We start from the raw sequence: 56,884 nt of genomic DNA, 5'->3' as shown, positions 1-56,884 counted from the left end.
GGCTCCCCCCCGGCGCGGCGCTCCCGCAGCAGCTCCACCAGCGAGCGGACGAACGCCGGATGGGTCCCGGCGGTCGCGGCACGGGCGAACGCCAGCCCGAGCGCCTCGGCGGTCCCCTTCGCCTCGTTGTCGAGGTCCCAGATGACCTCGAGGTGGTCGCTGACGAAGCCGACCGGGAACAGGACCACGGCCTGCTCCCCCGCCGCGGCCAGCGCGCGCAGGTGGTCGTTGACGTCCGGCTCCAGCCACGGCACCGACGGCGGGCCGCTGCGGCTCTGCCACACCAGGTCGACGGACCGGCCGGGTGCGGCGGCGTCGACCACCAGCCGGGCTGCGGTCATCAGCTCCGCCTCGTAGGCGTGCCCCTCGGGCCCCGCGACGGCGGCCATCGTGTCGGGGATGGAGTGCGCGGTGGCCACCAGCCGCGCGGTGCCGCGGACCTCCTCGGGCAGCGACGCGATCGCGGCGGCCAGCGCGTCGGCGTTGGCCTGCACGAAGCCGGCGGCGTCGAAGTAGTGCGGCAGCTTCTCCGCGGTCGGGCCGCCTGGGCGGGTGGGGGACGACACCGCGATCCGGGCCCGGGCGATGTCCTCGTGGTACTGCCGGCAGCCGGAGTACGAGGCGTACGCCGAGGTGGCGAGGACGTAGACGTGCTCGATGCCGTCGTCGGCCAGCTGCTGCCAGGTGTCCTCGACGTAGGGCGCCCAGTTGCGGTTGCCCCAGTAGACCGGCAGCTCGACGCCGGCGGCGGCGAGGTCGGCCTCGACCGCGGCGATCAGCGCCTTGTTCTGGTCGTTGATCGGGCTGACGCCGTCGAAGTGGTGGTAGTGCTCGGCGACCTCCTCCAGCCGCTCGGGCGGGATCCCGCGGCCGCGGGTCACGTTCTCCAGGAACGGCATGACGTCGTCGTGGCCCTCGGGGCCGCCGAAGGAGAGCACCAGCAGCGCCTCCCGTCGTCCGGCGGGGGCGGGGTCGGCCGACGGCGGGACGCCGCCGTTGTTGCGGACGGCCAGTGAGGGGTCCTGGTCGGGTCGCTGGCCGGGGTTGATGTCGACGGTGACGCGGGGCACGGACGTCCTTCTCGCTACGGGGCGCCGGCGGATGCACTCCCACGCCGACGGCGGAACTCTGTGACCTTCACACGCCTACGGCGTGGAACCCCCCGTCGACGTGCACGATCTCGCCGGTGGTGGCGGGGAACCAGTCCGACAGCAGCGCGACGACGGCCTTGCCGGCGGGCTCGGTGTCGGTGACCGACCAGCCGAGCGGAGCGCGGCCTTCCCACGCCTCCTCGAACTGGGCGCTGCCGGGGATGGACTTCATGGCCATGCTGCGCAGCGGGCCGGCGGCGACGATGTTGGACCGCACGCCCTCGGGGCCGAGCTCGCGCGCCACGTACCGGGAGGTCGACTCCAGCGCCGCCTTGGCCGCGCCCATCCAGCCGTAGACCGGCCAGGCGACGGACGCGTCGAAGGTCAGCCCGACGACCGAGGACGGGTTGGCGAGCAGCGGCCGGCAGGCCTGGGTGAGTGAGGCGTAGGACCAGGCCGAGACCTGGAACGCCGTCGCCGCGTGCTCCCAGGCGACCTCGGGGAAGCCCTCCCCCATCGCCTCCTGGGGCGCGAACCCGATCGAGTGGACGACGCCGTCGAGGGCGTCGAAGCCCGCCTCGCGCAGCCGGTCGGCCAGGGTCGACAGGTGCTCGGTGTCCGTGACGTCGAGCTCGACGACGGCGGCCTCCTGCGGGAGCCGCTTGGCGATCCGCTGGCACAGCGACAGGGCGCGGCCGAAGTTGGAGAGGACGACGCTGGCGCCCTGCTCCTGCGCGATCCGGGCGGTCGCGTACGCGATCGAGGTCTCGGTGAGGACCCCGGTGACCAGGATCTTCTTGCCCTCGAGGATGCCGCCGCTCATCAGTGCCCCATTCCCAGTCCGCCGTCGACCGGGACGACCGCCCCGGTGATGTAGCCGGCCGCGTCGCTCGCCAGGAAGCGCACCACGCCGGCGATCTCCTCCGCCGAGGCGTACCGCCCCAGCGGCACCTGGCCGAGGATCTCCTGCTGCCGCTTCTCCGGCAGCTGCGCCGTCATGTCGGTCTCGACGAAGCCGGGTGCCACCACGTTGGCGGTGATGCCCCGGCTGCCCAGCTCGCGGGCGATGGACCGCGCCAGACCCACGAGACCGGCCTTCGACGCCGCGTAGTTCGTCTGCCCGGCCGAGCCCAGCAGGCCCACGACCGAGGAGACGAAGACCACGCGGCCGCTCCGCGCGCGGACCATCTTGGCCGCGGCCCGCTTGGCGACCCGGTAGGCGGCGGTGAGGTTGGCGTCGAGGACGTCGGTGAAGTCCTCCTCCTTCATCCGCATGAGCAGCCCGTCGCGGGTGATGCCGGCGTTGCTCACCAGCACCTCGACCGGCCCCTGGTGCTCCTCGACCTCGGTGAACGCCCGGTCGACCGCCGCGGCGTCGGTGACGTCGCACTGCACGCCGAACAGGCCCTCGGGGGCGCCGCTGCCACGGTGGGTCACCGCCACCGCGTCGCCCTGCTCGGCGAACGCGCGGGCGATCGCCAGCCCGATCCCGCGGTTCCCGCCGGTCACGAGCACCGATCTCGCCACGTGCCACCCCCTGCGCCGGTCCGTCCGGTCCGGCTCCCGAACCTAGTCGGTCGGCGCAGGTCACACCTGGTCACCGGCGGCAGGCCCGGCCGCGACCGATGAGTTCCCGGGCGAGGTGTGGTCGGCAGGACCATGAGCACCCCGCCCGTCCTCCCCCGTCCCGCCGTCGACGCCGCGGTCTCCGCCGAACGTCACCGTCTCGCCGACTTCGTCGCCGACCTCACCGAGGAGCAGTGGGCGACGCCGTCGCTGTGCGCCGCCTGGACGGTGCGCGACGTCATCGCACACCTCACGGTCACGACCAGGCTGACCGTGCCCCGGCTGCTGTGGGCGGCGGTGCGGGCCCGGGGCAGCTTCGACCGGATGGAGGTCGACCTGGCGGCGCAGCGGGCCGAGGCGTACAGCCCCGCGGAGCTGGTCGCGCAGCTGCGCCAGAGCGCCGCCTCCACGCGGAGGTTCCCCGGCAGCACCCCGATGGACCCGCTCATGGACCTGGTCGTCCACGGTCAGGACATCGCGCGGCCGCTGGGCCGGCGTCTCGTGTCACCCCCGGACGTGGTGGCGGCCTGCCTGGCCTACGTCGCTCCGAACCGGTTCATGGGCGGGCCGCAGCGACTGGCCGGGGTGCAGCTGGTGTCGACCGACACCGGGTGGGCCCACGGCGACGGGGCCGCGCTGCGCGGACCCGACATCGACCTGCTCCTGGTGGCGGCGGGACGACGCGCCGGCCTCGACGGGCTGGAGGGGCCCGGCGCCGCGGTGCTGGCCGCGCGCCTGGGCTGAGGGCCGTTCGCCACCACCGCGTCACCGCGCTGCCGGACGGCACGGTGCTCGGGTTCGGGCCGCTGGTCGACGACCCCGCCGTGTGGCCTCGTTCCTCGCCGACCCGAGGGGGCGGGGGCGCACGTCGTCCTGCTCGACGGCACCACGGTGCTCACGTCGGCGAGCGCGCCGGCCACCCGGGCGCTGCTCGAGGCCCGGGGGCTGCGGGTCGTGGCGGTCGACATCTCCGAGTTCCAGAGGCTCGAGGGCTGCGTGACCCGCCCGTCGGTGCGCCTGCGCGGCTGACCGGGCGGTCCCGGCCTCGTGCTCAGCCGGGTGCGGGCGCCGTCCTGCTGCCGGCCCCGCGCCGTGCCCGGACGGCCTCGGCCAGCTCGGCCAGCACGACCTCGGTCGTCCCGGGATCGACGCAGGCGTCGGTGACGCTCACGCCGTACTCCAGCCGCTCGGGGTGCTCGCGGTCGAGGTCCTGCCTCCCGGCGACCAGGTTGCTCTCCACCATCACGCCGCGGATCGCCTGCTCGCCGCCGGCGATCTGCCCGGCCAGGTCCCGCACGACGCCGATCTGGCGCCGGTGGTCCTTCTGGCTGTTGCCGTGCGAGGCGTCGACGACGACCACCTCCGGCAGCCCGCGCTGAGCCAGCTTCCGCTTCGTGCCGGCGATGTGCGCGGCGGAGTAGTTGGGGCCGCCCTTGTCGCCGCGCAGGATGACGTGCGCGGTGTCGTTGCCGGTGGTCGCCAGCTGGGCGCTCACCCCGTGGGAGTCGACGCCGAGGAACTCGTGCGGAGCCCGCGCCGTCAGCACGGCCGAGACGGCGGCGTCGATGCTCCCCTCCGGGGAGTTCTTGAAGCCGACGACGGACGAGAAGCCCGACACCCGCTCCCGGGCGGTCTGGTCGGTGACGTTGCGCGCGCCGACGCCGTTGTAGGTGACCAGCCCGTTGACGTACTGCGGCGTGAGCGCGTTCAGCGGCTCGGCCGCCACCGGCACGCCCAGGGCCGTGATGCGGCACATGAGCAGCCGGGTCGCGACCAGCCCGACGCTGATCCGGCTGGACCCGTCGAGGAACGGGTCGTAGGCGAACCCCTTCCAGTCGACCTCGGTCCGCGGCTTCTCGGTGTAGGTCCGCATCAGGATCTCGAGGTCGCCCGCGTGCCGCTCCCGCATGCGGGCGAGGAAGGCGGCGTACTCGAGTGCGGCCTCCGGGTCGTGGATCGAGCAGGGGCCGGCGATGACGGCCAGGCGGTCGTCGAGGCCGGTGACGATGCCGGTCACGGCGCGACGCCCGGCTCTCGTCGTGGCGGCGGACTCGGCCGACAGCGGGACGACGGTCGCCACCGCGGCCGGGGTGACCACGACGCTCAGGCCGGTGATCCGGGTGTTCACCAGGCCGGAGAGGTCGACGCCGTCCGCCGGGGAGACACCGAGTCGCTGCTGGACCCCGGGCAGCAGCTCCGTCAGCGCGGCGTCGACCTGCCCGTTCACCCGCGTCTGGACGTCGAGCAGGAGGTCGGCGATCCGCGTCGCCGCGTCCAGGATCTGGTCAACCGGGATGGGAGGCCTCCTCGTCGTTCCCGCCCGTCGCGACCCGACGGGGCCGCCCGCCGCTCGGGCGGCTCGGCGCGCACCGGTGAGCCAACCACAGCGGGTGGACCGGGGACGCCGCCGAGCGGTCCGCAGCCCGGCCTCAGCCTCACGTGCATGCGAGCCGTGCAGATCACCCGCTTCGGCGGCTCCGAGGTCCTCGACGTCGTCGACCTCCCCGACGCCGTCCCCGGCGACGGCCAGCAGCTCTGCGAGGTGAGCTCATCAGGCGTCGACTTCGCTGGTACTCACCACGCCCTGTCGCGAGGGCAGGGGATCAGGGCCGTTCGGTCACGGCCGACGTCTGCTGACGAGTGGTCTCACATGACTCGTCGTCGCACGCGTAGTCCAACCGTTCGCATTCCACGGACCCCCGGTCCGCCATCCGCTGGTCGTCCGTGCGGCCGGCTCGACCGCGATCCCCACGGGTCAATGGAGGGTGGGTCGGTAGACGAGCTCCTGGATGCGGCCGTCGAGTGTCCGGCTCTCGACGAGCTCGAGGTCGAAGTCGGCCGCACCCCGGAAGATCGGGGCCACCCCGGTCCGACCGGTGATCACGGGGAAGATCGTCACCTGGACGCGGTCGACCAGGCCGGCGGCCATCAGCGCCCGGTTCATCGACAGGCTGCCGTGCGAGCGCAACGGCACCTCGGACTCCTCCTTGAGCCGGGCGACGACATCGACGGCGTTCCCCCTCACGACGGTCGCGTCCGGCCAGTCGAGGGGCTCGTGCAGCGTCGTCGACACCACCGTCGCGGGCATGCCCCACATCCGGGTGACCCACGGGTCACGCACCTCGGACTCCTCGGTGCTCGAGGCCAGCATCTGCACGAACTGCCGGAACGTGGTGGCTCCGAAGACCATCCGCTGCTCGTCGCCGAACAGGTCGAGACGGTGGTCGAGCAGTTCGGGGCCCTGCTTGCCCCAGTAGCCGGTCCAGTCGGCGCTGGCGGCGCCGTAGCCGTCGAGGCTGGAGAAGACGTCGAACGTGTAGGTCGCGGTCATCTCGTTCTCCTCCGAAGCGCTTGGTCCCTGTGGGTACGGACCGGGACCACTGCGGGAACTGATCGCCGCCGACCGGCCACGGCGTCGTGAGGCGCCCAGGTGCGGAACGGCACAGCACCCGTGTTCCGGACTAGCGGGACAGCGGCCAGCCCCCGACCTGTGCGAGGAGTCCGACGTCGTCGCGGCAGGCCCAGTGCTCGACGATCGAACCGTCCGCGACCCGCCAGATGTGGATGAACTCCCACGCGACGGCGTCCCCGGTCGGGGTCAGCTCGGCGAGCAGCGGCATCGTCGACGCCACGTGGCGCCCGTGCATCGTGAGGTGCACGACGACGAGACCACCCTGGGCCACGACGCGATGGATCGTCGCCGTCGGGTGGTCCAGGTCGTGGTCGAGCGTCGCGAGGGTCTGGCGCAGGCCCTCGCGGCCCTGCGGCCCCGCCGCGTGCTGGACGAGGTCCTCGGCGACGAGACCGAGTGCGGAGCCGTCTCGGAGATCCACGCCCCGGTGAAAGGCCAGCACGGTCTCTTCGGGCGTCATCGCGTCATCACACACCCGGCAGCGTCGGGCGTGCCTGATCGACGTCCTCCTCAGGGCCATAGCCTCACTTCATGCGAGCCGTGCAGATCACCCGCTTCGGCGGCCCCGAGGTCCTCGACGTCGTCGACCTGCCCGACCCCACGCCGGGCGAGGGACAGCAGCTCTTCGACGTCGCCACCGCCGGCGTGAACTACGCCGACACCCACCAGATCGAGGACAGCTACCTGGCCGCCCAGCGGCTGCCGCTGGTGCCGGGCGCGGAGTTCGTGGGGACGCCGGGCGGTGGCGGTCCGCGGGTGGTCGGCCTGCTCGACGGCGGCGGCTACGCCGAGAAGGTCGCCGCGCACCCGCGGCTGACCTGGCAGGTGCCCGACGGGGTGACCGACGAGCAGGCGCTGGCCGTCGTCCTGCAGGGCAGCACCGCCTACCACCTGCTGCGCACCAGCGCGCACCTCGCCGCCGGGGAGACCGTCGTCGTCATCGCCGGCGCCGGCGGCGTCGGGTCGCTGGCCGTCCAGCTGGCCCGCCGCTGGGGTGCCGGCCGGGTGATCGCCACGGCGTCCAGCCCGGAGAAGCGGGCGCTGACCGAGGAGCTCGGCGCCGACGCGGCGATCGACCCGGCCCTGGCCGACGACGACCCGAAGACCTTCACCGCCGCGCTGCGCGAGGCCAACGGCGGCCGGCCGGTCGACGTCGTCCTGGAGATGACCGGCGGCAACGTCTTCGCCGGTTCGCTGTCCGCGCTGGCCCCGTTCGGCCGGGTCGTCACCTACGGGATGGCCGCCCGCCAGGAGACCGCCGCCGTCCCGCCGGGGGCGCTGATGCAGAAGAGCCGCGCGGTCATCGGCTTCTGGCTGGCGCACTGCATGGCCCGGCCGGCGATGCTGGACGACGCGATGACCGAGCTGCTGCCGCTGGTGGCCGACGGCGCGCTGCGCCCGGTCATCGGCGGGCGCTATCCGCTGACCGCCGTCCGGGAGGCGCACCAGGACCTGCTCGCCCGCCGCACCACCGGCAAGCTCGTCCTCGACCCCGCCCGCTGAGCACCGGCGCCAGGGACCTGGCCGCCGCCCACCCCGTCCTCTCCGACGCTCGGGCGCTGCTTCGGATGCGAAGCAGCGCCCGAGCGTCGAGGAGAAGAGTCGTACTCCGCCCGGCGGTGCGGCTCGCCTACAGCAGCCGGTTGGTCCAGAGCAGGCTGAGGACGACGCCGAGCAGCGCGAAGAGCACGCCGCCGCGGACGAACCAGTAGCTGACGTCGCGCGGCTCGGTCGTGTAGCCGATCTGGCTGCCGAGGTCCTGGTAGACCTGCTCGAGCTCGGCGGCGCTGGCGGCCTCGCTGTAGCTGCCCCCGGTCTGGTCGGCGATCTCCTCGAGCGTCGCGCGGTCCACCGGTACCGGCACCCGCTCGCCGTCGAGGTCCAGGGTGCCGTAGTCGGTGCCGAAGGCGATCGTGGAGACCGGGATGCCGGCGTCGAGCGCGGCGGAGACGGCCTGGGTGTCGGGGCGGCCGACGGTGTTGTAGCCGTCCGACAGCAGCACGATCCGCGCCGGCGGCACCTCCTCGCCGTCGGCGTCCAGCGACGACTGGAAGTTCTCGATCGCGGTCAGCGAGGTGAACACCGCCTCGCCGATCGCGGTGGACTCGGCCAGCTCCAGGTTGTCGATCGCGGTGCTCACCTGGCCGCGGTCGGTGGTCGGGGTGACCACGGTGGTGGCGGTGCCGGCGAAGGACACCAGCCCGAGGTTGATCCGGTCGGGCAGCACGTCGACGAACTCCTTGGCCGCCACCTGCATCGCCTCGAACCGGCTCGGCTCGATGTCCGTCGCCTGCATCGACAGCGACACGTCGACGGCCATGACCACCGTGGCGCGCTCCCGCGGCACCCGCACCTCGGTGCTGGGCACCGCCAGGGACACGATCAGCGCGGCCAGCCCCAGCGCGACCAGCCCGAAGGCCAAGTGCCGCCGCCAGCCGGGCCGCTTGGGCACCAGCGTGCCGAGCAGCGCGACGTTGGTGAACCGCGCGGCGTAGGCCTTGCGGCGCAGCTGCAGCACCACGTAGAGCGCCACCAGCGCGACGACGGCCAGCAGGCCGAGCAGCCACCAGGGGGCCTGGAAGGTCATCGGGAGGCTCCTCCGCTGCCGGCACGCCGGCGGTCTGCGACGAACCGGACGACGTCCATGAGCCAGTCGCGGTCCGTGCGCAACTGCAGGTGCCCGGCGCCGGCGCGGCGCAGGGCGGCGGCGATCGCCCGCCGCTGGGCCGCGGCCCCCTCGGCGAAACGGGCCCGGAAGGCGGCGTCGCCGGTGGGCACCTCGAGGGTCTGGCCGCTCTCGGGGTCGACGACGGTGAGCAGTCCGACGTCGGGCAGCTCCAGCTCGCGCGGGTCGACGACCTCGATGGCCAGCAGCTCGTGCCGGGCTCTCAGGCCCCGCAGCGGGCGCTCCCAGTCGGGGACTCCTGATGCGTCGGAGCCCAGGAAGTCCGACACGACGACGACCAGGCCGCGGCGGCGCGGCGGACGGCGCAGCGACTCCAGCGCGGCGGCGAGGTCGCCGCGGCGTCCGCCCTCGGCCCGCGGGGTCGCGACGACGGCGCGCAGCAGCCGGTCGGCAGCCAGCCGGCCGGCGGTGGCCGGGTAGCGGTCGACCCGCTCGCCCGTGGTGACGACGGCGCCGAGCCGGTTGCCGCCGTGCACGGTGAGGTGGCTGACCGCGGCCAGCCCGGCGATCGCCAGGTCCCGCTTGGTGCAGGCTGCGGTGCCGAAGTCCAGGCTGGCGGACAGGTCGACCACCGCCCAGGTCTCCAGCTCGCGGTCGGCGATCGTCTCGCGGACGTGTGGCACCTGGGTGCGCGCGGTCACCGGCCAGTCCATCCGCCGGACGTCGTCACCGGGGTGGTAGGTCCGCGAGTCACCGGCCTCGGTGCCCGAGCCCGGGACCAGCCCCAGGTGGTCGCCCTGCAGCAGGCCGTCGAGCCGGCGCCGCACGGTGAGCTCCAGCCGCTGCAGCAGGACGTCGGCCGGGCCCTCGCCGAAGTGTGGCGGGGCCCCGCCGGACCCGGACGGGTCGGCACGGCCGCCCGTCCCCGGGTCGATGCCGGAACCCGGGGTGGGTGCGGAGCCGGCCCGCTCCGGGGCCTGTTCCGGGGTCATGGCGCCGCCGGACCGGCGACGCAGGATCACGCCGGCGCGGAGCCGCGGTCGGCGCCGTTGGCGGACACGTCCGGGCGCCCCTGCAGCGCCGGGCCCGGCTGACCCGGCCCGCCGAACGGCCCGCCGGCCGGCACCGGACCGGGCTGACCGGGAGGGAGCACCCCGGGGCCGCCGAAGGGCTGATCGGGCAGGCCGTACTGCGGGACGGGCGGGCCGAACTGCGGCGCGCCGAACGGCGGCGCGGTCGGCACCGAGGGCCCGCCGGGGCTGCCCGGGCCGAAGCCGCCGGAGCGCTGGCGCGGAGCCACCTGCGGCAGCGGCACGGTCTGCAGGATGCGCTTGACCACGTGGTCGGCGGGCACGCCGTCGGCCAGCGCGTCGTAGGAGAGCACCAGCCGGTGGCGCAGCACGTCGGCGGTGACGTCGAGGACGTCCTGCGGCAGCACGTAGTCGCGGCCGCGGACCAGCGCCAGCGCCCGGCTGGCGGCGATCAGCCCGAGGGAGGCGCGCGGGCTGGCGCCGTAGGACACCCACGAGGCGACGTCGTCCATGCCGTGCTCGCGCGGCGCGCGCGTGGCGACCACCAGCCGGACGACGTAGTCGACCAGCGCGTGGTGCACGAACACCTGGGACGCGGTGCGCTGCATGCGGATCAGGTCGTCGGGCCCGAGGACGGTCTCGGCCACCGGCGGGGTCGAGCCCATCCGGTAGATGATCTCCCGCTCCTCCTCCGGGCTCGGGTAGTCGACGAGCACCTTCATCAGGAAGCGGTCGCGCTGGGCCTCGGGCAGCGGGTAGACGCCCTCGGACTCGATGGGGTTCTGCGTGGCCAGCACGAGGAACGGGTCCGGCAGCGGGTGGGTCACGCCGCCGATGGACACCTGGCGCTCGGCCATGACCTCCAGCAGCGCCGACTGCACCTTCGCCGGCGCCCGGTTGATCTCGTCGGTCAGCACGAAGTTGGCGAACACCGGGCCGAGCTCGGTGTCGAAGGCGTCCTGCCCGGCCTTGTAGATGCGGGTGCCGATGATGTCGGCCGGCACCAGGTCGGGGGTGAACTGGAGGCGGGCGAAGCGGCCGCCGACGACGGTGGCCAGCGTCTCGACGGCGAGGGTCTTGGCGACGCCGGGGACGCCCTCGAGCAGCACGTGCCCGCGGGCCAGCAGCGAGACGAGCATCCGCTCGACCAGCCGGTCCTGGCCGACGATCACCCGTTTGATCTCGAACAGCACCCGCTCCAGGCGGGCGGCGTCGACCGATGGCGGGACCGGCTGCCCGCTGGACTGCTCGAGGGGGGTGCTGGCGGCGCTGCTCACGGAACTCCCTGATCGTGCCGGTCCACGGCCTCGGTCCCAGGGGGCACCGCGAGGCCGGCGACGGACGGCGTGCCCGTCCCCGCCAGTGTCCTACACGTTCCTGCACAGCAGCTGGCGCGCACGCGGACGAGCCGACCGGACACCGAGAGTGGCCGACACCGGCAGTCCGTGCACCGCGTGCGCAGCCCTGCCTGCAGCCTCCGCTGACTGCTAGCCTCGGTGCTGCGTCGGGCAGCTCCCCCCGTGGCTGCCCGACGCCCCATCTCTCGGCCCCGTCCCAGGTCCCGCCCCATCTCTCGGCCCCGCCCCGAGCCTGGCGACGTGCTGGAACGGGCACCCTCCAGGGTCCCGCCGCCTGAGCTCGCGAGGCGTGGGGGGAAGGGTGGTCCTCTTTCAGGCCGTCGGCCGCACCGCGCCGTAGTAGTCGCTGCCGAACCACATCGCCGAGATCCGCACGACGTCCCCGCTCTGCGGCGCCTGGACCACCTGACCGCCGCCGATGTAGAGCGCCACGTGGTAGATCGACCGGTGGTCCGCGGTCTCGCCCCAGAACACCAGGTCGCCGGGCTGCAGGTCGCCGGCGGCCACGGTCCGGTCGCGGAAGCGCCAGTACTGCTCGCGGCTGGTGCCACCGATCCGGATGCCGGCCTGCGCGTAGGCGTACTCGGTGAGCCCCGAGCAGTCGAACCCGTAGACCGCCGTGTCCGGCGGGATGCCGTAGCTCGGGCCGTTGCCGTTGCCGCCACCCCAGCTGTAGGGCAGTCCGCGCTGGCTCGTGGCCGCCGCGATGGCCCGGTCCACCACGGACCCCGTGGGCGCGCCGGCCGTGGTGCCGGTGCCGGTCGGCGCCCCGCCGCCGGAGGACGGCGACGAGGACGAGCGCGACGACGACGGGGAACCGTTCGACGAGGGCCGGGGGGACGAGCCGCTCGACGCGGCCGGAGCCGCCGGCGGGCGGGCCTGCGCCGCCTCGGCCGCGGCCTCCGCGGCAGCAGCCGCGGCCGCGGCACCCTGGGCGCCGTAGAGCACCTCCTGGGCCTCCGCCAGCTCGGCCTCCAGCACCTCGCGCCGGTCGGCGAGCTCGGCGGCCTGGGCCCGCGCCGAGACCTCCTGCGACTGGGCACTGGACAAGGACTCCGCCGCCGCGGCCTCGGCCGCGCCGGCCGCCTGCACCGCCACCTGCGCGGCCTCGTCGGCCGCGGCGGCCTCCTGCTCCAGAACGGTCAGCTCGGCGACGACGTCGCCCCGGTGGCCGCCCGCGGCCTCCAGCAACGCGGCCCGCTCCACCAGTTGCGCGGGCCCCTCGGCGGTGACCAGCGCGGCCGCCCCGGGGTTCGAGCTGCCCTGCATGTAGCTCGACCGTGCGAAGGCGACCACCTCGTCGCGGCCGCGACCCAGCTCGGCGGCGGCCCGCTCGGCTGCCCCGGCGGCGGCGTCGGCAGTGGCTCGCGCCTCCTCCTGGGCGGCGCGGCGCACCTCGTACTCCTGCAGCGCGAGCTGCGCACCCCGGCGGGCGGCGTCCACCCGCTCCTGGGCCTGGGCGAGCTGCGCGCCGATCTCGCCGACGCGGGCGGCCGCGGCGTCGCGCCCCGCCTGGGCCGCGGCCACCTGGTCGCCGGGCGCGGCCACGGCCGTCCCCGGGACCAGGCCGGCCAGCACCAGGGCGGTGACCGCCGTCCCGGCTCCACGCACCAGCCACCCGGAGCGCCTCGGATGGCTCTCCCGCTCGTCCGTCCTGCCCACGTCCGACCTTCCCCACGACCTCGTCGACCGGCGCCCGGAGGCGCACTCCGGTGCCGGAACGACGACATCAGGGAAGGAGTTGAGCGGGCACTCCCCACATGGGGGGACGCCGCTGCCGGAACTTGGGTGTCAGCCGGGTGTTCGAGCGCGGCCCCGTCCCGGGCCTGGGTGGGGTGCTGGAACGGCCACCCCTCAAGGGCCTGGTCCGGGCCTGCGGAGCGTGGCGCAAGGGTGGTCCTGCTAGTTCACCTGGCGGTCGGAGTCCGACCAGAAGGCCTCGCGCAGCTTGAACTTCTGGATCTTGCCGGTGGCCGTGCGGGCGATCTCGTCCCGGAACTCGACCCGCTTCGGCGTCTTGTAGGGGGCGATCCGCTGCCGGCAGTGGGCGATGATCTCCTCGGCCGTCGCCTGCTGCCCCTCGGCGAGCACGACGACGGCGGTCACCATCTCGCCCCACTTCTCGTCCGGGATGCCGATGACCGCGACCTCCGCGACCGCCGGGTGGCTGAAGACGGCGTCCTCCACCTCGATCGACGAGACGTTCTCGCCGCCGGTGATGATCACGTCCTTCTTGCGGTCGGTGACGACGACGTAGTTGTCCTCGTCGATCGTGCCGCCGTCCCCGGTGTGGAACCAGCCGCCCTCGAGCGCCTCGGCGGTGGCGTCGGGGTTCTGCCAGTAGCCGGCCAGGACGGTGTTGCCCTGGGCGAGCAGCTCACCGGACTCGCTGACGGCCAGCCGGGTGCCCAGCGCCGGGGCGCCTGCCCTGGACAGCTTCTTCGCGCGCTCCTCGGGGTCGAGGTCGTCGTACTCGGCGCGCGGCCGGTTGATGGTGATCAGCGGCGCGGTCTCGGTGAGGCCGTAGATCTGGTTGAACTCCCAGCCGAGCTCCGCCTCGATCCGCGCGATCGTCTTCGAGGGCGGCGGGGCGCCGGCGACGATGATCCGTACCCGGTCGCGCCCGGGGACCTCGCCGTCCCACTCGGCCGCCGCGTCCAGGACGGCGTTCCACACCGCCGGGGCCCCGGCCATGACGGTCACGCCCTGCTGCTCGACCCGCCGCAGGATCTCCGCGCCGTCGACCTTGCGCAGCACCACCTGACGGGCACCCAGGCCGGCCGTGCTGTAGGGCAGGCCCCAGCCGTTGCAGTGGAACATCGGCAGCGTGTGCAGGTAGACGTCGCGGTCGGACAGCTGCATGTGCATGGCGAAGGTGACCGCGTTGACCCACTCGTTGCGGTGGGTCATCTGCACGCCCTTGGGCCGGGCCGTCGTCCCGCTGGTGTAGTTGATCGTGGCGGTGGCGTCCTCGTCGGGCTCCGACCACGGCACCGGCTCGGTGTCGAAGCGCAGCAGCTGCTCGTACTCCTCGCCGGTGGTGAACCGGTGCTCAGCCTCCACCCGCTTGAGCGAGGCCTCCAGCTCCGGGTCGACCAGGAGCACCCGCGCGCCGCTGTGCCCCACGATGTAGCTCACCTCGTCCGGCTGCAGCCGGAAGTTCACCGGGACGACGACCCGCCCGGACGACGGCAGCGCCAGCAGGCACTCCAGCAGCCGGCCGGCGTTGTGGCTGACGACGGCGATCCGCTCGCCCGCTCCCACGCCCAGCGCGTCGAGCCCCGCCTGCAGCGCGCGCCCGCGCCGGGCGATCTCCCGGTAGCTGAGCTCGCCGAGCGATGGCGCGGGCTGGTTGGGCTCGTCCACGATGCCGACCCGGTCGCCGTAGATCAGCTCGGCGCGGTCGAGGAAGTCTCGGGTGGTCAAGGGCACGCGCATGCGGGGCTCCCGGGTCCTCGGGCCGGCCAACCGGCCGGCCGCTCGACGTGGTACCCGTCACGCTAGCGGCCCGTCCGGGTCCGGTGGTCCCCGGCTCAGCCGAGCAGCGCGGCCAGCGCGGCGGCGGTCCCGGCCGTGGCCGCGACCGCACGGACGGTGTCGACCCGCAGCAGCCGCCGGTACGCCGCGTCGTCCCACGCCGCCCCCAGCCGGCGGTGCAGCGGGACGGCGCCCAGCGCGGTGGCCGCCAGGACGACGGCCAGGCAGGCGGCGCCCACGAGCACCGGCAGCACCGGCGTCCCCTGGAGCCGGTCGGCGAGCAGCCACAGCGTCGTGACGCCCTGACCGGCGAACAGCGGGCCCACGACCAGGCTGATCCGCTGCTGGTGGCGGCGCTCGTAGGCCGGGAACACCGCCGGCGGGACGAGCGCGAACTGCGGGTAGACCAGCGCCCGCACCGTCCACTGGAAACCGGCGTAGGCGGCGGTCAGCGCCAGGTGGACGGCGAGCAGGGTCACGGTGTCCGCCGGCCTGGCTGGCCTCCCTGCAGGGTCCCGACGCGAGCTTGCGAGCGGTGGGGGGCAGGGAGGTCCTCGACCCAGCGGCCCTCCCGCGCCCGTCGCGGCAGCTCGTCGTCCACCAGCTGGCGGTAGCGGGCGTACAGGTCCGCCCTGCTCACCCGGCGAGCAGCCGCGGCAGCGACGTCCCGATCGGCTCGCGCACGACCAGGTCGGCCAGCCAGTCGTAGGGGGTCGGCTCGGCGTTGACGACGACGACCCGCGCCCCGGACTGCTGGGCCAGGTCGGTCAGCCCGGCGGCCGGGTGCACGGTCAGCGAGGTGCCGACGGCGAGGAACACGTCGCAGTCGGTGGCCGCCTCCGCCGCCGCCTCGACGACCGCCGGGTCGAGCGCCTGGCCGAAGCTGACCGTCGCGGACTTGAGGATGCCGCCGCAGATCCGGCAGGCCGGGTCCGGTTCCCCGGCGTCGACTCGGGCGAGCGCCTCGGCCATCGTCGTCCGGTCCCCGCAGGCCAGGCACTGGACGGCGTGCACCGTGCCGTGCAGCTCGAGCACCAGCTCCGGCGAGGACCCGGCCGCCTGGTGCAGCCCGTCGACGTTCTGGGTCAGCAGCGCCCGCAGCCGGCCCTGGCGCTCGAGGTCAACCAGCGCGCGGTGGCCGGCGTTGGGGCGGGCGTCGGGCGCGGTGTCGCGGCGCATCAGCCAGGCGCGGCGGCGGATGTGGGGGTCGGCCACGTAGCAGGACAGCGTCACGAGCTTCTCGGCGTCCGGGTCCCTGGTCCACACGCCGTTCGGCCCGCGGTAGTCGGGGATGCCGCTGTCGGTGGAGATGCCCGCGCCGGTGAGCACGGTCACCCGCCGGGCGTCGGCCAGCCAGCCGGGGTGCGTCACGTCGTCCACCGTAGGAGCCCCTCCCCCGACGATCAGCCCGGATCCCCGTTGCGGCTCCCGGCTCGGCACCGGTGCCGAGCCGGGAGCCGGATCGATCGGCTCACCTGCTCACCGGGAGACCACGGCGGGCTCCTCGGGGGAAGGGAAGGGTCGCCTCACCTCTGCAGGATGGCGGGGCCCTGGGATGATGCAGGGTGGCAAGCAGCGCGGACGACAGCTGAGGGGTAGGCGCAGAGAAGTGGCAGCCAGCAAGGACAGCTTCGGAGCGCGGGCGACGCTGAGCGTCGACGGCACCGACTACGACATCTACCGGCTCGACGCGGTGGAGGGCTCCGAGAAGCTGCCCTTCAGCCTCAAGGTCCTCCTGGAGAACCTGCTCCGCACGGAGGACGGCGCGGACATCACCGCCGACCACGTCCGGGCGATCGCGAACTGGGACCCGAACGCCGAGCCCGACCAGGAGATCCAGTTCACCCCGGCCCGGGTGGTGATGCAGGACTTCACCGGCGTCCCGTGCATCGTCGACCTGGCCACCATGCGCGAGGCCATGGCCGAGATCGGCGGCGACCCGCAGAAGATCAACCCGCTGGCCCCGGCCGAGCTGGTCATCGACCACTCCGTCATCGCCGACGTCTTCGGCACGCCGGAGTCCTTCGAGCGCAACGTCGAGATCGAGTACCAGCGCAACGGCGAGCGCTACCAGTTCCTCCGCTGGGGCCAGGGCGCCTTCAGCGATTTCAAGGTCGTCCCGCCGGGCACCGGCATCGTCCACCAGGTCAACATCGAGCACCTGGCCCGCGTGGTCTTCCCGCGCCAGGAGGGCGACCGCGTGGTCGCCTACCCCGACACCTGCGTGGGCACCGACAGCCACACCACGATGGTCAACGGCCTGGGCGTGCTGGGCTGGGGCGTCGGCGGCATCGAGGCCGAGGCGGCGATGCTCGGCCAGCCGGTGTCGATGCTCATCCCGCGGGTCGTGGGCTTCAAGCTCACCGGCGAGCTGCCCGACGGCGCCACCGCCACCGACCTGGTGCTCACGATCACCGAGATGCTGCGCCAGCACGGCGTGGTGGGGAAGTTCGTCGAGTTCTACGGCGAGGGCGTCTCGGCCGTACCGCTGGCCAACCGCGCCACGATCGGCAACATGAGCCCGGAGTTCGGCTCGACCGCGGCGATGTTCCCCATCGACCAGGAGACCATCACCTACCTGCAGCTGACCGGCCGCAGCCGAGAGCAGGTGGCGCTCGTCGAGGCCTACGCCAGGGAGCAGGGCCTCTGGCACGACCCGTCGCGCGAGCCGGCGTTCTCCGAGTACCTGGAGCTCGACCTCGCCACCGTCGTCCCGTCGATCGCCGGCCCCAAGCGGCCGCAGGACCGCGTCGCCATCACCGAGGCCAAGCCCGCCTTCCGCGCCGCGCTGGCCGACTACGTCCAGGCCGACCAGACCGGTGGCGACGACCGCAAGCCCGGCGTCCCTGCACAGGAGAAGCCGTTCGGCGTCCAGTCGTCGGTCGACGAGGCGTCGGCGGAGTCCTTCCCGGCCTCGGACCCGGCCGCCCCGTCCGAGCACGGCAACGGGGCCGAGGGGCAGCCGCACCACTACGACCACGCCCCCGTGGCCGAGCGCCCCTCCAAGCGGACGAAGGTCGTCATGGAGGACGGCACCGAGACCTTCGTCGACCACGGCCACGTGGTCATCGCCGCGATCACCTCCTGCACCAACACCTCGAACCCGCAGGTGATGATCGGCGCCGCGCTGCTGGCGAAGAACGCCGTCGAGCGCGGGCTGACCAGCAAGCCGTGGGTGAAGACGACGCTGGCCCCCGGGTCCGCGGTCGTCATGGACTACTACGAGAAGGCCGAGCTCACCCCGTACCTGGAGAAGCTCGGCTTCTACCTGGTCGGCTACGGCTGCACCACCTGCATCGGCAACTCCGGCCCGCTGCCCGAGCCGGTCAGCCAGGCGGTCAACGAGGCCGACCTGGCGGTGGTCTCGGTGCTGTCGGGCAACCGGAACTTCGAGGGCCGGATCAACCCCGACGTCAAGATGAACTACCTGGCCAGCCCGCCGCTGGTCATCGCCTACGCGATCGCCGGGTCGATGGACGTCGACCTGAACAACGACCCCCTGGGTCAGGACGCGGACGGCAACGACGTCTTCCTGCGCGACATCTGGCCCTCCCCGCAGGAGGTCCAGCGGGTCATCGACCGGACCGTCTCGGCGGAGATGTTCGACCGCAGCTACGCCGACGTCTTCGCCGGCACCGAGCAGTGGCAGAACCTGCCCACGCCGACCGGCGACACCTTCGCCTGGGACCCGGAGAGCACCTACGTCCGCAAGCCCCCGTACTTCGAGGGCATGCCGGCCGAGCCGGCCCCGGTGCAGGACATCACCGGCGCCCGCACCCTCGCCGTGCTCGGTGACTCGGTGACCACCGACCACATCTCACCGGCCGGATCGATCAAGGCCGACAGCCCGGCCGGGACGTACCTGCGCGAGCACGGCGTGGAGCGGCGTGACTTCAACTCCTACGGCTCCCGGCGCGGGAACCACGAGGTGATGATCCGCGGCACCTTCGCCAACATCCGGCTGCGCAACCAGCTGGTGCCCGGCACCGAGGGTGGGGTCACCAAAAACCACCTCACCGGCGAGACCACGTCGATCTACGAGGCCTCGCAGGCCTACCAGGAGCAGGGCATCCCGCTGGTCGTGCTGGCCGGCAAGGAGTACGGCTCCGGTTCCTCGCGCGACTGGGCGGCCAAGGGGACGGCGCTGCTGGGCGTCAAGGCGGTCATCGCCGAGAGCTACGAGCGGATCCACCGCTCCAACCTCATCGGCATGGGCGTGCTGCCGCTGCAGTTCCCGGCCGGCCAGGACCGCGAGTCCCTCGGCCTGACCGGCGACGAGGAGTTCACCATCACCGGGATCACCGCGCTCGACGACGGCGAGACGCCGCGCACGGTGAAGGTCGAGGCGGGCGACGTGGAGTTCGACGCCACCGTCCGGATCGACACCCCCGGTGAGGCGAACTACTACCGCAACGGCGGGATCATGCAGTACGTGCTGCGCTCGCTGCGCGGCTGATCTCCCGTATGGACCTGGGCCTGGGCGGCCGCGGATACCTGGTCACCGGCGCGAGCCGGGGGCTGGGGTTCGCGGCGGCCCAGGCCCTCGTCGCCGACGGGGCACGGGTGCTGCTCAACGCACGCTCGGCCGGAGCCGTGGACGCCGCCGTCGCCGCGCTCGGCGGGCCACCGGCAGCGCACGGCCTGGCCGCCGACCTCACCGACGCCGACACGGCAGACCGGCTGGTGGCGGCCGCCCGGGACCGGCTCGGCCGGGTCGACGGCGCGCTGCTCAGCGTCGGCGGCCCGGGTCCGGGCACCGTGCTGGACACCGCCGAGGGCGCCTGGCGGGACGGCGTGGAGAGCGTGCTGCTCGGCCCGCTCCGGCTGGTGCGGGCGCTGGTCCCCAACCTCGGCGAGGGTGCCGCGATCGGCTTCGTGCTCTCCACCTCAGCCCGGTCCCCGCTGCCCGGCCTGGCGGTCTCCAACGGCCTGCGCCCCGGCCTGGCGATGACCGCCAAGCAGCTGGCCGACGAGCTGGCTCCCCGCGGGATCCGGGTGGTCGGGCTGCTGCCGGGCACCTTCGCCACCGAGCTGGTCGTCGAGCGCGAGGACGCCTCCGGCGATCCGGCGCGCGCCCGAGCCGACGCCGAGGCGGCCATCCCGCTGGGCCGGGTCGGCGCGCCCGCCGAGTTCGGCCGGGTGGCCGCCTTCCTGCTCTCCCCCGCCGCCTCCTACGTCACCGGTACGAGCGTCGTCGTCGACGGCGGCCGGCTGAGGACGCCGTGAGCCGACGTGGGCGTGAGCATCGCAGCGAGCGCCGGCGAGCGAGGAGCGCTGCGGCCGCGGAGGCGAACCCATGGACGCCGTGAAGAAGGACCCCCTCGCCCCCCACCCCTCGCACGCTCGGGGCGGGGCCCTGCGAGGGAGCCCCATCCTGGTCGCCTGCGCGCACGGCACCCGCAACCCCACCGGTCGGCGGCTGGTCGCCGAACTGGCCCTCGCCGCCCGCGATCTGCGCCCCGGCCTGGTCACCACCGCCGCGTTCGTCGACGTGCAGCCGCCCACGGTGGCCGACGTCGTCGCGGGCCTGGCCGACGCCGGGCGTCCCTCGGTGGTCGTCCCGCTGCTGCTCTCCGGCGGCTACCACGTGCACGTGGACATCGCCCGGGCCGTGCGCGAGCACGACGCGGCCCGCGCCGCCCGTCCGCTGGGCCCCGACCCCCGGCTGGTCGCCGTCCTGCACGACCGGCTGCTCGCCGCCGGCGCCGACCCCGACGACCCGGCCACGGCCGTGGTGCTCGCCGCCGCGGGCTCCAGCGACCCCCGTTCGGTTGCCGACGTCGACGAGACGGCGGCCGCGCTGCAGGAGCGCTGGACCGGCCCGGTGAGCACCGGCTACGGCTCGGCCGCGCGACCGCCGGTGCCCGACGCGGTCGCCGCGGCCCGGGCCGCCGGCGCCCGGCAGGTCGTGCTCGCCGCCTACCTGCTGGCACCGGGCCACTTCCACGACAAGCTCGGCGGGGCCGGCGCGGACACGGTCACCGCTCCGCTGCTGCCCGACGACCGCATCGCCGCCGTCCTGCTCGACCGCTACGACGCCGCGGTCTCCTCCTGGTCCCCCTGACATCCCGCACGACTGCTGGGACCATGGGGTCGGGCCGCCTCCCGGCCCCCGGACGAGCGGTGCCGTACCCGGACAGCGACAAGACGGCGCCTGTGGAGGCCGTCGTGTCCTGGTTCGTGCTCGTCGTGTCCGGTGTGCTGGAGGCCGTGTGGGCCACCGCGCTGGGCCGTTCCGAGGGGTTCAGCCGTCTCGCCCCGTCGTTGGTGTTCGGTGTCACCCTGGTCCTGAGCATGGCGGGGCTGGCCTACGCGATGCGCGAGCTGCCCGTCGGAACGGCGTACGCGGTGTGGGTGGGCATCGGCGCGGTGCTGACCGTCGTGATCGCGATGGTGACCGGCGAGGAGCCGGTGTCTCCAGTGCGGCTGCTGCTGCTCGCCGGGATCGTCGGCTGCGTCGTGGGGCTCAAGGTCCTGCACTGAGCAAGGGCCACCCCTCTCCGCACGCCTCGGAGAAGGAAACCCCCTGCCCCCCACCGCTCGCAGGGGCGTGGCGGGGCCCTGCAGGGAGCCCGCGGGCCCCTGCAGGGTGGCCCTTCCCGCACCTCACCAGGCTCGCGGCGGGACTACGGAGGAGGGCCGTTTCGTGTGCTTGTTACAGCCGCTGTACCGGGACGACGAAGCGCAGGTCACTGCGGTGTCAGCAGGCCCCTCAACTCCTGGGTGAGGGCCTCCCGGGCTTCCGGGTGCTGGTGCCAGGCCGCAGGTGTGGCCTGCAGCAGGGAGATCCGCCAGCGGCCGGCACCCTCGTCGACCGCGATCACCGTGTGGACCGTGTGGTAGCGCGGATGGACGTCGTTGTCCCCGGGCGGGATCATCCCGGCGTGCGCCAGGAGCACGGCGACGCCCGGCGCCACGGGCCGGACGGAGCGGATCACCGCGACGTAGGCGGCCGTCGGGTGGCTGCCGAAGATCTGCCGGAAGTCGGCGGCGATGGCCAGGCGCCCGTGGTGGTGAGTGCCGTCGTACCCGATGATGTCCCCGTCGTCGGCGAAGGCGGCGGCGACCGCGGCGCCGCTGCGCCGGTTCCAGCCGTCGAGGAACTGGGCGTAGAGCGCGCGGATCTGGGCGTCGTTCGGGTGCGCGGACGTCACGCTGGCTCCTCCTGTGTTGCTGGGACAGGAGGAACGGTAGTGGTCACGCCGCGCCGACCGTCCGCCCCTCGCCGACCGCGAACTGCGTGCGGTAGAGGTCGGCGTACCGGCCGCCGAGCGCCAGCAACTCCTCGTGTGTGCCCGACTCCACGATGCGACCCCCGTCGACCACGAGGATCTGGTCGGCGCTGCGGATCGTGGACAGCCGGTGCGCGATGACCAGCGACGTCCGGCCGGTCAGCGCGGTGTCCAACGCGTGCTGCACCGCCACCTCGGACTCGCTGTCCAGGTGCGCGGTGGCCTCGTCGAGGATCACGATGCCCGGCGCCTTGAGCAGCACGCGCGCGATCGCCAGTCGCTGCTTCTCGCCGCCGGACATCCGGTAGCCGCGGTCGCCCACCACGGTGTCCAGACCGTCGGGCAGCGACCGCACCAGCCCGGCGATCCGGGCGCCGGAGAGCGCCTCCCACAGCTCGTCCTCGGTGGCCTCGGGCCGGGCGTAGACCAGGTTGGCGCGGATGGTGTCGTGGAACAGGTGCGCGTCCTGGCTGACCACACCGATCGCGTCGCGCAGCGAGGCCAGGGTGAGGTGCCGGACGTCGACCCCGCCGACGCGCACCGTGCCGCCGGTCGCGTCGTACAGCCGCGGCACCAGGTTGGCGATGGTCGACTTGCCGGCGCCGGAGTGGCCGACCAGCGCCACCAGCTGACCGGGCTCGACACGGAAGGAGACGTCGTGCAGCACCGCGGTCGGCCCGCCGTGCTCCGGCAGCGACACGTCCTCCAGTGACGGTAGCGAGACGTCCACGGCCGACGGGTAGGCGAAGGACACCGAGTCGAACTCGATCGACCGGTCGCCGGCGGGCACCGGCACCGCGTCGGGCTCCTCCCGGATCATCGGCCGCAGGTCGAGCACCTCGAAGACCCGGTCGAAGCTCACCATCGCGCTCATCACGTCGACCCGGACGTTGGACAGCGCGGTCAGCGGGCCGTACAGCCGGGACAGCAGCAGCGCCAGCGCCACGACGTCACCGGGGCTCAGCGACCCCGTGAAGGCCAGCCAGCCGCCGAGGCCGTAGACCAGCGCGGTGGCCAGCGCCGCGACGAGGGTCAGCGCGGTGAAGAAGGTGCGCCCGTACATGGCCGACAGGACGCCGATGTCGCGCACGCGCGCAGCCCGGCCGCGGAACCCCTCGGCCTCCACCTCGGGCCGGCCGAACAGCTTGACCAGCAGCGCGCCGGCGACGTTGAACCGCTCGGTCATCGAGGCGTTCATCGAGGCGTTGAGCCCGTAGGACTCCCGGGTGATCTCCTGCAGCCGCCGGCCGATCCGCCGGGCGGGCAGCACGAACACCGGCACCAGCACCAGCGACAGGGCGGTGATCTGCCAGGACAGCGAGAACATCACCCCGGCGGTGAGCACCAGGCCGATCACGTTGGACAGCACCCCGGACAGCGTCGAGGTGAAGGCCTGCTGGGCGCCGATGACGTCGTTGTTCAGCCGGCTGACCAGCGCGCCGGTCTGGGTGCGGGTGAAGAAGGCGACCGGCATCTGCTGCACGTGCTCGAAGACCCGGCTGCGCAGGTCGTAGATGACGCCCTCGCCGATCCGCGCGGAGAACCAGCGGGTGGCCAGCGAGATGCCCGCGTCGATGACCGCGAGGCCGGCGATGAACAGCGCGATGCGGACGATGTCCCCCGCCGTCCCCTCCAGGCTCGCGATGCGGTTGACGATCTGCCCGGCCAGCAGCGGCGTGAGCACGCCGATGACCGAGGAGCCGACGACCAGCAGCAGGAACCAGGTCAGCTCCCGCCGGTAGGGGCGGGCGATGCCGAGGATGCGCCGGACGGTGCCTTTGGGCAGCTCCCGCGCGGTGACCGACGGGTCGCGGCGGAAGGACCGCATCGCCGCCATGGAGGTCATGGGACCGCTCACGTCCATGCCACCCCCTCTCCCGACCGGCCAACACCCCTGCCGGGCGGCCTGTTCCGGGGGGAGCCTGCCAGTCCCCTCCGACGGTTCAGCGCCCGGCGACCAGCTCGGCCAGCCGGCGGGTCTGGGCGGCCCGCTCGGCGGCGTCCTGGCTCTCCGGGTCGTTGCGGACGGCGGAGCGGACCAGCGCCGCGGTCTCCCGGCTCGCTCCCACCGGTACCGCGGTGATCGCGGCGACCAGGGCGCCCACCGCCTCCTCGAGCCCGGCCGCGGGGACGACGGCGTTGGCCAGCCCGATCGCCTGGGCCTCGGCCGCGCCGACCGGGCGCCCGGTGAGGCACAGCTCCATCGCCCGGGAGTACCCCACCAGCTCCACCAGCGTGCTGGTGCCGGTGAGGTCGGGCACCAGCCCCAGCGTCGCCTCGGGCAGCCGCAGGTCGGCGTCCTCGGTGAGCACCCGCAGGTCGCAGGCGAGCGCCAGCTGCGCGCCGGCGCCGATGGCGTGCCCCTGCACCGCGGCGATCGAGACGACGCCCGGCGAGCGCAGCCACCGGAAGCCGGCCTGGTAGCGGCGGATGCGCTCCTGGGCGTCCTCGGCGGGCAGCCGGCCGAGCTCCCCGAGACTCCCGGCGGTGCCGGGGTCGGCGCTGAACAGGCTGCGGTCGAGCCCCGCGGAGAACGAGCGCCCGGCGCCACGGACGACGACCACCCGCACGTCGTCGTCCAGCGAACTGCCGAGGGCGGCCAGGGCCTCCCAGGTGGCGGGGGTCTGCGCGTTGAGCCGGTCGGGCCGGTCGAGGGTGACGGTGAGGACGGCGCCGTCCCGCGCCGTCCTCACCCACCCGCCGTGGTCGGTTCCGCTCAACTCTTCCTGCTGTTCCGGTTGGCTCCTCCGCGGCTGCGGAGGCTCGCGCCGGACTCCGACAGCAGCCGGTGCACGAAGCCGTACGACCGGTTGGTCGACGACGCCAGCGAGCGGATGCTCTCGCCGCCGTCGTAGCGCTTGCGCAACTCGTCGGCCAGCGACGTGCGGTCGCCTCCGGTGATGCGCTTGCCCTTGCCGAGATCCGCGGTGCTCGAGTCGGCCATGACTCCCCTCCGTCAGCAACCGGTCGCGGACCCGTGGCCCGCCGAGGCTGCTCGTCCCGTCGGCGCCGGGCCCCGCTGACCTCGGCGTCCCACGTCCTCATGATCACCCGGACGGGCGATACCGGCCACGCGAAGGAGGAGATGCGCGCAGCCGGGACGGCGCCGTCGAGTGCTGCGGACGCGAGACGCCCCGCGAGGCAGCGCGAGAGCGGCCGGAGGCTCCTGCGATCGAGCGGCGGGCAGGGACGGGGGTCCGGGGCTCCACGGCGGCCGGGAACGGCTCCTGGTGGCGGTGCGGTCGCTGGGAGCGGGGGGCCGGAGGCTCCCCCGAGCAGGGACGGGGGTCCGGGGCTCCACGGCGGCCGGGAACGGCTCCTGGTGGCGGTGCGGTCCGGTAGGACCGCAGTGACTACGCGAGCTCGACCAGGTCGGCGAGGTCCTCGCTCCAGGCGTCCTCGGTGCCGTCGGGCAGCAGGATCACCTTGTCCGGGTCCAGCGCGCGCACCGCGCCCTCGTCGTGGGTGACGAGCACGATCGCCCCCTTGTAGGTGCGCAGCGCGTCGAGCACCTGCTCGCGGCTGGCCGGGTCGAGGTTGTTGGTCGGCTCGTCGAGGAGCAGCACGTTGGCGCCGGAGACGACCAGCGTGGCCATCGCCAGCCGGGTCTTCTCACCGCCGGAGAGGGTGCCCGCGCGCTGGTCGGCGGCGTCGCCGGAGAACAGGAACGCGCCCAGGATGCGGCGCAGCTCGGTGTCGGTGCTCTGCGGCGCGGCCGCGCGCATGTTCTCCAGCAGCGAGCGGTCGTGGTCGAGGGTCTCGTGCTCCTGCGCGTAGTAGCCGACGCGCAGCCCGTGCCCGGGCTTGACCTCGCCGGTGTCGGGCACCTCGGCGCCGGCCAGCATGCGCAGCAGCGTCGTCTTCCCGGCGCCGTTCAGCCCGAGGACGACGACCCGCGCGCCCCGGTCGACGGCCAGGTCGACGTCGGTGAACACCTCGAGCGAGCCGTAGCTCTTCGACAGCCCCTCGGCGGTCAGCGGGGTCCGGCCGCAGGAGGCCGGCGTCGGGAACCGCAGCTTGGCCACCCGGTCGGCGACGCGGACCTCCTCCAGGCCGCTGGCCAGCCGCTGCGCGCGCTTGTCCATGCTCTGCGCGGCCTTGGCCTTGGTGGCCTTGGCGCGCATCTTGTCCGCCTGCGCGGTCAGCGCGTCGATCTTGCGCTCGGTGTTGGCCCGCTCCTGCCGCCGCCGGCGCTCGTCGGTCTCCCGCTGGGCGAGGTAGGGCTTCCACCCGAGGTTGTAGACGTCGACCGTTGCCCGGTTGGCGTCGAGGTGCCACACCTTGTTGACGACGGCGTCCAGCAGCTCGACGTCGTGGCTGATGACGATCAGCCCGCCCTTGTGCGCGGCCAGGAACGTCTTGAGCCAGGTGATCGAGTCGGCGTCGAGGTGGTTGGTGGGCTCGTCGAGCAGCAGGGTCTCGGCGTCGGAGAAGAGGATGCGGGCGAGCTCGACCCGGCGCCGCTGACCGCCGGAGAGGGTGCGCAGCGGCTGCCCCAGCACGCGGTCGGGCAGGCCGAGCGCCGTGCAGATGCGCGCCGCATCGCTCTCGGCGGCGTACCCGCCGAGCGCGGCGAACTGGTCCTCCAGCCGCCCGTAGCGGCGCACCGCCCGGTCGCGCTCGGCGTCGTCCGCGGGCTCGGCCATCGCGACCTGCGCCTTGGTCATCTGCGCGCGCAGCAGGTCGAGCCCGCGGCCGGACAGCACGCGGTCGCTCGCGCTGGTGTCGAGGTCGCCACTGCGCGGGTCCTGCGGCAGGTAGCCGATCTCGCCGGTGACCTCCACCTTGCCGGCGTGGGGGAGCCGCTCGCCGGCCAGCGTGGTGAGGGTGGTGGTCTTGCCGGCGCCGTTGCGGCCGACGAGACCGATGCGGTCGCCGGGCTGCACGCGGAGGTTCGCATCCCCGATGAGGACGCGGGCCCCGGCGCGCAGCTCGAGGCCGGTCGTCGTGATCACTGATCCCAGGATAGGCGCTCCGGCGCCCGTTCCCGACCGCGTTCCGGGTGACGTCGGCGGCAGCCGCTGTCCACAGACGGGCGAACCGCCTCCCACGGCGGCCGGCGACGGGACACGATCTCGGCCATGACCTCGACGTCCGGTCCGGCCTGGAGCCCGCCGTGCCCGGTGTGCGGGCTGCCGAGCGCCGGGCCGAGGCCGGCGCCGTGCCCGTCGTGCGGCCTGCCCGCCGTCGGCGAGGCGGCCCGCGTGGTGGCTCGCATCGACGCGACCATCGACGAGCTGGCGCGCGACCGCGACCGGCTGCTGGCCGCTCTGCGGACGGCGACGACGGGGCACCCACCGTCGCCGCCGGCCGCTGCCCCGTCCGCAGCACCCGCCACCCCCGTCCTCCGGGTCCCCGCACCGACTCCCGCGGCGCCACCGCTCGCCGCCGCACCACCGCGGCCGCTGTCGGTCCCTGCGCCGCTCGGCCGGCCACCGCGCCGGGTCAGCCCGCAGCAGGTGCTCCTCGGGCTGGGCGCGCTGCTCGTCGTCGCCGCGGGCATCGCCTTCGTCGCGGTCGCCTGGACCCGCCTCGGCCTGGTCTTCCAGTCCGCGGTGATGGCGACGGTCACCGCCACCGCCTGCGGCGTCTCGGCGTGGACGGCGCGGCGCGGGTTGCGGGCCACCGAGGAGGCGCTGGCGGCCGCCGGCGCCGCGCTGCTCGCCGTCGACCTCGGCGCGGCGCACGCCCTGGGGCTGTGGGGTCTGGACGGCGTCCCGGTGCGGCTGTGGACCGCGTTCTCCTGCGTCGGAGTCGCGGCGGTGGCTCTCGGCCTCGGCCGGCTGACCCACAGCACCGTCACCTGGCCGCTGGTCGCCCTCCTCGCCGTCCAACTCGTTCCGCTGCTGCTGGTCCCCGAGGAAGCGATCGCCGGGTCCGCCGGGGTCGCCGCGGTGCTGGGCACCGCGCTGCTCGACGTCGTCGTGCTGCTGCGACTGCGCGCGGTCCTCGCGCCCCTCGCACAGTCGCTGGCCGGCCTGTGGGCGGTAGGCGCCGCGGGGAGTGGCGTGCTCCTCGCCTGGACGGGGACGGCGGTCGACGCGTGGACCGCGACGGCGCTGCTCGCCGCGGCCGGCGCGGTCGGGCTGCTGCTCCGCCAGGACGCGCGGCTGGCCGGCCGGCTGCCCGGCGCCCCGGTCCTCGCGGGCACCGCTGCCGCGAGCACCGCCGTGGCGTTGACCGGCGCGCTGGCACGGGCCGACCTCGCCGGGCGGGTCGCCGCCGCGGCGCTGGGGCTGCTGCTGGTCACCGCGGCCGTGCCCGCCGCCCCGCGGCGGACCCTGCTGGCCGCGGTCCTGCCCTCCGGCGGGCTGCTGATCGCCGGCGGTGCGGCGCTGCTGGCGGGGGAGGGCCGCTTCGGCGTCCTCGGCCTGGTGGTCCTGGCCGGCACGGTGCCCGCGGCACTGGCCGCCGTCCGCTTGGTCGCGATCCGGCCGCGGGCCGTGGGGGCGGCGCTGCTGTGCCCGGTCGTCGCGGTCCTGCTCGCCCGCGAAGAGGGGTGGCTGGGCACCGCCGTCGCCGGTCTGCTCGTCGTGCTCGTCGCCGCGGCCGGGTTCGCCCTGGCCGCAGCCCGGGCCGGCACGCCCGAGGAGCCGGCCGCGGCCGGCGCGGCCGCCCTGGCCACGCTGGTGACGGCGGTGTCGACCGCCGAGACCGGTGCCTGGGGGCAGGTGGCCGTCCAGCTCGCGATCGCCGGTGCCGCGGGCGGCGCGTACGCGCTCGTCGCCGCCCGCCGCGACGTGGCGCTGCTCGCCGTCGCGGACCTGGTGGCCGCCTGCTGGGTGGCCGCGGGCGGCGCGGCCGTGCAGACGGTGGAGGTCTACACGCTGCCGGCCGCGGTGGGGCTGCTCGTCGTGGCCCTGCCGCGGCTGCGGGCCGGCGCCCGGTCGTGGGCGGCGGAGGGCGCCGCGGTGGGCACCGCGGTGGCTCCGTCGGCGCTGGTCGTCGTGGCCGACCCGTCGGCGCCGCGGCTGGTGCTCGTGGTGCTGGCCGCCGGCGCGTTGACCGCCGTCGGCACGCTCACCCACCGGCAGGCGCCGTTCGTGGTGGGCGCCGCGTCGCTGGCCTTCGTCGTGCTGGGCCGGCTGACCCCCTACGCCCCGTTGGCCCCGCGGTGGCTGACGCTGGCGGTCGTCGGGCTGCTCCTGCTGGCGCTGGGCGCGACCTACGAGCGCCGACGGCAGCAGGCCCGCGAGGCGGTGGCCTGGGTGGCGCAGATGCGCTGAGTCGTCGGGAGCGTCGTCGGGAGCGTCGTCGGGAGCGTCGTCGGGAGCGTCGTCGGGAGCGTCGTCGGGAGCGTCGTCGGGAGCGCGGCCGGAGGTACCCCGCCCTACCGTGGACCGGTCGCACGGACGTGGGAGGGGGACGTCGTGGGCTCTGCGCCGGTGCCACCGCTCCCCTACCGCGCCCGGCCGCCGCAGCTGCTGCTCGTCGTCGGCGCCGTGCTGGTCGTCAGCGCCGGCGGAGCGGCGGCCGCGGTCTACGGCGGCGGGTCGGCCCGGGTGCTGCTGCTGGCGCTGGCCGCCGCGGCCGCGGGCGCGTCGGCCTGGGGCTCCTACGCCCGGCTGCGCGCCACCGAGGAGACCCTCGCCGCTGCCGCGGTGGCCCTGGCCGTGCTGGGCGCCGATGCGGGAGCCCCCCTGCTGCGCGGCTCCGTCGTCCCGCCGCTGGTGCTCAGCGGCGTCTTCCTCGTCCTCGCCCGGCTGCTGCGCCGCCCGGCGACCTGGCCGCTGGCCGCCTGGCTGACCGCGCAGCTGGCCGCGCTGCGCGCCCTCGCCGGCGCGGAGGCCGACGACCGCACCGTCGGGATGCTGACCGTGGCGCTGGTCGGGCTCGGCGTGGCGCTCGGCGCCCGCCGGCTCGTCGCCCGGGTCGCCCTGGTCACCACCGCGCCGTGGTGGATCGCCGGCGTGGTCGGTGCCGTGGGGACGGCGTGGACCGCCGACGCGGGCGCCCGCTGGACCTCGGCCGCGCTCACGGTCGCCGCCGCGCTCGAGCTGGTGGTCGCCCGGCTGGACCGTGTCCTGGAGCCGCTGCTCGGGCCGCCGCGTGCCGTCCCCGTCCTGGCCGGTGCGGTCTCGGGGGCGGCGCTCGGCGGCGCGCTGGGCGCTCCAGGACCTGGCGCGGTGCTCCTCGCCGGCTACACCGGGGTGCTGCTCGCCTCGGCCGCCGCGGCGCTGCTCACCGGCTGGGTGCGCGGGTTGTTCCTCCCGGCAGCCCTCGCGGCGGGCGGCACGCTGGTCGTGCTGAGCGTCGGCCGGCTGGTCGCCGGGTCGCGGTGGCTGGAGCTGGTCCTCCTGCTGGTGCTCACCGCGCTGCCGTGCGTGCTGGTCGCGGCGCTGCGGCGCGACGACCGGCCCGTGGCCGCGCCCGCCGCGGTCGGCTGCCTGGCCGGTGCCGCACTGGTCGCCGTCGCGAGCGGGCTGGTGGGCGCCGGGGCGGCCGCGGTCTGCCTCGGCGTCCTCTACGCGGCGTCGTTGGGCGCCGGGCTGGTGCTCGACCCGCAGACGCGACGGGCCACCGTCGTCACCGGTGCGGTCTGCGCGGTGCTGGCGGTGGTGCTGCTGGTGGCCGCCCGCGACCGCGGTGCACTGGCGGTCCAGCTGGCCGCGCAGGGACTGGTGACCTGTGCCTGGGGCTGGCACGCCTGGTACACGCCGGATCCGCGGAACGGCGCCCCGGAGGGGTCCCCCGCGTGGCGGGCCGGGGCCGCCCAGCTGGTGGGCGCCGCGTGGACGGCCGCCGCGCTGGCGGGCTCGTCGGTCGTGGAGGCCTACACGCTGCCGGCCGCGCTGGGGCTGCTGCTGGCCGCCGGGCCGCGGCTGGCCGCCGGGCCGTCCTGGCCGGCGTGGGGCCCGGGGTTGCTGGTCGCGGCGGTCCCGTCGGTGGGATGGGCGGTGGTCGCGCCGGGCAGCACCCGGCCGGTGCTGGTGCTGCTGGTGGCCGCCACGGTGATGGGCGTGGCGGCGTGGCGGGCGGTGCGCGCGCCGCTGGTCATCGCCGCCTGGACGGCAGTCGCGCTGGCCCTCGGGCTGGCCGTGCTGGCCCTGCCGCTGCCCGTGTCCGGCGCGCTCGCGGTGGGGGTGGTGCTGCTGGCGGTCGGCGCCCGGCGGGAGCGCCACCCGGTGGCCGGGTTCAACGCCCTCCTGGCCGAGATGCGCTAGAGACGGCGACGGCCCGCACCCCCGGCAGGCGGCTGCGGGCCGTCGCGGTGTCGATGGCGGCCCCTGCAGGGACCCGCCGCGAGCCTGCGAACGGTGGGGGCAGACGCGGCCCCTCTACAGGGGCCCGCCCCGAGCGTGCGAGGGGTGGGGGGCGGAGGGGTCCTCCCTCAGACGCGGAAGCCGAGGGCGCGCAGCTGCTCGCGGCCGTCGTCGGTGATCTTGTCCGGGCCCCACGGCGGCATCCAGACCCAGTTGATCCGGATGTCGTCGACCAGGCCGGGGCCGGGACCGCCGGTGAGGGCCTGGCGCGCCTGATCCTCGATGACGTCGGTCAGCGGACAGGCCGCGGAGGTCAGCGTCATGTCGATGACCGCGACCTCGTCGACGACGTCGATGCCGTAGACCAGGCCGAGGTCGACGACGTTGACGCCGAGCTCGGGGTCGACGACGTCGCGCATCGCCTCCTCGACGTCCTCGAGCAGCGCTGACTTGTGAGCCGGGAGGTCGCCCGGCGCCCCGTCGGTCGCGGGGGTGGCGTTCTCGGTGGTCTCGCTCATGCCTTGTCGCCTCCAACTGGGGTGGTGGGGTGGGTGCCCGGCGCGGCGGTGGCCGCCAGTGCCCGGGCGGACGCGTCCTTGAGGGCCATCCAGCTCATCAGCGCGCACTTGATCCGCGCCGGGTACTTCGACACGCCGGCGAACGCGACGGCGTCCTCCAGCTCGTCCTCGAGCTTCTCGGCCACCGACGCGTCACCCTTGCTCTGCATCAGCGTCATGAAGTGCTCGCCGGTCTCCAGCGCCTCGGGCACCGACTTGCCGACGACGAGCTCGTACATCGCCGACACCGACGCCTGGCTGATCGAGCAACCCATCCCCTCGTAGGAGACGTCGGCGAGGGTGTCGCCGTCCAGGTGCACCCGCAGGGTGACCTCGTCACCACACGTCGGGTTGACGTGGTGCACCTCGGCCTCGAACGGCTCGCGCAGCCCGCGGCCGTGCGGGTTGCGGTAGTGGTCCAGGATGATCTCCTGGTACATCGACTGCAGCTGCATCAGCTCACCTCGCCCTGTGCAACACCGAAGAAGCGCTGGGCTTCCCGGATGGCGTCGGCCAGCGCGTCGATGTCGTCGTAGCCGGTGTGCACGTAGAAGGTGGCCCGCGTCGTGGCCGGGACGCCGTAGCGGCGCACCACCGGCCAGGCGCAGTGGTGACCGACCCGGACCTCGACGCCGAGGTCGTCCAGCACCTGGCCCACGTCGTGCGGGTGGATGCCCTCGACGGTGAAGGAGACCGCGCCGCCGCGGGCGACGGTGTCCGGCGGGCCGATCACCGTGACGCCGGGGATCTCGGCCAGCTTCGCCAGCGCGTAACCGGTCAGCGCCTCCTCGTGCGCCTGCACCCGGTCCATGCCCAGCTGCTGCAGGTACTCGACGGCCGCGGCCAGCCCGATCACCTGTGCGGTCATCGGCACGCCGGCCTCGAAGCGCTGCGGCGGCGGCATGAAGGTGCTGCCCTCCATCCGCACGACCTCGATCATCGAGCCGCCGGTGAGGAACGGCGGCAGCGCGTCGAGCACCTCGTAGCAGCCCCACAGGACGCCGACGCCCGTCGGGCCCAGCATCTTGTGGCCGGAGAACACCAGGAAGTCGGCACCGAGCGTGGTCACGTCGACCGGCTGGTGCGGCACCGACTGCGCGCCGTCGACCAGCAGCAGGGCGCCGACCTTCCGGGCCCGGGCGACGATGTCCTCGAGCGGGTTGATCGTGCCGAGGATGTTCGACTGCTGGGTGACCGCGACGAGCTTGGTCCGCTCGTTGACCACGGTGCCGAGGTCGGAGAGGTCCAGCCGGCCGTCGTCGGTCAGCCCGAGCCAGCGCAGCGTGGCGCCGGTCCGCTCGCACAGCTGCTGCCAGGGCACCAGGTTGGCGTGGTGCTCCATCTCGGTGACGACGATCTCGTCGCCCTGCCCGACGGCGTACCGCCGGAACTCCGGCTCCTTGGCGGTGGCCGCGTTCGACAGCGCGTAGGCGACCAGGTTGATCGCCTCGGTGCTGTTGCGGGTGAAGACGACCTCGTCGGCCGGCGCGCCGATGAAGGCGCCGATGGTGGCGCGGGCCGCCTCGTAGCGGGCGGTCGCCTCCTCGGCGAGCTGGTGCGCGCCCCGGTGCGGTGCGGCGTTGCAGGTCAGGTAGAAGTCGCGCTCGGCGTCCAGGACGCTGAGCGGCTTCTGCGCGGTGGCCCCGGAGTCCAGGTAGACCAGCCGCTTCCCGTCCCGCACGGTGCGGGACAGGATCGGGAAGTCCGCCCGGATCGCCTCGACGTCCAGGGGCAGGGGCGCCTTCCGCGCCCCGGCACCGGGACGCGAGACGGTCTGGGTCATGCCTGAACGACCTCCGCGGCGGCCTTCTCGATGCTCGCCTGCTCGTTGGAGTCCTTGACGTAGGCGGCGTAGCCCTCTTCCTCGAGCTTGGCCGCCAGCTCCGGGCCGCCCTCGTCCACGACCCGGCCGGCGACGAAGACGTGCACGAAGTCGGGCTTGATGTAGCGCAGGATCCGCGTGTAGTGGGTGATCAGCATGACGCCGACGTCCCCCTCCTCGCGGGTGCGGTTGACGCCCTCGGAGACGACCCGGAGCGCGTCGACGTCGAGGCCGGAGTCGGTCTCGTCGAGGATCGCGATGCGGGGCTTGAGCAGCCGCATCTGCAGGATCTCGTGGCGCTTCTTCTCACCGCCGGAGAAGCCCTCGTTGACGTTGCGCTCGGCGAACGCCGGGTCCATCTCGAGGCCGGCCATCTCGGTCTTGACGTCCCTGACCCAGGTCCGCAGCTTGGGGGCCTCGCCCTTGATGGCGGTGGCGGCGGTGCGCAGGAAGTTCGACACCGAGACGCCGGGGACCTCGACCGGGTACTGCATGGCCAGGAACAGGCCGGCGCGGGCGCGCTCGTCGACGGTCATCGCGAGGACGTCCTCGCCGTCGAGGGTCACCGTGCCGCCGGTGATCGTGTACTTGGGGTGGCCGGCGATCGAGTAGGCCAGGGTCGACTTGCCCGACCCGTTCGGCCCCATGATCGCGTGCGTCTCGCCCGACCGGATGGTCAGGTCGACGCCGCGGAGGATCTCCTTGGCGTCGTCACCCTCGCCGACGGTGACGTGCAGGTCGCGGATCTCCAGAACGGACACTTCTCTTCTCGCTCCTCAGTTGCCGGCCGCGCGGGGCAGGACGTCGTCGGACACAGCGCTTGCCTCCGTGTCGACGAGCACGTCCTCCCCCTCCACGCGGACCGGGTAGACGTCGACCGGCTCGGTGGCCGGCAGGTTGGTGGGCTCGCCGGTGCGCAGGTCGAAGCACGACCCGTGCAGCCAGCACTCGATGGTGGGGGCCCCGTCGAACTCCTCGACGTCGCCCTCCGACAGCGGCACCTCGGCGTGCGAGCAGACGTCCTGGATCGCGTACACGTCGTCCTCGTACCGGACGACGGCCACGTCGATGTCGGACAGCTCGACCCGCAGGGCCCCGTTCTCCGGCACCTCCGAGAGTCTGCAGACCCGCTCGAAGGCCATGGGTCAGGCCACCTCGACCGGCTGCTCGTCCAGGCCGGGCAGCGCACCAAGACGGGTCTCGATGCTGCGCATCAGCCGGTCCTGCAGCTCGTCGATCCCGATGCGCTGGACGACGTCGGCGAAGAAGCCGCGGACGACCAGGCGGCGCGCGGTCTCCGCGTCGATGCCCCGCGAGCAGAGGTAGAACAGCTGCTCGTCGTCGAACCGGCCGGTGGCGCTGGCGTGGCCGGCGCCGACGATCTCGCCGGTCTCGATCTCCAGGTTGGGCACCGAGTCGGCGCGGGCGCCGTCGGTGAGGACCAGGTTGCGGTTGAGCTCGTAGGTGTCGGTGCCCGTGGCCGCGGGCCGGATCCGGACGTCGCCGATCCAGACCGTGCGCGCGCCCTCGCCCTGCAGCGCGCCCTTGTAGAGCACGTTGCTGGTGCAGTTGGGCACCGCGTGGTCCACCCAGAGCCGGTGCTCCTGGTGCTGGGTCTCGTCGGAGAAGTAGACGCCGAAGAGCTCTGCCGTCCCGCCGGGGCCGGCGTACTGGACGTTGCTGACCAGCCGCACCAGGTCACCGCCGAGGGTGACCACGACCTGCGTGAAGGTGGCGTCGCGGCCGACGACGGCGTCCAGCTGCCCGCCGTGGACCGCACCGGGCGCCCAGTCCTGCACCGAGACGACGCGGACCTGCGCGCCGTCACCGACGAGGACGGCGACGCCGCCGGCGTACCTCGCCAGGCCGCTGTGGTCGAGGACGACGGTCGCCTGGGCGAAGGCGCCGACCTCGATCACGAGCTGGCCCCACACGACGTCGTCGGAGCCGGTGCCCGACAGCCGCAGGGTGACCGGGCCGTCGAGCACGACCTCGGGCCGCACCCGCACGACGGCCGCGCCGCCGCTGCGCTGCCGGGCCAGGGCGGCCAGCCGGTCGACCGGCTCGGGCAGGCCCTTGAGCAGTGGGTCGTCGGCCTCGACGCTGGTCAGCTCGACGCCCTCGGGCAGGTCGGTGTCCCACTGCAGGTGGGCGTCCGACGGAGCGCCGTCCAGCAGCGGGCGGATGCGCTTCATCGGGGTGAAGCGCCAGGTCTCCTCGCGGCCGGTGGGCACGCCGAAGGCGTCCGGGTCGGTCGAGGTGAACCGCTCGGCCGGCGAGCCGGTCGGGGCCGGGCCGCCGTGCGAGTGCGCGCCCGGCGCGACCTGCCCGGCGGTGCCGGTGCCCGCGGCCGGCGTGGCGGGCGGGCCGGCCTGGGTGCCCACCCCCTCGCCGAACAGCTCGCCGGCGAGGGTTGCCGACTCCGTGGTCAGACCGGTGGTGCTGGGGTTGTCCTGGGACGGCATCAGCCGACGGCACCTTCCATCTGCAGCTCGATCAGGCGGTTCAGCTCGAGGGCGTACTCCATCGGGAGCTCGCGGGCGATCGGCTCCACGAACCCGCGGACCACCATCGCCATCGCCTCGTCCTCCGACAGACCGCGGCTCATCAGGTAGAAGAGCTGGTCGTCGCTGACCCGGGAGACGGTCGCCTCGTGACCCATCGCGACGTCGTCCTCGCGGACGTCGACGTAGGGGTAGGTGTCCGACCGGCTGATCGTGTCGACCAGCAGCGCGTCGCACTTCACCGTCGACCTCGAGCCGTGCGCGCCCTCGTCGACCTGGACCAGGCCGCGGTAGGACGTGCGGCCGCCGCCCCGGGCGACGGACTTCGACACGATCGTCGAGGAGGTGTTCGGCGCGGCGTGCACCATCTTGGCGCCGGCGTCCTGGTGCTGGCCCTCGCCGGCGAAGGCGATGGAGAGCACCTCGCCCTTGGCGTGCTCGCCGGTCATCCAGACCGCCGGGTACTTCATGGTGACCTTGGAGCCGAGGTTGCCGTCGACCCACTCCATGGTCGCGCCCTCGTGGGCGATCGCCCGCTTGGTGACCAGGTTGTAGACGTTGTTCGACCAGTTCTGGATGGTCGTGTACCGGCAGCGCGCGTTCTTCTTGACGATGATCTCGACGACCGCGGAGTGCAGCGAGTCGGACTTGTAGATCGGCGCGGTGCAGCCCTCGACGTAGTGCACGTACGCGCCCTCGTCGACGATGATCAGCGTCCGCTCGAACTGGCCCATGTTCTCGGTGTTGATCCGGAAGTAGGCCTGCAGCGGGATGTCGACGTGCACGCCCTTGGGCACGTAGATGAACGAGCCGCCCGACCACACGGCGGTGTTCAGCGCGGCGAACTTGTTGTCGCCGGACGGGATGACAGAGCCGAAGTACTCCTGGAAGATCTCCGGGTGCTCCTTGAGCGCCGAGTCGGTGTCCAGGAAGACGACGCCCTGGTCCTCCAGCTCCTTCTGGATCTGGTGGTAGACGACCTCGGACTCGTACTGGGCGGCGACACCGGAGACCAGCCGCTGCTTCTCGGCCTCGGGGATGCCCAGCCGGTCGTAGGTGTTCTTGATGTCGTCGGGCAGGTCCTCCCACGAGGCCGCCTGGGCCTCGGTGGAGCGCACGAAGTACTTGATGTTCTGGAAGTCGATCCCGGACAGGTCCGAGCCCCAGTCGGGCATGGGCTTGCGGCCGAACAGCTTCAGGGCCTTGAGCCGCCGCTCGAGCATCCACTCGGGCTCGTTCTTGCGGGCCGAGATGTCCCGGACGACGTCCTCGTCCAGGCCGCGGCGGGCGGAGGCCCCGGCGACGTCGGCGTCCGCCCAGCCGTACTGGTACCGGCCGAGCTGGTCGATCTGCTCGTCCTGCGTCAGCGGCTGTGCCGCCGTGGCTGCCGGCTGCTGCGTGCTGGTCATGCGGGCGTCCTCTCCCGGTCGTTCGTGGGGGTGCTGCTGGTGGACGGGGCGGGGCGTCCACCGGCTCGGAGCCGGTGCGCCGCGCGCTCGTCCGGTACAGGGCTCGCGGGGCCCGATCTGTTCCCCGCGCGCGTGTGAGGAAGGACCCCGTCCTCCTCGGGAAGGACCCCGTCCCTCCCATCCCTCGCAGGCTCGGGACGAGCCTCCGGACGGGGCCACCGGGGCTCGGGGTGAGCCTCCGGACGGGGCCGGTCTTCGTCGTACCTGCGGCGGACCGGCCCCGGGATGTGCGTGGTGCACACCCCGTCGCCGTGGGCGATCGTGGCCAGCCGCTGCACGTGCGTGCCGACGAGCCGGCCGATCACCGCCGTCTCGGCCTCGCACAGCTGCGGGAACTCCGCTGCCACGTGCGCGACCGGGCAGTGGTGCTGGCAGAGCTGCCCGCCGCCGGAGATCGCCGAGGCCGAGGCAGCGTAGCCCTCGGCCGTGAGCGCGCCGGCGAGGGCCTGGGCCCGGTCGACCGGGGCGCCCGGTGCTGCCTCCACCGCGGCCGAGCAGCGCTGCTCCAGCCCGGCGAGCTGCGCCTCGGCGACGGCGCGGACCGCGTCCGGCCCGCCCTGCGCCGCGACGAACCGCAGCGCGGTCAGCGCGAGGTCGTCGTAGGCGTGCGGGAAGTCCGAGCGGCCGGCGTCGGTCAGGTGGAACAGCCGGGCCGGGCGGCCGCGCCCCCGCGGGGTGCCGGGAGCGTGCCGCTCCTCGACGCGGCCGGTGGAGACCAGCGCGTCGAGGTGCCGGCGGACGGCGGTCGGCGAGACGCCCAGCTGCTCGGCGAGCTCGGTCGCGGTCTGCGGGCCGTGCTCCAGCAGCAGGGCGGTGACGCGGTGCCGCGTGGGCCCGTCGTCGGCGGACGGCGAGGGCCGGGCCGGGGTGCTCGCCCCGCCGCCCACCTGCACCGTGCTGCTTTCCACAACACAAGTGTTACCTATTTCCCGGCGCGTGCAAGCAAGGGCGACCTAAGCCGGGCACGGACCCGGCGCCGGCCGGGAACGGGCCCCGGTCACTCGCGCCCGGCACACCGCAGGACGCCGGCTGCTCCTCCCGCCCCGCCCTCCGCCCCGGGCGGACCGGGGGTGCCCGTCCGCGCGGCTAGCATCGGCTCGTGCCGGTCTCCTCCGCCGTCGTCTCGCGGCTCGCCCTGGCCAACGCCGTCGCCAACGGCGCGATCGTCGTCACCGGCGGCGCCGTCCGGCTCACCGGCTCGGGCCTGGGCTGCCCGACCTGGCCGCGGTGCACGAGCGAGAGCTTCGTCGCCACGCCCGAACTGGCCGGCCACGGCGTCATCGAGTTCGGCAACCGGCTGCTCACCTTCGTGCTCGCCGCGGTCGCCATCGCCACCGTCGTCGCGGTGTGGCGGTCCGCGCGCCGCGACCTGCGCCTGCTGGCGGTCCTGACCTTCCTCGGCGTCCCCGCGCAGGCGCTGCTCGGCGGGGTCACCGTGCTCACCGGCCTGAACCCGTGGACGGTCGCGGCGCACTTCCTCGTGTCGATCGTGCTGATCGCGCTGGCCACCGTGCTGTGGCTGCGCTCCCGCGAGCCCGGGGTGGGCCAGCCGCTGCTGCGCCGTCCGCTGGGCCTGCTGGTGACCGGGGTCGCCGCCGTCACGGCCGTCGTCCTGGTGCTCGGCACGCTGGTGACCGGCAGCGGGCCGCACAGCGGGGACGTCGACGAGGACGACGTCCCGACCGGCGACCGGATGGGCTTCGACGTCGAGCTGGTCAGCCAGCTGCACGCCGACGCGGTGTTCCTGCTGGTCGGGCTGACCGTCGCGCTGCTCGTGGCGCTGCACGCCACGGACGCCCCCGGCCGCGTGAGGCGGGCGGCGCGCGACCTGCTGGTCGTCCAGCTGGCGCAGGGTGTCGTCGGCTACGTGCAGTACTTCACCGACCTGCCGATCGCGCTCGTGCTGCTGCACATGCTCGGCGCGGTGCTGGTGACGGCGTACACGGCCCGGCTGGTGTGGTCCGTCCGCGGGCCGGCGTCCGAGCTGCCGCTGGAGTCCCCGCAGGTCCCGGCCTCCGCTGCGCGCTGACGCCGGGCCCGGCCGGGTCAGCGGTGCCGGCCGTCCGGCAGGTCCCCGACCCGCCAGACCTCGCCGTCGTAGGTGACCACGTAGGCGGTCCCGTCGACGAGCTCCATCGACGTCGGGCGGTCCAGTCCGGCGGCGACCACGTCGAAGCCGCCGTCCCGGTCCGCCACCAGCAGCCGGCCGGTGTCCGGCAGCGCCGGTGCCCCCTCCGGCCCGCCCTCGGGGAAGTCGCCCTGCGCGAGCGCGTACAGCGCGTGCCGGCCCGCCTCCACGTCGACGAGCAACCGTCCGCCCGAGGCGACGAGCTCGGGATCGGCCGACCGCAGGTCGAACGACAGCACCTGGCCGTCCTCCGGCAGGTGGGGGACGGGGCCGGCCAGGGAGAGGTACACCGTGCGGTCCACGAGGTCGAGCCCGAGCGGGACGACGTTGCCGAGCTGCAGCACCGTGCGGACCTCACCGTCCAGGGTCACCTGCAGCACGCGGTTGGCGTGCCCGTCGGTGACGAGGAAGCCGCCCCGGTACGCCTCCATCGCGTACGGCACACCGGTGGGCACGAAGAAGTCGAAGTCCGGGGGCGGCGGGTTCTCGATCGTCCACGCGCCGATGTCGGCGACGACCTCACAGGTGTCGTCCTCGACGCGGAAGACGCCGGTCACGGCGCTGCCACCGACGTCCGCGCTGACCATCGAGGTGAGGGCGTACATCGTCGAGTCGAGGAACGCGACGTCCATGGCGCCGCCGGCGTCCCCCACCAGCACCTGCGGAGGCAGGCACGAGGCGACGACCGTCGTCTCTCCGGTGTCCGGGTCGATCCGGGAGACCTCACCCGAGACGGGTTCGGGCACGTACAGCGCGCCGTCGGGACCCACCGTGCTGCCCGAGCCCCCCGCCAGGCCGGTGACCAGCAGTTCGGGGTCGTCGGCTTCTCGGGGCGGGTCCGCCTGCGCTGCCGCCGGCGCGGCGAGCGCGCCGAGCAGCACGGCCAGCAGGACCAGTGGCGCCCGTCGACGATCCCGCATGGCGACCTCCCCGACAGCGTCCCGCAGGCGCCGCACAGGCTAGGCGAGATCCGTCACCCCGACGTCACCGCGACGTCACCGCCGGCCCCGCCCGGAGCCTGCGAAGGATGGGGAGGACGGGGCCCTTCTTCAGACCAGGACGTCGACGATGATCGCGATGGAGAGCAGGGTCATGTAGGTGATCGAGACGTGGAACAGCTTCATCGGCCTGGTCTCCGCACCGGAGCGGATGCGCCGCAGCAGCCGGTGCGCCTCGACGACGAACCAGCCCCCCAGCGCGGCCGCGGCGGCGGTGTACACCCAGCCGATGCCGTAGCCGTCGGCCACCGGCCACAGCAGCAGCGAGACCGCGACGGTCAGCCAGGTCCAGACGACGGTCTGCCGACCGACCGACAACGGGCTGGCCACCACCGGGAGCATCGGGACGTCGGCGCGCGCGTAGTCGGCGCGGAACCGCATGGCCAGCGCCCAGAAGTGCGGCAGCTGCCAGCAGAAGACGACGCCGAAGAAGACCACCGCGGGCCAGGCCAGCGTGCCGGTGACCGCGGCCCAGCCGATGAGCACCGGCGCCGCCCCGGGCACTCCGCCGAACAGGGTCGAGTGCCGGGTGTGCCGCTTCAGCACGATCGTGTAGACCACGGCGTAGTAGGCGATAGCGCCCAGGGCCAGGACGGCGGCCAGCGGCGTGGTCGTGACGTACAGCAGCGCGACCGACAGGACCGTGAGCACCAGGCCGAACACCAGTGCGGCGCGCGGTGTCATCTCGCCGGTGACCAGCGGACGGCGCTCCGTCCGGTGCATGAGCCGATCGATGTCGCGGTCGTACCAGCAGTTGAAGACGTTGGCCGCGGCGGCGGCGAGGGTGCCGCCGGCCATGGTGGCCAGCAGCAGCTCCCAGGAGGGCAGCCCGCCGACGGCGAGCATCATCGCCGGCAGGGTCGTGATGAGCAGCAGCTCGATGATCCGCGGCTTGGTCAGCGCGACGTAGGCGCGGATCGTGGCCGACAGGCGCCGGCCCTGGACGGCCGGGCGTTCGGAGAGCGTCGTCACCGGGCGGCCACCGACGGGGTGTCGGCACGCCAGCAGGGCACCACCGGGCACGGCTCCACCAGGTACGGGAACAGCACGGGGTCCCTTTCGACCGGGGACGGGAGAACGGCCCAACTGTAGCCCGCGGCCACCCCGTCCTCCGGTGGGCATGACCAGGGTCTCCTCCCTGAGCAGACCACTAGGGTCGACCACGTTGGTGCTGCGCACGCAGCGGGTAGGGCCGACAACGATGACGGTGCGTCCTGGCAACGAGCAGCCGGGCCGGAGCTGACGCGAGGCCGGTCGCTGGGGCCAGGCACCGCCGTCCGCCCGGGTCGACAGGTCGCCGCAGCGCACCCGGGCGGTCCCGCACGGCCGACCCGAGGGAGCACGACAGACCGATGACCACCGACGACGCGACGAAGAGCACCGCGGCCGAGGCTCCGGCCGAGGCCGCCACCGACGCACCGACCGGCGATCCGCGCCAGCCGCACCCGACCCTCCCCGACGGCTTCGGGGAGCTCGACCGCCGCGCCATCGACACCGCGCGGGTGCTGGCGATGGACGCCGTCCAGAAGGTGGGCAACGGCCACCCGGGGACGGCGATGAGCATGGCCCCGACCGCCTACCTGCTGTTCCACAAGTGGCTCAGGCACGACCCCAGCGACCCGAACTGGGTGGCCCGCGACCGCTTCGTGCTGTCCATGGGCCACTCGAGCCTGACCCTGTACATCCAGCTCTACCTCTCCGGCTACGGCCTGGAGCTGGCGGACCTGCAGGCGCTGCGCACCTGGGGCTCGAGGACCCCCGGCCACCCCGAGGTCAACCACACGCCGGGCGTGGAGACGACGACCGGCCCGCTGGGCCAGGGCGTCGGCAACGCCGTCGGGATGGCGATGGCCGCCCGCCGCGAGCGCGGCCTGCTCGACCCCGACGCCCCCGACGGCGAGAGCCTGTTCGACCACACCATCTGGTGCTTCGCCTCCGACGGCGACATGGAGGAGGGCGTCAGCGGCGAGGCGTCGTCGCTGGCCGGCACGCAGCAGCTGGGCAACCTGGTCCTCGTCTACGACGACAACAGCATCTCCATCGAGGACGACACGAACGTCGCGTTCACCGAGGACGTCGGCAAGCGCTACGAGGCCTACGGCTGGCACGTGCAGCACGTCGACGACGGCGAGGACCTGGCCGCGGTCGACCGGGCCTTCGCCGCCGCCAAGGCCGAGACCGGCCGGCCCTCGCTCGTCGTGGTCCGCACGATCATCGCCTGGCCGGCCCCGAACAAGCAGAACACCGGCGCCTCGCACGGCTCGGCGCTCGGCGAGGACGAGGTGCGCGCCACCAAGGAGATCCTCGGCTTCGACCCGGATAAGACCTTCGACGTCGACGACGAGGTGCTGGCCCACGCCCGCTCGGTCGTGGAGGAGGGCCGCAAGGCGCGCGCGGAGTGGGAGGAACGGTTCGCCGCCTGGCAGCGCGAGAACGCCGACGCGGCCGCACTGCTCGACCGGATGCGCACCCGCACCCTGCCCGAGGGCTTCGGCACGGCCCTCCCGGACTGGGACGCCGACCCGAAGGGCGTGGCCACCCGCAAGGCCTCCGGCGAGGTGCTCGCCGCGCTCTACCCGGTGCTGCCCGAGCTGTGGGGCGGGTCGGCCGACCTGGCGGAGAGCAACAACACCGCGGTCAAGGGCGAACCGTCGTTCCTGCCCGCCGACCGGCAGACGAAGATGTGGTCGGGCGGGCCGTACGGGCGCACGCTGCACTTCGGCGTCCGCGAGCACGGGATGGGCGCGATCATGAACGGGATCGCCCTGCACGGCGGCACCCGCGTCTACGGCGGCACCTTCCTCACCTTCTCCGACTACATGCGCGGCGCGGTGCGGCTGGCCGCGCTCATGCAGCTGCCGGTCACCTACGTCTGGACGCACGACTCCATCGGCCTGGGCGAGGACGGCCCGACCCACCAGCCGATCGAGCACTTCGCCGCGCTGCGCGCCATCCCGGGGCTGGACGTCGTCCGCCCGGCCGACGCCAACGAGGTCGCCGTCGCCTGGCGCACCGTGCTGGAGAACAACGACCGCCCGGCCGGCCTGCTGCTGTCCCGGCAGAACCTGCCGGTGTTCGACCGGTCGGAGTTCGGCTCGGCCGAAGGCGTGGCCCGCGGGGCCTACGTGCTGGTCGAGGCGTCGAACGGCAGCCCCGAGGTGATCCTGCTCGGCACCGGCTCCGAGGTGCAGATCGCCGTGGCCGCCCGGGAGCGCCTGGAGGCCGACGGCGTGCCGACCCAGGTGGTCTCGGTCCCCTGCGTGGAGTGGTTCGCCGACCAGGACCAGGCCTACAAGGACGACGTGCTGCCGCCCACCGTCCGCGCCCGGGTCAGCGTCGAGGCCGGCGTGCCCATGGGGTGGCGTGAGTTCGTCGGCGACGCCGGCCGGATCGTCGGCCTCACCCACTACGGGGCCAGCGCCGCCTACTCCGTCCTGTACGAGCAGTTCGGCCTCACCGACGAGGCCGTCGTGGCCGCTGCCCGCGAGTCGATCGAGGCCGCCCGGGCGGGGAACGCCGTCCCCGCCGGCCCGGTTGCAGCCACAGGGGGCCTCCCCCACCCCACCGGCGATCTGTAAGGACCCTGTCGCCCCCCGACCCTCGCGAGCTCGGGCCGGGTCCCTGCGACAGGGCCGCTCCAGATCCACCTAGGAAGGCAAGGACATGGCACAGAACGAGAAGCTGGCCGAGCTGTCGTCGGCCGGGGTCGCCGTCTGGCTCGACGACCTCTCCCGCGACCGCATCCGCAGCGGGAACCTGCAGTCGATGGTCGACGAGTACAGCGTCGTCGGCGTCACCACCAACCCGACCATCTTCGCCGCGGCGATCAGCGGGTCGGAGTCCTACGACGACCAGCTGCACGCCCTCGCGGTGCGCTCGGTCAGCGTGGAGGAGGCGCTGCGCACCATCACCGCCGCCGACGTCCGGGACGCCTGTGACCTGCTCCGGCCGGTCGCCGAGCGGCAGCCCGGCGACGGCCGGGTGTCGCTGGAGGTCGCTCCCGGCCTGGCCCACGACACCGACGCGACGGCCGCCGAGGCCGCGCACCTGTGGTGGCTGGTCGACCGGCCGAACCTCTACATCAAGATCCCGGCCACCGAGGCCGGACTCCCGGCCATCACGACGTCCATCGCCCGGGGCATCAGTGTGAACGTCACCCTCATCTTCAGCCTCGAGCGGTACCGGGCGGTCATGGACGCCTACCTGTCCGGGCTGGAGCAGCGGCTGGCCGAGGACGCCGACGCGAACCTGTCGGGCATCGCCTCGGTGGCGTCGTTCTTCGTGTCCCGCGTGGACACCGAGATCGACAAGCGGCTGGAGAAGGTGGGCGCCGACCACCTCAAGGGCAAGGCGGCGCTGGCCAACGCGCAACTGGCCTACCAGGCCTACGAGGAGGTCTTCTCCTCCGACCGCTGGAGTGCGCTGGAGGCCAAGGGCGCCAGGCCGCAGCGGCCGCTGTGGGCCTCCACCGGCGTGAAGAACCCCGAGTACCCCGACACCCTCTACGTCAGCGAGCTCATCGCCCCCGGCACGGTGAACACCATGCCGGAGAAGACGATGAAGGCCTACGCCGACCACGGCGAGCCCGGCACCCCGGTCCAGCAGACCTACGAGGACGCCGCCTCGGTGCTGAAGGCCGTCGCCGACGCCGGCGTCGACCTCGACGACGTCTTCCGGGTGATCGAGGACGAGGGCGTGCAGAAGTTCGCCGACTCGTGGGACGAGCTGACCGAGTCCGTGCGCGGCGAGCTCCAGGACAAGAAGTGACCCCACCCGGCGGGACGCGACCGACGAGCGCCGGCGGCGAGGCCGGGTGACCTTCGCGTTCCGCTGTACCGGGCTCGACGTCCCCGAGCCGGTGCGGACCCAGCTGGCCGACGACGACGTCGCCGCCCGGCTGGTGGCCGAGGACCCCACCCTGTGGGGGCCGGAGGCCGAGCGCGAGGCCGCGGTCCGGCTGGGCTGGCTGGACCTGCCGGCGACCTCACGGCCGCTGGTGGGCCGGCTGGCCGAGCTGCGCGCCGAGCTGCGGTCCGAGGGCCTGGACCGGGTGGTGCTCTGCGGGGTGGGCGGCTCGTCGCTGGCGCCGGAGGTGATCTGCCGGACGGCGGGCGTGCCGCTCGTCGTCCTGGACACCACCGATCCGCAGCAGGTCGCCGCCGCGCTGACGGACCTGGACCGCACCGTCGTCGTGCTCAGCGCCGAGTCCGGCGGCACGGTGGAGACCGACAGCCAGCGGCGCGCGACCATCCAGGCGTTCGCCGACGCGGGCCTCGACGAGAAGCAGATCGGGGCCCGGTTCGTCGTCGTCACCCACCCCGGCTCGCCGCTGGCGGAGACCGCCGCGGCCATGGGCGTCCGCGAGGTGTTCCTCGCCGACCCGCACGTCGGCGGCCGCTACAGCGCGCTGTCGGCCTCCGGCCTGGTGCCTGCAGCGCTGGCCGGGGCCGACGTCGGCGCGCTGCTCGAGCAGGCCGCCGAGCTCGCCGAACACCTGGCCGAGCCCGGCAACGCCGCGCTCGAGCTGGGCGTGGCGCTGAGCGCGGGCTTCCGCACCGGTCGCGACAAGGTCGCCCTCGCCGACGGCGGCTCGGCGATCCCCGGCTTCGGCGACTGGGCCGAGCAGCTGGTCGCCGGGTCCACCGGCAAGGACGGCCGCGGGCTGCTGCTGGTCGTCGTCGAGTCGCCCGACGCCCCCGGCGCCACCGCCCCGGACGCGCTGCTGGCCGTCGTCGGCGGCGGCCCGGTCCCGCCGGGCCCCTCCGTCGGCGTGACCGGCCCGCTCGGTGCACAGTTCCTCGGCTGGGAGTACGCCACCGCCGTGGCCGGGCGGGTGCTCGGCACCAACCCGTTCGACCAGCCGGACGTGGCGGAGTCCGAGGAGAACACCCTGCGGCTGCTGGACGCCGGCCTGCCCGCCGAGCCGCCGCTGGCGACGATCGGCGCCGTCGAGCTGCGTGCGCCCGGCGGGCTGCTCGGGGGAGTGGACCTGCGCCAGCACGACGGGGTGGCCCTGGCCCTGCAGGCGCTGCTGGCCGCCGTCCCGCCGCGGGGCTACCTCGCGGTGATGGCCTACCTGGACCGGATAGCCGACGCCCGCGCCGGCGAGCTGCGGGCGGCGCTGGCCCGGCACACCGAGCACGCCGTCACCTTCGGGTGGAGCCCGCGCTCCCTGCACTCCACCGGCCAGTACCACAAGGGCGGCCCGCGGACCGGCGCGTTCCTGCAGGTCACCGGGGCCGTCGCGGCGGACCTCCCGGTGCCCGACCGGCCCTACGGCTTCGCGACGCTGCAGGCCGCCCAGGCCGCCGGTGACCGGCAGGCCCTGGTCGCGCGGCAGCGGCCGCTGCTGCACCTGCACCTGACCGACCGGGCCGCGGGCACCGGCCAGCTGCTCGACGCGCTCGGCTGAGCAGCCTCGGGGAAGATCAGGGTCCACGAGCGCACCCGCACCACCCGCCGCCCGGTGCACCGCCGCGCCGGACGGCGGCCACCCACCCGACCACGAGGACGGACCATGATCTCCAACCCGCTGCGCGATCCGCGGGACCGGCGGTTGCCCCGCGTACCCGAGCCCTGCGCCCTGGTCGTCTTCGGCATCACCGGGGACCTCGCGCGCAAGAAGCTGCTGCCGGCGGTCTACGACCTGGCCAACCGCGGTCTGCTGCCGACCAACTTCGCCCTGCTGGGCTTCGCCCGCCGCGACTGGGGCGACGAGGACTTCGCCGAGCTGGCCCGCGAGGCCGCGCGCAAGGCCGCCCGCACCCCGTGGCGGGAGGAGGTCTGGGAGCGGCTGGCCGGCAGCGTGCGCTTCGTGCAGGGCTCGTTCGACGACGACAACGCCTTCGACCAGCTGGCCGCCACCCTCGGGGAGCTCGAGGGCACCCACGGGATCGGCGGCAACGCCGCCTTCTACCTGTCCATCCCGCCGGCGATGTTCCCGGTCGTGCTCAAGCAGATGCAGCGCACCGGCATGGCCGACAGCACCTCCGGACGGTGGCGCCGGGTCGTGGTGGAGAAGCCGTTCGGCACCGACCTGGCCTCCAGCCGGGAGCTCAACGAGCTGGTCGACTCGGTGTTCACCGCCGAGGACGTCTTCCGGATCGACCACTACCTGGGCAAGGAGACCGTCCAGAACCTGATGGCGCTGCGGTTCGCCAACGAGCTGTTCGAGCCGGTCTGGACCGGCCACCACGTCGACTCGGTGCAGATCACCATGGCCGAGGACGTCGGGATCGGCGGGCGGGCCCAGTTCTACGAGGAGACCGGCGCCGCCCGCGACGTGCTGCAGAACCACCTGCTGCAGCTGCTGGCGCTCACCGCGATGGAGGAGCCGGTCGAGTTCTCCGCCGAGGAGATCCGCACCGAGAAGCTCAAGGTCCTGCGGGCCGTCTCGCTGCCCGAGGACCTCCGCACCTTCGCCGTGCGCGGCCAGTACGAGCAGGGCTGGCTGGCCGGCCAGCGGGCCACCGGCTACCGGCAGGAGGAGGGCGTCGACGCGCGCTCGACCACCGAGACCTACGCCGCCGTCCGGCTCGGCGTGGAGACCCGCCGCTGGGCCGGCGTGCCGTTCTACCTGCGCACCGGCAAGCGGCTGCCACGGCGGGTCACCGAGATCGCGCTGGTCTTCAAGCAGGCTCCGCACCTGCCCTTCGCCGACACCGACACGGAGGAGCTGGGCAACAACCAGCTGGTCGTGCGGGTGCAGCCCGACGAGGGGGTCACCCTGAAGTTCGGGTCGAAGGTGCCCGGCAGCGTGATGGAGGTCCGCGACGTGTCGATGGACTTCCTCTACGGCGAGCAGTTCACCGAGGCCAGCCCCGAGGCCTACGAGCGGCTGCTGCTGGACGTCCTGCTCGGCGACGCCACGCTCTTCCCCCGCAACGCGGAGGTCGAGGCGTCGTGGGCGGTGATCGACCCGCTCGAGGAGTTCTGGGCCGGGACGACGCCGCAGCCCTACCGGGCCGGCGAGTGGGGGCCACGGGCGGCCGACGAGATGCTGGCCGCCGAGGGCCGACGGTGGCGGCGCCCGTGAGGCGCCGACCCGCTGCAGCCGCCCGACGGGAGGGAACCCGATGACGACCCTGTGGGACACCACCGGCTCCGCCGTGGTCAAGGAGCTCGCCGCCCAGCGGCGCACCGGCGGTGCGGTGCTCTCCGGCGTGGCGCTGACCCTGGTGGTCGTGGCCGACGAGAACCGGGTGGCCGAGGCCGAGGAGGCCGCGACCGCCGCCGCCGAGCAGCACCCCTGCCGGCTGCTGATCGTCGTCCGCCGGCAGATCGAGGCGCCGACCCCGCGGCTGGACGCCGAGGTGCTGATCGGCGGGCGACTGGGCCCCGGTGAGGCCGTGGTCATGCGCATGTACGGCCGGCTGGCGCTGCACGCCGAGTCGGTGGTGCTGCCACTGCTGGCCGCCGACGCCCCCGTGGTGACCTGGTGGCACGGCACGCCGCCGGAGCAGCTGGCCACCGACGCGCTGGCGGTGATCGCCGACCGGCGGATCGCCGACAGCTCGCTCGCCGAGGACCAGCAGGCCGCGCTGCGCGCCCGCGCCGAGGACTACGTGCCGGGCGACACCGACCTGGCCTGGACCCGCAGCACGCCGTGGCGGTCCACGCTCACCTCGACGGTGGACTCGGTGTCCGGACGCCGCGGCGACGCCGTCCGGGTGCTGGGCGGACGGGTCGAGGGCGATCCGGGCAGCGCCACGGCGCTGCTGACGGCCGGCTGGCTGAGCGCGCGCTGCGGCCTCGAGATCCCGGTGGTGTCCGGCGAACGCCGCCCCGGGCCGAGCGGCGTCTCCGCCGTGGTGCTGGAGCTGGACCAGGACGAGCAGGTGCGGGTGGAGGCCGACCGTCGCGGCGGAGCGGTGATCAGCCAGCCCTACCGGCCGGAGGCGACGGTGGCCCTGCCCGAGCGGCAGCTCGGCGACCTGATCGGCGAGGAGCTGCGCCGCCTCGACCCCGACGAGCCCTTCGCGGAGGCACTGGAGAGCACCACCGGCGTGCCGGACCTGGCGTACCGGTCCGCCGTGCGCGAGTACGTGTGGCGCGACCCCGCCGAGGAGAACGCCGGCAGCGGCGGGGAGACGCTGGCCGCCGTCCCGCTGGACTCGGAGGGCACGGACGAGGTCGCCCAGCAGGGCGTGGACGACGCCGACCAGGGCGCCCGCGATGCCGGGCAGGCCGTCCCGTGACGCTGCCTCCCGGGGACCGCGCCGCCGCCCGGATGGCCGCGGGCGGTCACCCCACGCCGGACGTCGTCGTCGAGCCCGATGCCGACCGGCTGGCCCGCGCCGTCGGCGCGGCGCTGGTCGCGCGGCTGGCCGCCGCCCAGGCCGTGCACGGAACGGCGTCGGTCGTCCTCACCGGCGGGGGCATCGGCACCGCCGTCCTCGAGCGGGTCGCCGACCTGGTCCGCGAACCCGTGCGCGAGCGGGTGGACTGGGCCGCGGTCGACGTCTGGTGGGGCGACGAGCGCTGGGTGCCCGCCGACGACGGCGACCGCAACGAGCTGGGCGCCCGGCAGGCGCTGCTGGACCCGGCCGGTGTCCCGGCGGAGCGCGTCCACGCCATGCCGGCCTCGGACGCCGGGTTCGCCGAGCCCGAGGACGCCGCCGCCTGGTACGCCGACCAGCTGGCCGCCGCGGCGCCGGAGGGGCAGCCGCTCCCCCGCATCGACCTGCTGCTGCTCGGCATGGGCCCGGAGGGGCACGTGGCGTCGGTCTTCCCCGGCACGCCGGCGGTCGCCGACGAGCGCACCGTGTTCGCGGTGCGCAACTGCCCCAAGCCGCCGCCGACCCGGATCAGCCTCGGCTTCTCCGCGATCAACGCGGCCGAGGAGGTGTGGCTGCTGGTCTCCGGCGCGGCCAAGGCGCCGGCCGTGGCGCGGGCGCTGACCGGTGGCACGACGCCCGAGGAGCTGCCCGCGGCCGGCGTGCACGGGCGCCGGGCGACCCGCTGGCTGCTGGACGCCGAGGCCGCCGCGGAACTCGCCGGTCAGGGCTGACCGGGGGCTGCGGCCCCTGGTGCGGGAGGTGCCGGCGGCGCACACTGCGGACCGCGACCGGTAGCCGCCCGGCCGCCGTCCCACCGCCGTGGAGACCGTGATGACGCTTCCCGCCCCGGCCGTCCGCCGCACGCCCCGCCAGGCGCCGGTCGACGTCCCCACCACACCCCTCGGGCACCCGGGCTGCTACTGGAACTGGGAGCGGGCGGCCTGGGTGGCGTGGGCAACCGTGCCGCACCCGCGGACCGCCCGCGAGTGAGCTCGGCCCGGGCCCGCCACGTGGCCCCGTCCCGAGGCTCACCCCCAGCTTGCGAGGGGTGAGGGGGACGGGGTCCTTCTACGGTAGGCGAGCAGCGGGTCCTCTCAGGCGCCGCGGCGGGCCCGCAGCTTGGCCAGCGCCTCCTCGAGGAGGGCGTCGCCGTCGGCGTCGCTGCGCCGTTCGCGGACGTAGGCCAGGTGGGTCTTGTAGGGCTCGGTCCGCGGCGCGGGTGGCGGGGCCGCCTGGTCCTGGCCGGCGGGGAGCCCACAGCGCGGGCAGTCCCACAGCTCGGGCACCTCGGCGTCCGAGGCGAAGGACACCTCCGTCTCGTGCCCCTGGGCGCACCAGAACGGCACCCGCCGGCGGGGAGCGGTCTCCCCGCGCTCGGCCTCCCCCATCGGCCCGGCGCCCACCCGCGTGCCCCGGATCGCATTACCACCAGCCACGAGTGCCCCCTGTGCGTCTCAGCGGTGTGCAGCGACCCAGCGGTCGCCCGGGCAGTCTATGGCCAGGATCTTGCCGCGCGGAGGACTTTGGTCCCGGTGGCCTCGGCGTTCGCCGGACCGCCGTCAGCCCGTGCCGGCTCCCCGGAGGACTCCGCCGCGGTGTGCTGACGTGCTGGAACGAGGAGTGGGGGGGACGCGGGGTCCTCCCTCAGGCCTTGAGCAGGATGCCCAGGGCGACGATGCAGACCGTCCAGATCAGGCCGGTGAACACGGTGAGCCGGTTGAGGTTCTTCTCCACCACCGAGGAGCCGGACAGCTGCGAGGAGACCGCGCCGCCGAACATCGAGGACAGGCCACCGCCCTTGCCGCGGTGCAGCAGGATCAGCACCACGAGGAGCACGCTGGTGAGCACCAGCAGCACGTTGAGGACCAGCTCGACCATGTCCCGAGGGTAACCGACCGTCGGCGTCCCCCCGGTCAGCGGACGCCGGCGGTCGCCAGGTCGTAGCTCGTGTAGGGGCCCATCACCACGCCGTTGCGCAGCCGCTGGCCGGCCAACAGCTGCACCCGCGACTCGGCCAGCGGCACGTACGCGCCGGTCGCGGTGGCCGCCGTCGCCACCTCGCGCCAGGCCGCACGGGCCGCCTCCGGGTCGCCGGCGGCCGCGCGGGCGGCGTCGATGAGCCCGTCGACGGCGGGGTCACGCAGGCGGGCGAAGTTGGTGTTGCCGACGGTGCTGACCGACCGGCCGTCGACCAGCGGCACGAGGAACGAGCCGGGGGTCGGGAAGTCGGCGGTCCAGGTGGCCAGCACGATGCCGATCCCGTTGTCGCGGACCCGGTCGGGGTTACCGACCTCGGTCGCGTAGAAGCTCGGCGCGTCCAGCGCCCGCACCTCGGCCTGGATACCGATGCGGGACAGCTGCCCGGCCAGCTCCTCGGCCACGGCCACGCCGGTCGGGGCGTCCGAGACGGCGAGCACGGTGCTGAAGCCGTCCGGTCGGCCGCAGCCGGCCAGGGATTCCCCGGCGGTGGCGGGGTCGGCGGTCGGGTCGGTCTCCTCGGGCCCGCCGGCCACGCCGTGCGGCCACAGCCGAGAGGTGCGCACGGCCTCCGCGGGCCCGCCGAGCACCTCCTGCACGGCCGCGCGGTCCACGACCGCGGCGACCGCGGCCCGGCAGGCCGGGTCGTCGAACGGCGCGACGTCCGTCGGCAGCGCGAGCAGCCGGACCACGTTGGTGGTCACCTCGTCGATCCGGTCGACCAGCCGGACCTCGCCGCCGGTGTCCTCGCCGAGCCGGGCGGTGGTCGGCGCCTGGATGCCGGCGCCGGAGATGTCGACGTCGGCGGACCCGGCCAGCAGCGCCTGGTCCCGCTGCACACCGGTCAGCCCGGTGCGCACGACGACCCGGTCGGGCAGCGCGGTGCGGACGTCGTCGGTGGCCGGGTCCCACTGCGGGTTGCGCTCTAGCACGATGCCCGTGACGTCATCCCGCGTGGCGACCAGGTAGGGGCCGGAGGAGACCGGGTCGCGGCCGTAGTCGGCCCCGGTGTCGTGCTCCGCCGGGACCGGGCTGCTGGAGGGCAGCGCCATGACGTACGGGAAGTCCGGCTGCGGCGCGCGCAGCCGGAAGGTGATGGTGCGGTCGTCGGGTGTCTCCACCGAGGCCAGGCCCAGCCGGCCGGGCGTCTCGTCCTGGTACGGGCCGGCGTAGGGGTTGCCCGGGTCGTCGAGCAGCTCCACCACGCGGGTCGGACCGCCGACGACCACGTCGGAGGCGAACGAGCGCTCGATGCCGTACTTGACGTCGCGCGAGGTGATCGGCTGGCCGGTCTCGAACCGCGCCCCCTCGCGGAGGGTGAAGGTCCAGGTGGTCCCGCCGTCCGGCGTGGTTCCCAGATCGGTCGCGAGGTCGGGCACCAGCTCGTCGGTGCGGCCGGGCTCGGAGGCGTAGCTGACCAGGGTGCGGGTGTAGAGCCGCATGAGGTTCCACACGCCGGGGAGGTAGGAGCGCTGCGGATCGAGGTTGTCGACCTCGCCGGTCACCACCCGCAGCGTGCCCCCGGGAGCCTCGGACGGCGCCCGGACCGAGGTGACCCCGGCGTCCGGGCCGTCGCCGAGGACGGGGAGGGCGGCGCGGTCCTCGCCGGCGTTGGCGCAGCTGACCGCTACCCCGACCACCAGCAGGACGACGGCAGCGATGCCGGCGACCCGGCCGCGGGTGCCCCGCACCCAGCCGGGGCCCCGCTCCAGCGTGCTGTCCACTCCACCCGCTCCCCGCCTGTCCGGCGGCGGCGGTCAGCCGACGTCGGCGGCTGTCCGACAGATCTGCGCGAACTCGTCGGCGTCCAGGCTGGCGCCACCGACGAGTGCACCGTCGACGTCCGGCCCGGCCAGGATCCCGGCCGTGTTCGCGGCCTTCACCGACCCGCCGTAGAGGATACGGACGATCCCGGCGGTCTCGGCGCCGAAACGCTCGGCGAGCCGTGACCGCAGGGAACCGCACACCTCCTGAGCGTCCTCGGGGGTGGCCACCTCGCCGGTGCCGATCGCCCACACCGGTTCGTAGGCGAGGACAATGCCGGTGCCCTCACCGGGCGCGGTCAGCTGCTCGGCGGTCAGGCCCTCGAGCGCGGCGTCGAGCTGGGCGGTGCAGTGCGCGACGTGCTCGCCGGCCCGGCGGACGTCCAGCCCCTCCCCCACGCACAGGATCGGGACCAGGCCGTGCCGCAGCGCCGCCTGCACCTTGCCGGCCACCACGGCGTCGTCCTCATCGTGCAGCGCGCGCCGCTCGGAGTGGCCGACGACGACGTACCGGCAGGCCAGCGCGGCGAGCATCGCGCCGCTGACCTCGCCGGTGTAGGCGCCGGAGTCCTGCACGGAGAGGTCCTGCGCCCCGTAGCCGATCTCCAGCTTGTCGCCGTTGACGAGCGTCTGCACGCTGCGCAGCGCGGTGAACGGGGGGAGGACGACGACCTCCGCGGCCTCCAGCTCGGGCTCCTTGAGGCTGAAGGCCAGCTTCTGCACCAGGCCGATGGCCTCGAGGTGGGTGAGGTGCATCTTCCAGTTGCCGGCGATGAGCGGCCGGCGCCCCTCACGGCGGACCGGGGTGCCCCTGCGTGCCATGTCCGTCCTCCTCGCTCAGTCGGCCAGCACTGCGAGGCCGGGCAGCTCCCGGCCCTCGAGGTACTCCAGCGACGCGCCGCCGCCGGTGCTGATGTGGCCGTAGGCGGCCTCGTCGAGCCCCAGCTGGCGCACCGCGGCGGCCGAGTCGCCGCCGCCGACGACGGACAGCCCGTCGACCGCGGCCACCGCCTCGGCGACCCCGCGGGTGCCGGCCTGGAACGGCGCGAGCTCGAACACGCCCATCGGCCCGTTCCAGAAGACGGTGCGGGCGCCGCCCAGCTCGCGGCCGAACGCCTCGACCGTGCGCGGGCCGACGTCCAGGCCCAGCTGGTCGTCCGGGATCGACCCGACGGGGACCGTGGTGGTCGCCGCCTCGGCGCTGAACTCCGGCGCGCAGACGACGTCGAGCGGCAGCACGATGCGGTCGCCGGCCTGGGCCAGCAGCCTCCGGCAGGTCTCGACCTGGTCGGCCTCCAGCAGCGACTTCCCGACCTCGTGGCCCTGGGCGGCCAGGAAGGTGAAGCACATGCCGCCGCCGACGAGCAGCCGGTCGACCTTGGGCAGCAGCGCCTCGATGACGGCGAGCTTGTCGCTGACCTTCGAGCCGCCGAGCACCACGACGTAGGGCCGCTGCGGGTCCTGGGTCAGCCGGGTCAGCACGTCGAGCTCGGTGGCGACCAGCCGGCCGGCGACGTGCGGCAGCCGCAGCGCGACGTCGTACACCGAGGCGTGCTTGCGGTGCACGGCACCGAAGGCGTCGTCGACGTAGACGTCGGCGAGGGCGGCCAGCCGGTCGGCCAGCTCGCCCCGCTCGGCGTCGTCCTTCGAGGTCTCGGCGGCCTCGAAGCGGACGTTCTCCAGCAGCAGGACGTCGCCGTCGCCGAGCGCGCCGGCCTGGGCGCGGGCGTCGTCCCCGGCGACGTCGGCGGCCAGCGGGACGTCGGTGCCCAGCAGCTCGCCGAGCCGCGCCGCTACCGGGGCCAGCGAGTACTGCGGGTCCGGTGCGCCCTTGGGGCGGCCCAGGTGCGCGGCGACGACGACGCGCGCACCGGCGTCGCGCAGCGCCTGCACCGTGGGCAGGCTGGCGCGGATCCGGCCGTCGTCGGTGATGGCCCGGGTGGTCTTGTCCAGCGGGACGTTCAGGTCGGCGCGCACGAGCACGCGCCGACCCGAGACGCCCTCGGCGAGCAGATCGTCGAGGGAACGCACGGCGCGCCGCGTCAGAGCGAGCGGCCGACGAGCTCGACGGAGTCGACGAGCCGGTTCGAGTAGCCCCACTCGTTGTCGTACCAGCCGAGCACCTTGACCATCGGGCCGAAGACCTTGGTCAGCTTGCTGTCGTAGATGCAGCTCGCCGGGTCGGTGACGATGTCGGAGGAGACGATCGGCGCGTCGGTGTACCTGAGGATCCCGGCCAGCGGGCCCGCGGCGGCCTCGCGGTAGGCGGCGTCGACCTCGTGGGCCGACACCTCGCGGGAGAGCTGGACGGTGAGGTCGGTGGCCGAGCCGGTGGGTACGGGGACGCGGACGGCGTACCCGTCGAGCTTGCCCTGCAGCTCGGGCAGGACCAGGCCGATCGCCTTGGCCGCACCGGTCGAGGTGGGGACCATGTTCAGCGCGGCGGCGCGGGCGCGGCGCAGGTCCTTGTGCGGGCCGTCCTGCAGGTTCTGGTCGGCGGTGTAGGCGTGGATCGTGGTCATGAGACCGCGCTCGACGCCGAAGCCGTCGTTGAGCACCTTGGCCAGCGGGGCCAGGCAGTTGGTCGTGCAGGACGCGTTGCTGATGATCGTCTGCGAGCCGTCGTACTTCTCGTCGTTGACGCCCATGACGATGGTCAGGTCGTCGCCGGTGGCCGGCGCCGAGATGATCACCTTCTTGGCGCCCCCGGCGTCGACGTGCTTGCGGGCGTCGTCGGCCTTGGTGAAGAAGCCGGTGGACTCGACGACGACGTCGACGCCCAGGTCGCCCCACGGCAGGTTGGCCGGGTCGCGCTCGGAGAGCACCTTCATGGTCTTCCCGGCGATCTTGATGCCCTCGCCGTCGGCGGCGACGTCCTCGGACAGCACGCCCAGGATGCTGTCGTACTTGAGCAGGTGCGCCAGGACCTCGGGGCTGGTCAGGTCGTTGACCGCCACGATCTCGATGTCCTTGCCGCTGGCCGCGGCCGCCCGCCAGAAGTTGCGCCCGATCCGGCCGAACCCGTTGATGCCCACCCGTACGGTCACAGCAGACCTCCCATGTCTGTTCGGTGGAGCTCGTCTAGTCGGTGGAGCTGCAGGAGCCGCACACGTGCGCGACCTCACCGGGCACTGACCCTATCGGTCCCGGCACGACGCGGCCCGGGTCGCCCGACAGGGCGACCCGGGCCCGGTGACAGGCTGGAACGGCCCTCCTGCAGGGCCCCGCCACGAGCCTGCGAGCGGTGGGGGGCAGGAGGGCCCTTTCACTGGGTGAGCATGTCCTCGGTCACGACCGACTCGGTGTCGGGGATGCCGAGGTCCTTGGCCCGCTTGTCGGCCATGGCCAGCAGCCGGCGGATCCGACCCGCGACGGCGTCCTTGGTCATCGGC

At 74.3% G+C, this 56,884-nt stretch carries 52 protein-coding genes and 1 riboswitch (2 of these 53 running past the window's edge); of the genes, 17 read left to right on the top strand and 35 right to left on the bottom strand.

What is annotated here, in order from left to right:
- The 3 genes from BUB17_RS12695 to fabG all read right to left on the bottom strand — a co-directional run.
- On the bottom strand, nt 1-1,070 hold the 5' portion of the coding sequence (locus tag BUB17_RS12695; protein WP_208983389.1) for a ferrochelatase. Its footprint begins 67 nt before the window's first position; the window shows 1,070 of its 1,137 coding nt (coding positions 1-1,070); its start codon is at nt 1,068-1,070; its stop codon lies beyond the left edge, outside the window.
- A gap of 67 nt (nt 1,071-1,137) precedes the next feature.
- The gene (gene fabI / locus BUB17_RS12690) at nt 1,138-1,914 is read right to left on the bottom strand and encodes an enoyl-ACP reductase FabI (protein WP_072918456.1); all 777 of its coding nucleotides are present in this window, start codon (nt 1,912-1,914) and stop codon (nt 1,138-1,140) included.
- Nucleotides 1,914-2,618 carry a 3-oxoacyl-[acyl-carrier-protein] reductase gene (gene fabG, locus BUB17_RS12685; RefSeq protein ID WP_072918454.1) on the bottom strand — a complete coding sequence of 235 codons (705 nt, stop codon included), beginning with the start codon at nt 2,616-2,618 and terminating at the stop codon, nt 1,914-1,916. Before fabG ends, fabI begins: the two co-directional genes overlap by 1 nt.
- A gap of 132 nt (nt 2,619-2,750) precedes the next feature.
- Here fabG and BUB17_RS12680 point away from each other — a divergent pair, with 132 nt between their 5' ends.
- Both BUB17_RS12680 and BUB17_RS28240 read left to right on the top strand, forming a co-directional pair.
- Nucleotides 2,751-3,401 (top strand): maleylpyruvate isomerase family mycothiol-dependent enzyme, encoded by a 651-nt coding sequence (locus BUB17_RS12680; RefSeq protein WP_208983388.1) that lies wholly within the window; start codon nt 2,751-2,753, stop codon nt 3,399-3,401.
- Between the two features lie 147 nt (nt 3,402-3,548).
- Nucleotides 3,549-3,686 carry a hypothetical protein gene (locus BUB17_RS28240; protein WP_175561354.1) on the top strand — a complete coding sequence of 46 codons (138 nt, stop codon included), beginning with the start codon at nt 3,549-3,551 and terminating at the stop codon, nt 3,684-3,686.
- Between the two features lie 22 nt (nt 3,687-3,708).
- Here BUB17_RS28240 and BUB17_RS12675 read toward each other — a convergent pair whose 3' ends face one another.
- The 3 genes from BUB17_RS12675 to BUB17_RS12660 all read right to left on the bottom strand — a co-directional run bounded on the left by BUB17_RS12675 (nt 3,709) and on the right by BUB17_RS12660 (nt 6,529).
- Nucleotides 3,709-4,884: a 3-deoxy-7-phosphoheptulonate synthase gene (locus tag BUB17_RS12675; protein WP_244277186.1), complete on the bottom strand. Its 1,176-nt coding sequence runs from the start codon at nt 4,882-4,884 to the stop codon at nt 3,709-3,711.
- Nucleotides 4,885-5,412: 528 nt separating this feature from the next.
- Nucleotides 5,413-5,988, bottom strand: a complete 576-nt coding sequence (locus BUB17_RS12665) for a dihydrofolate reductase family protein (protein ID WP_072918452.1) — start codon at nt 5,986-5,988, stop codon at nt 5,413-5,415.
- Between the two features lie 130 nt (nt 5,989-6,118).
- Nucleotides 6,119-6,529 carry an ester cyclase gene (locus BUB17_RS12660; protein WP_072918451.1) on the bottom strand — a complete coding sequence of 137 codons (411 nt, stop codon included), beginning with the start codon at nt 6,527-6,529 and terminating at the stop codon, nt 6,119-6,121.
- A gap of 71 nt (nt 6,530-6,600) precedes the next feature.
- On the opposite strand from BUB17_RS12660, the gene BUB17_RS12655 reads away from it, so the two are divergent.
- Nucleotides 6,601-7,572: a quinone oxidoreductase family protein gene (locus BUB17_RS12655; RefSeq protein ID WP_072918449.1), complete on the top strand. Its 972-nt coding sequence runs from the start codon at nt 6,601-6,603 to the stop codon at nt 7,570-7,572.
- Between the two features lie 127 nt (nt 7,573-7,699).
- On the opposite strand, the gene BUB17_RS12650 is transcribed toward BUB17_RS12655, so the two are convergent.
- The 7 genes from BUB17_RS12650 to BUB17_RS12620 all read right to left on the bottom strand — a co-directional run bounded on the left by BUB17_RS12650 (nt 7,700) and on the right by BUB17_RS12620 (nt 15,932).
- Complete coding sequence (locus tag BUB17_RS12650; protein ID WP_072918448.1) at nt 7,700-8,656, bottom strand: VWA domain-containing protein; 957 nt, start codon at nt 8,654-8,656, stop codon at nt 7,700-7,702.
- Nucleotides 8,653-9,687, bottom strand: coding sequence for a DUF58 domain-containing protein (locus BUB17_RS12645; protein WP_072918536.1), 1,035 nt, complete (start codon nt 9,685-9,687; stop codon nt 8,653-8,655). The genes BUB17_RS12650 and BUB17_RS12645 overlap by 4 nt, the downstream gene beginning before the upstream one ends.
- A 26-nt stretch (nt 9,688-9,713) precedes the next feature.
- Nucleotides 9,714-11,003, bottom strand: a complete 1,290-nt coding sequence (locus BUB17_RS12640; protein WP_072918446.1) for an AAA family ATPase — start codon at nt 11,001-11,003, stop codon at nt 9,714-9,716.
- Between the two features lie 393 nt (nt 11,004-11,396).
- Nucleotides 11,397-12,746, bottom strand: a complete 1,350-nt coding sequence (locus BUB17_RS12635; RefSeq protein ID WP_072918444.1) for a C40 family peptidase — start codon at nt 12,744-12,746, stop codon at nt 11,397-11,399.
- A 240-nt stretch (nt 12,747-12,986) separates the two neighbouring features.
- Complete coding sequence (locus BUB17_RS12630) at nt 12,987-14,522, bottom strand: AMP-binding protein (protein ID WP_072918443.1); 1,536 nt, start codon at nt 14,520-14,522, stop codon at nt 12,987-12,989.
- A gap of 95 nt (nt 14,523-14,617) precedes the next feature.
- Complete coding sequence (locus BUB17_RS12625; RefSeq protein WP_072918441.1) at nt 14,618-15,040, bottom strand: DUF1772 domain-containing protein; 423 nt, start codon at nt 15,038-15,040, stop codon at nt 14,618-14,620.
- 157 nt (nt 15,041-15,197) lie between these two features.
- On the bottom strand, nt 15,198-15,932 hold the full coding sequence (locus BUB17_RS12620; RefSeq protein WP_141243010.1) for an SIR2 family NAD-dependent protein deacylase: 735 nt from the start codon (nt 15,930-15,932) through the stop codon (nt 15,198-15,200).
- Between the two features lie 238 nt (nt 15,933-16,170).
- Here BUB17_RS12620 and BUB17_RS12615 point away from each other — a divergent pair, with 238 nt between their 5' ends.
- From BUB17_RS12615 to BUB17_RS12600, 4 genes are all read left to right on the top strand, one after another.
- On the top strand, nt 16,171-19,017 hold the full coding sequence (locus BUB17_RS12615; protein WP_244277185.1) for an aconitate hydratase: 2,847 nt from the start codon (nt 16,171-16,173) through the stop codon (nt 19,015-19,017).
- An 8-nt stretch (nt 19,018-19,025) separates the two neighbouring features.
- Complete coding sequence (locus BUB17_RS12610) at nt 19,026-19,787, top strand: SDR family oxidoreductase (protein ID WP_072918438.1); 762 nt, start codon at nt 19,026-19,028, stop codon at nt 19,785-19,787.
- Between the two features lie 70 nt (nt 19,788-19,857).
- Nucleotides 19,858-20,625 carry a sirohydrochlorin chelatase gene (locus tag BUB17_RS12605; RefSeq protein ID WP_244277184.1) on the top strand — a complete coding sequence of 256 codons (768 nt, stop codon included), beginning with the start codon at nt 19,858-19,860 and terminating at the stop codon, nt 20,623-20,625.
- A gap of 27 nt (nt 20,626-20,652) precedes the next feature.
- A riboswitch (guanidine-III (ykkC-III) riboswitch) is annotated at nt 20,653-20,718 on the top strand.
- Nucleotides 20,719-20,729: 11 nt separating this feature from the next.
- Nucleotides 20,730-21,044 (top strand): DMT family transporter, encoded by a 315-nt coding sequence (locus BUB17_RS12600; RefSeq protein ID WP_175561356.1) that lies wholly within the window; start codon nt 20,730-20,732, stop codon nt 21,042-21,044.
- Between the two features lie 206 nt (nt 21,045-21,250).
- Here the strand turns inward: BUB17_RS12600 and BUB17_RS12595 are convergent, their stop codons facing one another.
- The 5 genes from BUB17_RS12595 to BUB17_RS12575 all read right to left on the bottom strand — a co-directional run bounded on the left by BUB17_RS12595 (nt 21,251) and on the right by BUB17_RS12575 (nt 26,748).
- Nucleotides 21,251-21,715, bottom strand: coding sequence for an SgcJ/EcaC family oxidoreductase (locus BUB17_RS12595; RefSeq protein ID WP_072918434.1), 465 nt, complete (start codon nt 21,713-21,715; stop codon nt 21,251-21,253).
- A gap of 43 nt (nt 21,716-21,758) precedes the next feature.
- A complete protein-coding gene (locus tag BUB17_RS12590) occupies nt 21,759-23,657 on the bottom strand; it encodes an ABC transporter ATP-binding protein (protein ID WP_072918433.1) in 1,899 nt (632 codons plus the stop codon).
- A gap of 79 nt (nt 23,658-23,736) precedes the next feature.
- Nucleotides 23,737-24,513 (bottom strand): enoyl-CoA hydratase/isomerase family protein, encoded by a 777-nt coding sequence (locus BUB17_RS12585; RefSeq protein ID WP_072918431.1) that lies wholly within the window; start codon nt 24,511-24,513, stop codon nt 23,737-23,739.
- Nucleotides 24,510-24,737, bottom strand: coding sequence for a helix-turn-helix domain-containing protein (locus BUB17_RS12580; RefSeq protein WP_072918430.1), 228 nt, complete (start codon nt 24,735-24,737; stop codon nt 24,510-24,512). Before BUB17_RS12580 ends, BUB17_RS12585 begins: the two co-directional genes overlap by 4 nt.
- 409 nt (nt 24,738-25,146) lie before the next feature.
- On the bottom strand, nt 25,147-26,748 hold the full coding sequence (locus tag BUB17_RS12575; protein ID WP_072918428.1) for an ABC-F family ATP-binding cassette domain-containing protein: 1,602 nt from the start codon (nt 26,746-26,748) through the stop codon (nt 25,147-25,149).
- Between the two features lie 126 nt (nt 26,749-26,874).
- Here BUB17_RS12575 and BUB17_RS12570 point away from each other — a divergent pair, with 126 nt between their 5' ends.
- A complete protein-coding gene (locus tag BUB17_RS12570) occupies nt 26,875-29,019 on the top strand; it encodes an SCO7613 C-terminal domain-containing membrane protein (RefSeq protein WP_072918426.1) in 2,145 nt (714 codons plus the stop codon).
- Nucleotides 29,020-29,163: 144 nt separating this feature from the next.
- Complete coding sequence (locus tag BUB17_RS26855) at nt 29,164-30,957, top strand: SCO7613 C-terminal domain-containing membrane protein (protein ID WP_175561353.1); 1,794 nt, start codon at nt 29,164-29,166, stop codon at nt 30,955-30,957.
- 167 nt (nt 30,958-31,124) lie between these two features.
- Here BUB17_RS26855 and BUB17_RS12560 read toward each other — a convergent pair whose 3' ends face one another.
- The 8 genes from BUB17_RS12560 to BUB17_RS12525 are packed head-to-tail and all read right to left on the bottom strand — an operon-like array spanning nt 31,125 to nt 38,256.
- Complete coding sequence (locus BUB17_RS12560) at nt 31,125-31,514, bottom strand: metal-sulfur cluster assembly factor (RefSeq protein WP_072918423.1); 390 nt, start codon at nt 31,512-31,514, stop codon at nt 31,125-31,127.
- A complete protein-coding gene (sufU, locus tag BUB17_RS12555; RefSeq protein WP_072918421.1) occupies nt 31,511-32,008 on the bottom strand; it encodes a Fe-S cluster assembly sulfur transfer protein SufU in 498 nt (165 codons plus the stop codon). Before sufU ends, BUB17_RS12560 begins: the two co-directional genes overlap by 4 nt.
- Complete coding sequence (locus BUB17_RS12550; protein WP_072918420.1) at nt 32,008-33,336, bottom strand: cysteine desulfurase; 1,329 nt, start codon at nt 33,334-33,336, stop codon at nt 32,008-32,010. The genes sufU and BUB17_RS12550 overlap by 1 nt, the downstream gene beginning before the upstream one ends.
- Nucleotides 33,333-34,136, bottom strand: coding sequence for a Fe-S cluster assembly ATPase SufC (sufC, locus tag BUB17_RS12545; protein WP_072918418.1), 804 nt, complete (start codon nt 34,134-34,136; stop codon nt 33,333-33,335). Before sufC ends, BUB17_RS12550 begins: the two co-directional genes overlap by 4 nt.
- Before the next feature lie 15 nt (nt 34,137-34,151).
- Nucleotides 34,152-34,517, bottom strand: a complete 366-nt coding sequence (locus BUB17_RS12540) for a non-heme iron oxygenase ferredoxin subunit (RefSeq protein ID WP_072918417.1) — start codon at nt 34,515-34,517, stop codon at nt 34,152-34,154.
- A 3-nt stretch (nt 34,518-34,520) separates the two neighbouring features.
- Nucleotides 34,521-35,840: a Fe-S cluster assembly protein SufD gene (gene sufD, locus BUB17_RS12535; RefSeq protein WP_141243009.1), complete on the bottom strand. Its 1,320-nt coding sequence runs from the start codon at nt 35,838-35,840 to the stop codon at nt 34,521-34,523.
- Nucleotides 35,840-37,288 (bottom strand): Fe-S cluster assembly protein SufB, encoded by a 1,449-nt coding sequence (gene sufB, locus BUB17_RS12530; RefSeq protein ID WP_072918415.1) that lies wholly within the window; start codon nt 37,286-37,288, stop codon nt 35,840-35,842. Before sufB ends, sufD begins: the two co-directional genes overlap by 1 nt.
- Nucleotides 37,285-38,256 (bottom strand): helix-turn-helix transcriptional regulator, encoded by a 972-nt coding sequence (locus BUB17_RS12525; RefSeq protein WP_244277183.1) that lies wholly within the window; start codon nt 38,254-38,256, stop codon nt 37,285-37,287. Before BUB17_RS12525 ends, sufB begins: the two co-directional genes overlap by 4 nt.
- Nucleotides 38,257-38,447: 191 nt before the next feature.
- Between BUB17_RS12525 and BUB17_RS12520 the strand changes: the two genes are divergently transcribed.
- Nucleotides 38,448-39,377, top strand: coding sequence for a COX15/CtaA family protein (locus tag BUB17_RS12520; RefSeq protein ID WP_072918413.1), 930 nt, complete (start codon nt 38,448-38,450; stop codon nt 39,375-39,377).
- Between the two features lie 17 nt (nt 39,378-39,394).
- Here the strand turns inward: BUB17_RS12520 and BUB17_RS12515 are convergent, their stop codons facing one another.
- Both BUB17_RS12515 and BUB17_RS12510 read right to left on the bottom strand, forming a co-directional pair.
- Entirely contained in the window at nt 39,395-40,396 is a 1,002-nt protein-coding gene (locus BUB17_RS12515) for a ScyD/ScyE family protein (protein WP_141243008.1), read from the bottom strand.
- Between the two features lie 129 nt (nt 40,397-40,525).
- The gene (locus BUB17_RS12510) at nt 40,526-41,446 is read right to left on the bottom strand and encodes a heme o synthase (protein ID WP_083606305.1); all 921 of its coding nucleotides are present in this window, start codon (nt 41,444-41,446) and stop codon (nt 40,526-40,528) included.
- A 380-nt stretch (nt 41,447-41,826) separates the two neighbouring features.
- Here BUB17_RS12510 and tkt point away from each other — a divergent pair, with 380 nt between their 5' ends.
- From tkt to BUB17_RS26850, 7 genes are all read left to right on the top strand, one after another.
- Nucleotides 41,827-44,052, top strand: coding sequence for a transketolase (gene tkt / locus BUB17_RS12505; protein WP_072918408.1), 2,226 nt, complete (start codon nt 41,827-41,829; stop codon nt 44,050-44,052).
- Nucleotides 44,053-44,137: 85 nt separating this feature from the next.
- Nucleotides 44,138-45,241 (top strand): transaldolase, encoded by a 1,104-nt coding sequence (tal, locus tag BUB17_RS12500; protein ID WP_072918407.1) that lies wholly within the window; start codon nt 44,138-44,140, stop codon nt 45,239-45,241.
- A gap of 46 nt (nt 45,242-45,287) precedes the next feature.
- Nucleotides 45,288-46,886, top strand: a complete 1,599-nt coding sequence (locus BUB17_RS12495) for a glucose-6-phosphate isomerase (protein WP_072918405.1) — start codon at nt 45,288-45,290, stop codon at nt 46,884-46,886.
- Nucleotides 46,887-46,991: 105 nt separating this feature from the next.
- Complete coding sequence (zwf, locus tag BUB17_RS12490; RefSeq protein ID WP_072918404.1) at nt 46,992-48,509, top strand: glucose-6-phosphate dehydrogenase; 1,518 nt, start codon at nt 46,992-46,994, stop codon at nt 48,507-48,509.
- Between the two features lie 40 nt (nt 48,510-48,549).
- A complete protein-coding gene (locus tag BUB17_RS12485) occupies nt 48,550-49,671 on the top strand; it encodes a glucose-6-phosphate dehydrogenase assembly protein OpcA (RefSeq protein ID WP_072918402.1) in 1,122 nt (373 codons plus the stop codon).
- Nucleotides 49,668-50,483 carry a 6-phosphogluconolactonase gene (gene pgl / locus BUB17_RS12480; RefSeq protein WP_244277182.1) on the top strand — a complete coding sequence of 272 codons (816 nt, stop codon included), beginning with the start codon at nt 49,668-49,670 and terminating at the stop codon, nt 50,481-50,483. The genes BUB17_RS12485 and pgl overlap by 4 nt, the downstream gene beginning before the upstream one ends.
- A gap of 100 nt (nt 50,484-50,583) precedes the next feature.
- A complete protein-coding gene (locus tag BUB17_RS26850; RefSeq protein WP_175561352.1) occupies nt 50,584-50,742 on the top strand; it encodes a hypothetical protein in 159 nt (52 codons plus the stop codon).
- A gap of 104 nt (nt 50,743-50,846) precedes the next feature.
- Here the strand turns inward: BUB17_RS26850 and BUB17_RS12475 are convergent, their stop codons facing one another.
- The 7 genes from BUB17_RS12475 to whiA all read right to left on the bottom strand — a co-directional run.
- Complete coding sequence (locus tag BUB17_RS12475; RefSeq protein WP_072918401.1) at nt 50,847-51,188, bottom strand: RNA polymerase-binding protein RbpA; 342 nt, start codon at nt 51,186-51,188, stop codon at nt 50,847-50,849.
- Nucleotides 51,189-51,396: 208 nt separating this feature from the next.
- Complete coding sequence (gene secG, locus BUB17_RS12470; protein WP_072918399.1) at nt 51,397-51,630, bottom strand: preprotein translocase subunit SecG; 234 nt, start codon at nt 51,628-51,630, stop codon at nt 51,397-51,399.
- 35 nt (nt 51,631-51,665) lie between these two features.
- The gene (locus BUB17_RS12465; RefSeq protein WP_072918398.1) at nt 51,666-53,453 is read right to left on the bottom strand and encodes an ABC transporter substrate-binding protein; all 1,788 of its coding nucleotides are present in this window, start codon (nt 53,451-53,453) and stop codon (nt 51,666-51,668) included.
- A gap of 33 nt (nt 53,454-53,486) precedes the next feature.
- On the bottom strand, nt 53,487-54,314 hold the full coding sequence (gene tpiA / locus BUB17_RS12460; protein ID WP_072918396.1) for a triose-phosphate isomerase: 828 nt from the start codon (nt 54,312-54,314) through the stop codon (nt 53,487-53,489).
- Between the two features lie 15 nt (nt 54,315-54,329).
- Nucleotides 54,330-55,523, bottom strand: coding sequence for a phosphoglycerate kinase (locus BUB17_RS12455; RefSeq protein ID WP_072918394.1), 1,194 nt, complete (start codon nt 55,521-55,523; stop codon nt 54,330-54,332).
- Between the two features lie 11 nt (nt 55,524-55,534).
- On the bottom strand, nt 55,535-56,539 hold the full coding sequence (gene gap / locus BUB17_RS12450) for a type I glyceraldehyde-3-phosphate dehydrogenase (protein WP_072918392.1): 1,005 nt from the start codon (nt 56,537-56,539) through the stop codon (nt 55,535-55,537).
- Between the two features lie 218 nt (nt 56,540-56,757).
- Nucleotides 56,758-56,884: the end of a DNA-binding protein WhiA gene (gene whiA, locus BUB17_RS12445; RefSeq protein WP_072918527.1), read on the bottom strand. 854 nt of this gene lie beyond the right edge of the window; only the last 127 of its 981 coding nucleotides appear in the window; the start codon falls outside the window, past its right edge; its stop codon occupies nt 56,758-56,760.

It is taken from the genome of Geodermatophilus obscurus (assembly GCF_900143215.1).
GTDB classification, from domain to species: Bacteria; Actinomycetota; Actinomycetes; order Mycobacteriales; family Geodermatophilaceae; genus Geodermatophilus; species Geodermatophilus obscurus_A.
The sequence above is the reverse complement of the archived record's forward strand: the minus strand, read 5'-3'. Positions and strand labels throughout refer to the sequence as shown.

What these genes read in the sequence shown, in the direction of transcription:
- fabI (WP_072918456.1), bottom strand. Translation starts at nt 1,914, where the DNA reads ATGAGCGGCGGCATCCTCGAGGGCAAGAAGATCCTGGTCACCGGGGTC.
- BUB17_RS12680 (WP_208983388.1), top strand. Translation starts at nt 2,751, where the DNA reads ATGAGCACCCCGCCCGTCCTCCCCCGTCCCGCCGTCGACGCCGCGGTC.
- BUB17_RS12665 (WP_072918452.1), bottom strand. Translation starts at nt 5,988, where the DNA reads ATGACCGCGACCTACACGTTCGACGTCTTCTCCAGCCTCGACGGCTAC.
- BUB17_RS12660 (WP_072918451.1), bottom strand. Translation starts at nt 6,529, where the DNA reads ATGACGCCCGAAGAGACCGTGCTGGCCTTTCACCGGGGCGTGGATCTC.
- BUB17_RS12655 (WP_072918449.1), top strand. Translation starts at nt 6,601, where the DNA reads ATGCGAGCCGTGCAGATCACCCGCTTCGGCGGCCCCGAGGTCCTCGAC.
- BUB17_RS12650 (WP_072918448.1), bottom strand. Translation starts at nt 8,656, where the DNA reads ATGACCTTCCAGGCCCCCTGGTGGCTGCTCGGCCTGCTGGCCGTCGTC.
- BUB17_RS12645 (WP_072918536.1), bottom strand. Translation starts at nt 9,687, where the DNA reads ATGACCCCGGAACAGGCCCCGGAGCGGGCCGGCTCCGCACCCACCCCG.
- BUB17_RS12630 (WP_072918443.1), bottom strand. Translation starts at nt 14,522, where the DNA reads ATGCGCGTGCCCTTGACCACCCGAGACTTCCTCGACCGCGCCGAGCTG.
- BUB17_RS12610 (WP_072918438.1), top strand. Translation starts at nt 19,026, where the DNA reads ATGGACCTGGGCCTGGGCGGCCGCGGATACCTGGTCACCGGCGCGAGC.
- BUB17_RS12605 (WP_244277184.1), top strand. Translation starts at nt 19,858, where the DNA reads ATGGACGCCGTGAAGAAGGACCCCCTCGCCCCCCACCCCTCGCACGCT.
- BUB17_RS12590 (WP_072918433.1), bottom strand. Translation starts at nt 23,657, where the DNA reads ATGGACGTGAGCGGTCCCATGACCTCCATGGCGGCGATGCGGTCCTTC.
- BUB17_RS12580 (WP_072918430.1), bottom strand. Translation starts at nt 24,737, where the DNA reads ATGGCCGACTCGAGCACCGCGGATCTCGGCAAGGGCAAGCGCATCACC.
- BUB17_RS12570 (WP_072918426.1), top strand. Translation starts at nt 26,875, where the DNA reads ATGACCTCGACGTCCGGTCCGGCCTGGAGCCCGCCGTGCCCGGTGTGC.
- BUB17_RS12560 (WP_072918423.1), bottom strand. Translation starts at nt 31,514, where the DNA reads ATGAGCGAGACCACCGAGAACGCCACCCCCGCGACCGACGGGGCGCCG.
- sufU (WP_072918421.1), bottom strand. Translation starts at nt 32,008, where the DNA reads ATGCAGCTGCAGTCGATGTACCAGGAGATCATCCTGGACCACTACCGC.
- BUB17_RS12550 (WP_072918420.1), bottom strand. Translation starts at nt 33,336, where the DNA reads ATGACCCAGACCGTCTCGCGTCCCGGTGCCGGGGCGCGGAAGGCGCCC.
- BUB17_RS12540 (WP_072918417.1), bottom strand. Translation starts at nt 34,517, where the DNA reads ATGGCCTTCGAGCGGGTCTGCAGACTCTCGGAGGTGCCGGAGAACGGG.
- sufD (WP_141243009.1), bottom strand. Translation starts at nt 35,840, where the DNA reads ATGCCGTCCCAGGACAACCCCAGCACCACCGGTCTGACCACGGAGTCG.
- sufB (WP_072918415.1), bottom strand. Translation starts at nt 37,288, where the DNA reads ATGACCAGCACGCAGCAGCCGGCAGCCACGGCGGCACAGCCGCTGACG.
- BUB17_RS12515 (WP_141243008.1), bottom strand. Translation starts at nt 40,396, where the DNA reads ATGCGGGATCGTCGACGGGCGCCACTGGTCCTGCTGGCCGTGCTGCTC.
- tkt (WP_072918408.1), top strand. Translation starts at nt 41,827, where the DNA reads ATGACCACCGACGACGCGACGAAGAGCACCGCGGCCGAGGCTCCGGCC.
- tal (WP_072918407.1), top strand. Translation starts at nt 44,138, where the DNA reads ATGGCACAGAACGAGAAGCTGGCCGAGCTGTCGTCGGCCGGGGTCGCC.
- zwf (WP_072918404.1), top strand. Translation starts at nt 46,992, where the DNA reads ATGATCTCCAACCCGCTGCGCGATCCGCGGGACCGGCGGTTGCCCCGC.
- BUB17_RS12485 (WP_072918402.1), top strand. Translation starts at nt 48,550, where the DNA reads ATGACGACCCTGTGGGACACCACCGGCTCCGCCGTGGTCAAGGAGCTC.
- BUB17_RS26850 (WP_175561352.1), top strand. Translation starts at nt 50,584, where the DNA reads ATGACGCTTCCCGCCCCGGCCGTCCGCCGCACGCCCCGCCAGGCGCCG.
- secG (WP_072918399.1), bottom strand. Translation starts at nt 51,630, where the DNA reads ATGGTCGAGCTGGTCCTCAACGTGCTGCTGGTGCTCACCAGCGTGCTC.
- tpiA (WP_072918396.1), bottom strand. Translation starts at nt 54,314, where the DNA reads ATGGCACGCAGGGGCACCCCGGTCCGCCGTGAGGGGCGCCGGCCGCTC.